Below are 55,178 nucleotides of genomic sequence, written 5' to 3' on the forward strand. Positions count from 1 at the left end.
AACTCGGGGTGGATGGGGAGAACTCCCCATTGACACCCTCAGGGTTTCGTGGTCATCCGTGCCAGCGCCCCGAGCAGAGCGCTCTCGGCAGTCTCGTCGGACGAGGTCTGCACGGCCTCCTGATTGGCGTCGGAGACGGCCAGCACGATCTCCGCGCGGTTGATGCGCTTGTCGCGCGGCGCATCGATGCCGACCCGGACGCCGCCCGGTGTGACCGCGAGGATCGTGACCGTTATGTCGTCGCCGATCAGGATGCTCTCGTTCGCGCGCCTCGTGAGTACCAGCATGCCCTCGTCCGCCTTCCATGGCTGGCGCGCAGGAGCGCACCCAGACAAAAGTAGCGCATGATCCACTCGTAAATGAGAGGAAGAGATTGTCTACACGGCGGCACTCGGGAGCGCGGTAGGGGCGATGCGCACGATGCCGACCACATCGGTCGCGAATCCCCCGGCCCCGGCCTCGTCGTACGACAGCACGGGAAGACCGCGCACCTGCGCCGCGAGCATCCGGCGCACGGCGGAGCGCAGCGATGGAGCGCAGACGAGCACCGGCTCCGGACCCGCCTGATCGAGCTCTGCGACGGTCCGACGAACGCTCTCGAGCAGCTGCATCGTGGCCTCGGGACTCAGCACGATCTGGGTCTGGCCCTCGACGGCCCGCATGCCTTCGAGCATCTGCTGCTCGAGCATGGGGTCGAACATCAGCACCCTGATGCGGCCGTCCTGCGCGAATCGGGCGGCGATGGCGGGCCCGAGCGCGGTGCGCGCGGCCTCGATGAGGCCAGGGGTGTCGGTCGAGGTCTTCGCCCGCAGTGCGAGCGCCTCGTAGATGCGGGCGAGATCGTTGATCGGCACGCGCTCGGACAGCAGGCCGGCGAGCACGCGGTGGATCGCCGCGAGCGAGAGCATCGCCGGCGTCAGCTCCTCGACCGTCGCGGGACTGGACTGCTTCAGGTGCTCGGTGAGCTGCCGCACGTCCTCCAGCGAGAGAAGGCGGTCCGCCTGGCTCTGCACCACGTCCGACAGGTGGGTGATGATCACGCTCGCGCGGTCGATGACCGTCGCCCCCGCCATGTCGGCGGCGTGCGACATCTCGGTGGGCACCCACTTGCCTTCGAGGCCGAACACCGGATCGGTCACGGCCATCCCGGGCAGCTGCTCCAGCTCGGCGCCGATCGCCAGCACGTGCCCACGGGGCACCGTTCCCCGGCCGACCTCGACGCCCGCGATCAGCAGGGCATAGGTCTGCACCGGAAGATCGATGTTGTCGCGCGTACGCACCGGCGGCATGAGGATGCCGATCTCCATGGCGAGCTTGCGCCGCAGCGACTTCACCCTGGTCAGCAGGTCTCCCTGTCCGCCGGATGCGAGGTCGACGATGTCGGGGGCGAGCGAGATCTCGAGCGCGTGCACCCGCATCCGGTCCATCAGCTCCTCCGGCCCCTCGGCCGCCGCCTCCGCCGCCTCCAACTGCTGGGCGTCGAGCACCGCCGCAGCCTCCCGCGTCTCGTTCGCCCGCACCCGCGATGCGGCGAACAGCAGGACACCGCCGATGGCGAGGAACACGAGCAGGGGCATGCCGGGGATGAAACCCATGGCGCACGCGGCGAGTCCGGTGATGAGGAGCGCGTTGCGCGACTGCAGCAGCTGCCGACCAGCCGCCTGGCCCATCTCGGCCTCGGCGTTCTCGCGCGTGACGATCATGCCGGTGGAGACGGCCATGAGGAGTGCCGGGATCTGCGTGACCAGTCCGTCGCCGATGGTGAGGATGCTGTAGGTCTCGAGCGCCTCGCCGACTTCCATCCCGTGCTGCACCATGCCGATGACGATGCCGCCCACGAAGTTGATGACGACGATGACGATGCCGGCGATCGCGTCGCCCTTCACGAACTTCGACGCACCGTCCATCGCCCCGTAGAAGTCCGCCTCGGCGGCCACCTCGGCGCGGCGGGCGCGCGCTTCCGCCTCGGTGATGAGTCCGGCGTTGAGGTCGGCGTCGATCGCCATCTGCTTTCCGGGCATGGCGTCGAGGGTGAAGCGGGCGCCGACCTCGGCGACGCGCTCCGCGCCCTTGGTCACCACGACGAACTGGATGACCGTGAGGATGAGGAAGATCACCGCGCCGATCACCAGCGATCCGCTGATGGTGATCTGGCCGAATGCCTGGATGACCTGCCCGGCGTGCGCCTCGCTGAGCACGAGGCGGGTGGATGCGACGTTGAGCCCCAGCCGGAACAGGGTGGCGACCAGCAGCAGGCTCGGGAACACCGAGAACTCCAACGGCTTCTTGATGAACATCGCCGTGAGGAGGATCAACAGGGCGAAGGTGATGTTCACGACGATGAGCACGTCGAGCAGCGGCGTGGCGATCGGGATGATGAGGAGGAGGATGATGCCGACGACGCCGACCGGTACTCCGGCCTTCGACAGGATCTGTCCGATCATGGGTGTCTCGTTCTCTCGTCAGGGTCGATGGGTGATCGGGCCGTGCTCACAGACCTCGGTCACGGGTGCTCTCGAACGGCATGGTGTGGGTGCCGCGGGCCGCGCCACGGCGCTTCAGGTGCTCGATGAAGGCCAGCACCTGAGCGACAGCCGTGTACAGCTCCTCCGGGATCTCGCGGCCCAGTTCGCAGGCGGAATGGAGCGCGCGCGCCAGCGGGATGTCTCGGACCAGCGGAACGCCCGCCTCCTCCGCCTTCTCGCGGATCTTCTGCGCCACGACCCCGGCTCCCTTCGCCACGACGCGCGGCGCCGACTTGCCCGGCTCATAGCGGAGCGCCACCGCGACATGGGTCGGATTGACGAGCACCACATCGCTGTCGCAGACGGCCGCGATCATGCGGTTGCGGCTCATCGCGATCTGACGCGAGCGACGCTGGGAGCGCACGAGCGGATCGCCCTCGCTCTTCTTGTGCTCGTCCTTCGCCTCTTTCTTCGTCATGTGCGTGTGCTTGCGGTTGCGGCGCATCACGACGATCACGTCGATCGCGGCCAGCAGGATGCCGACGGCCACCGCCACCTGCAGCAGCGCCACGGCTCCCCCGGCAGCCTGTTCCAGCAGCCAGGTGATGTTGTGGCTGCCGCTCGCCATGAGCACTGGTACGAGTCCGGAGACCACGATCCACAGCGACAGGCCGATCGCTGCGGTCTTCAGGAGAGCCTTGACACCCTCCCATAGCGCCTGACGGCCGAAGACCCTCTTGAGCCCCTTGACGATGTCGAACTGCTCCGCGCGCATCGGCACACCTCGCAGATGGACACCGCCCTGGGCGACCGCGGTGGCCGTGGTGGCCAGCAGCACCACGAGGAGCAGCGGCAGCAGCACGCCCCCGAGCGACGAGATCGCCGCGCCCAGCGCGTCCATCGCGGCGCCGTCGGCGGGGTGTCGGGCGACCAGCGACACGCGGAGGAAGAGATCGGTGGTGACCTGGGTGCCCGCAGCGACAGTCGGCACCATCATGACCGCCGCGGCGGCGATGCACACCCACGCGGTGAAGTCCTGGCTGCGTCCGATCTGACCTTTGCGACGCGCGTCTCTGAGTCGCTGCTCGGTGGCTCTCTCGGTGCGTTCTCCGGTGTCGGTGTCACTCATCGGGTCACCCCCACGAGCAGTCGGGCGGCGTCTTCCGCAAGCGCCGCGACGACGCTCGGAAGCGCCGCGTAGACGAAGCCGACCAGCACCAGCGTGAGTCCGATCTTCACGGGGAAACCCATCGCGAAGGCGTTCAGTGCCGGCGCCACTCGCGTCACGAGTCCGAGGCCGACGTCGGCGAGGAACAGCACGATGAGCAGCGGACCGGCGATCTGCACGGCGCTGAGCATCATCTGCCCTGCGGCGCCGACCAGGGCCTCGGCCGGGCTCGTCAGATCGATCGCGCCCGACACGGGTATCGCGTCGAACGACCGGAAGAGCCCGCCGAGCACGAGCTGATAGCCGTCGGATGCGAACAGGAGCAGCAGCGCCGTCATCTGGAAGAGCCGGGTGAACTGTGCGCCGTTGATCGCCATACCCGGGTCGTATGCCTGGGCGAGCTGGAAGCCGCCGAACGTGTCGACCAGGTGACCCGCACCCTGGATCGCACTGAACAGCACCATCACGAGGAAGCCGAGCAGGGCCCCGGTGAACGCCTGACCGGCGAGGGCGAGCAGGAAACCGCCGGTGTCGAGCCGCTCGTACCCCACCGTCACCACGGGAGACACGGCGAGGGCGAGACCTGCACCCAGCATCGCGCGGATCCGCATCGGGATGGTGCCGTGGCTGAACGGCGGAGCCAGCACGAGGAACGCGGTGATGCGCACGCAGGCGAGCGCGGTGGCTTCGAGCCAGGTGAAGTCGACGGGGATGTTCATCATCCGCCGTTCAGGAGGCCGGGGATGCGCGCGAACATCTCGTTCGAGAACGCGATCAGCTCGGCGATCATCCAGTGCCCGCTGACGAGCAGCGCGATACCGACTGCCACGAGCTTGGGGACGAACGAGATCGTCATCTCCTGCACCTGCGTGATCGACTGCAGCAGGGAGATCGCGAAACCCACCACCAGCGCCGTGATGAGAAGCGGTGCGCAGAGCTTCGCTCCGAGGATCAGGGCGGCCTGCCCGATGTCGATGACGGCCTCCGGGCTCATCAGCCACCCCCGCTGTAAGACTGCACGAGGGCGGTGATGACCATTCCCCACCCGTCGATGAGGAGGAACAGGAGGATCTTGAACGGCAGCGAGATCATCACGGGCGGGAGCATCATCATGCCCATCGACATGAGGGCGCTCGCGACGACGAGGTCGATGACGAGGAACGGGACGAAGATGACGAACCCGATGAGGAACGCGGCCCGGAGCTCGCTGATCATGAAGGCGGGGACGAGGGTCTGCAGGGGGATGTCGGCCGCGTCGGTCGGATTGTCGAGCTGCGCCGCGCGGTGCATCAGCGCGATGTCCTCCTCGCGGGTGTACGACAGCATCCAGTCGCGCAGCGGCGCCTGAGCCAGATCGAACGCCTGACCGAAGTCGATCTGACCTGCCGTGAACGGGCTGACCGCGACCGTGTTGATGTCGGTGAGCACCGGCCACATGATGAACAGCGTCAGGAAGAGGCTGAGGCCCGCCAGCACTTGGTTCGGCGGGATCGACGGCAGCGACAGCGCGTTGCGGGTGAGGGCGAGCACCACGAAGATCTTCGTGAAGCTCGACATCATCAGCAGCAGGGCGGGGGCCACGCTGAGCACGGTGATGCCGAGCAGCGTCATGATGCTGTCTGACGGGGTGCCGTTGATGCCGTTGATCGTCACCCCGCCGCCATCACCCGTGTCGTCGGGCAGCACCGCGGCCTGGGCGTGTCCCGCGCCGAGCAGGATCACGACGGCGGCGACGCCCAGAGCCACGAGCACGATGCCCGTGACGTGGAGACCGGCACGTGTGCGCGGGCGCCGCTCGAGCGCACACGGCGCGGAGAGGGGCACGACTGGGGACACGGCGGCACTCCGAGAATGGGTGTCGTGGCCGATCCGTAGCCAGGGGTCGAGCGATCCGTGCTCGTGGACGACTATCGCGACAACGCGCCCCCGGCGTAACCACGGGCGCGCACGAGGTCAGGCGACGGAACGCAGGGCGCGGTCGACGATGTCGTCGGGCGGCGTGGTCGGCGCCGGCTCGACGACCGAGATCATGTCGTCCTCGGCGATCGGCGCCTCCTGCGTGTCGACGACGCTCACGCCCTGCTCGGTCACACCCAGCACGTAGCGGATGCCGCCGAACTCGGCGACGACGAGCTGCGCGCGCCCGCCGAGTCCGGACCGCGCGACCACGGTGATCTTCTCGGGGCGGGGGCGGCGGACCGGCGCCGGGCGCTCGGAGCGGACAGAGCGCTCGGAGCGGACCGAGCGCGCCGGACGCACGCGAGCAAGCCGCGAGAGCTTCGTCGGCACGAGTCCGGCGAAGGGGCTCGCTCCCGTCGCCTGACTCTTCTGCAGACGCTTGCTGAGGAAGACGAGCAGACCGAGCACGGCCGCCAGCGCGACGACCGCACGGACCGCGACGAGGAGGTCGTCCACGGCTACACGACCTCGGCGCCGTCGAGGATCCGCTCCACGCGGATCGCGAAGTCGCCCTCGGCGACGACGACCGTACCGTGGCCGATCAGGCGACCGTTGAGCTTGATGTCGGCCGGAGAGCCCGCCGCGCGGTCCAGCTCGACGACGCGCCCTGGTTCGAGCGACAGCACGTCGCGCACCGGCATCCGCGTCCGCCCGATCTCGACGACGAGCTCCATCTCGACCCCCGCGATCCGGCTGAGCCGCTGCGGGCCGGTCTGCCCGGCCGGCGCGGACCCGTCGATGCGCACCGCGGTGCGGGCGACGACCGCACCGCCGGCGTCGACCAGGTCGAACACCTGCGTTCCCGCGTCGGTGAAGACAGAGGCGGCAGGTACGACCTCGCCGTCGCCCAGGGCGCCGGCACCGAGCACGACCACGGCCGCCTCGAGGATCGGATGCAGCCGGTCCGCGAGCGGGGCGCCCGCCGACCCGTCTTCGAGCTGCGACGGATCCACCACCTGAATCGCGATGCGGGCTCCCGGCGTGCCCGTGAAGGTCACAGCGACGGCGTCTCCGACTGCTCCCGGATCGGTGGAGGGCGCCGGGATGACGGGGAAGGCGAACGGCAGCCTGCCGGCAATCGCCGCAGCGACGGCGGTCTCGTGGAAGGTGCTCATCAGTGGTTCTCCTCAGGGGTGCTGGTGATCAGGCAGGTCAGTCGGGAACCACGGCTGCCGGGGGTGGCGAAGCCGATCGTCGTCCGATCGGCCACGAGCTCGTAGGGGCGGGTCTCGGGGTGCGGCAGCCGCAGCAGGTCGCCGGGCGCGAGGTCGAGCACCTCCCCCGCACCGATGGTGATCGGCGCGAGTCGCAGCGTGACCTCGAGCGGCGCGCTGCGGACCTGCTCCAGCGAGTGCGCGGCGGTGTGCGCCGTCGCGGCGTCGGAGCCGGATGCCGCGAGGCGGTCGACCACGGCGGAGGCCGGGAGCATGACCGTCGCGGAGGTCTCGACGTCACCGAGGCGCATCGAGTACCGCGCGACGATCACCGCCGCGGTGCCGGAGATCACCTGCATGTACTGCGGGTTGTAGTGCACGGCCGAGAAGCGGGGTTCGCCGGGTAGCAGCCCGTCGAGGCTCGCGTGCAGGTGCTCGAACGTGCCCTCCATCAGGTGCCGTACGAGCGCGAGCTCGATCGGGGTGAAAGTGCGGCCGGCGGGGAGCGAGGTGCTGCGCCCGCCCATCATCTGCACCACCCACAGCAGTGCGCTGTCGAGGCCGAACTGCACCACGCAGGGCTCGTCGCGGCCGGGAAGCGTGCCGGCGACCATGGCCGTCGTGCCGGGCAGCGTCTCGGCGTACTCCTCGTACGAGATGAGTTCGACGCGTTCGAGAGCCAGGTGGGCCCTGACCCTCACCTTCGCGGTGAGCTGCGACGACCACAGCCGCGCGAAGGACTCGAAGGCCGCCTCCAGGTGCCGCGTGCTCTCGCGGTCGAGCTGGGTGGGGCGACTGAAGTCGTACGCGGGGTACCGGGTCGCGGGATCGTCGAGCACGGCTGCGGGCATGAGGGGCTCCTCGGCGGTGATGGTCATCGGGGTCGATCCTCTCCGGCGGCGGACGCGAGAGCGGGGATGAGGGCGCGCACCTGATCCTCTTCGGAGGACTCCACGACGATGTCGACACGGCGGTTGCTCGCCAGCGCCTCCGGCGCATCGCCCTGCGCGATCGGCCTCGTGTCGGAGAACGCGGTGGCCTTCACCCTCGCGCCCGCGATGCCTTCGTGTTCGACGAGGAACCGCGCGACCTGCGTCGCGCGGCCCCCCGACAGCTCCCAGTTGGTCGCGAAGGGGTATGCCGAGACGCGATGGTCGGCGTGGCCCTCGATGGAGACCTGGTTGTCGACCGAGGTGAGGACGTCTCCGATCGAGTCGAGCACGGCATCCGCCTTGCCCGAGAGAGTCGTGCTGTTGTCACTGAAGAACGTCTCGGCGCCGACGAGCCCGACGCGCAGGCCGCGCTCATCGATCACGAACGACACGGTGTTCTGCAGACCCTGCGCCGTGAGCGCCTGATCCATCCGGGCGCGGATCTCTTCCAGCGACTCGTACTCCGCGGTCGCCCGTGCCTGCAGATCGATCACGCCGTCGTCGTCGCGCAGCTCAGGGGGCACGACGACCCCCTCGGCGATGTCGGCGGCGCCCTCCGTGCTCTCCTCCTGGCCGAATCCGGTCGCGAGACTGTTGGCGAGCATCTCGAACTTCGTCGCGTCGACGTTCGACATCGCGAACAGCACGATGAAGAGGCACATGAGCACGGTGACCATGTCGGCGTACGACACGGCCCAGCGCTCGTCGGGCTCGTCGTGCGAATCGTCCGCATGTCCGCGACCGCGTGCGCGACGGGCAGTGCTCACGCGTCCTCTCCCCGCGCGTCGGACGCCTTCGACTTCTTCTCCTTCGGGCGCACCGTCGACATCGCCTCGAGGCGTTCGCGCAGCAGGTGCGGCGCGCTGCCGGCCTGGATCGCGAGCATGCCTTCGGCGACGAGCGTCATGCGCTCGAGCTCGACCGCGCCGATGCGGTTCAGGCGTCCCGCGATCGGGTTCCAGATGAAGTTGGCCGAGAGCAGACCCCACAGCGTCGCCACGAATGCCGCAGCGATCATGGGGCCGAGGTGGTCGGGCTCGTCGAGCTTCTCGAGCACGTGCGTGAGCGAGACGACCGTGCCGACGATGCCGATCGTCGGAGCGTAGCCGCCCAGCGAGGCGAAGAACCGCGCGGCGATGCGAGTGCGCGAGGAGGCCGCTTCGATCTCGTCGTCCATGACCTGCCGGAGGTCTTCCGCGTCGGTCCCGTCGGCGAGAGCCTGCAGTGCCTGCCGGGTGAAGTCGTCGGGGGCGCCGTCGAGTTCCTGCTCCAGGGCGAGGAGCCCTTCGCCTCGCGCTTTCTCGGCATAGCCGACGAGGAACGGGATCACCGCCTCCGGCGTCATCCGCGGACCGCGCACCATGCGACCGAGGCTCGCGGCGGCGAGCTTCGTGTCGCGCAGCGTGTGGCTCGCGATGCCGACACCGATGGTCGAGCCGAGCACGAGGATCATCGGGGCGGGGATGAGCAGCGCCTGGAAGCTCGCGCCCTCCATCGTGATCATCGCGACGAGGGCGCCGAACGCGAGGACGACGCCGATGAGGAATGCGGGATCCACGATCAGACCTCGCCCTGTCCGGTCGGACGTGCCGTCATCGCCTGCGCGGCGCCGAGCACCCGCGCCCGGTAGGTCACGATGAGGTCGATGACGGCATCCATGCTCTCCGAGATCACGTAGACGTGTCCGTCGACCATGTGCAGAGTCGTATCCGGTGATTCCTGGATCCGCTCCACGAGATCGGGGTTGACCGCGAACCTCGTGTGGTCGAGGCGGGTGACGGTGATCATGCGGGGTCTCCGGACGTGGGAGGGAGCGAGTCTGTTCCGACTATCGCGACGAGGCCCGCGCCGGGTAACCAGCCGCAACCGCTCCCCCCTCTTCTTCTGCGGGAGGGAGGGTCAGCGCTTGAGCTTCTTCTGCGGGAGGGAGGGTCAGCGCTTGAGCTGGGTGAGTTCCTGCAGCACCTCGTCGCTCGTGGTGATGATGCGGGCATTCGCCTGGAAGCCGCGCTGGGCGACGATGAGGTTCGTGAACTCCTGCGACAGGTCGACATTGCTCATCTCGAGGAACCCCGACTGCAGGTTCCCGAACCCGGCCTGCCCTGGTTCACCCATGCGCACGGCGCCCGAGTTCACCGAGGCGCGGTAGGCGGAGTTCCCCGCCTTCTCGAGTCCCTCCGGGTTGTCGAACGCGGCCATCGCGACCTTCGCGAGCGTCTGCGTCGCCCCGTTGCTGAACGTGCCGACGATCGATCCATCGCCGGTGATGCTGTACGACTTCAGCGTGCCGGCCGCGGCGCCGTTCTGCTCCGTGACGGCGACCGTCGACAGGGTCGCATAGCCGGTCACCGTGCTGAGGTCGACCGTCACCGTGTCTGCGACGAGCCGGAGCCCGCCACCGGTCTGCGTGCCGTTGTCGAAGGCGAGTGAGCCTGAGGCGCCACTGACCGGCTCCGCGACATCCCACCCGGCCGCCGTGCGGGTGAAGGTCAGGCTGAGGGTCGAGGGCGTGCCCTGTGCGTTGTACACCGTGACGTCGCGGATCAGCTCGTCGCCGACCGCGGCCGTCGACGGGAGGTTGCCTGCGACGGTCGCCTCGGTGGTCGGGCGCGCGGGGGCGACGGCGTCGAGCGGCAGCACGATGTCTCCGGCTGCGGCGCCGGTGTTGACGACGCCGTTCTGCCCGGCCCACCCCTGCACCACCGAGCCGTCTGCGGTGACCATCTTGCCCGTGGCATCGAACGAGAAACCGCCGGCCCTGGTGTACAGGGTCTCGCCGCCCGCGCGCACGGCGAAGAACCCGTCGCCCGCGATCATGAGGTCTCCCCCGCGCCCGGTCGCCTGCGCCGAGCCCTGCGCGAAGTTCGTGCGCACGCCGGCGACCTGCACGCCGAGTCCGACCTGGGCGGGGTTGCGTCCGCCGACCTGGTCGTCGGGGATGCCGGGGTTGCCGACGAGCTGCGAGAGCGAATCCTGGAACAGCACCGACGAGCCCTTGAAGCCTGCGGTGTTGACGTTGGCGATGTTGTTGCCGGTGACGTCGAGCATCGTCTGGTGCGAGCGGAGCCCGGAGATGCCGGAGTAGAGCGAGCGAAGCATGGTGTTCTCTCTTCCTGTGTGAGACGGGGTCAGGCAGCCGGAGCGGCCGGTGTGGTCGGTGTGGTCGGAGTGGTCGTGGAGGCGACGCCGGTGAGCGCGTCGAGTGCGATGGTCTTGTCGCCGATGGTGACCTGGGGCACCGGCCCGTCGAAGGACACCTTGGTGACGATGCCGGTGACGGCCTTGCCGTCGGCATCCTTGTAGCCGGCTTCCTGGCCGATGAGCGCGGTGGCCGCCTGGCGCATGTTCAGTGCGAAGGCCTCGGTGCCGTTGTCGGCGAGGGCGGTGAGCTTCTCCATCATGGCCAGTTGAGTCGTCTGGGAGATCATCTCGTTGGTGTCCATCGGGTTCGACGGATCCTGGTGCGTGAGCTGGGTGACCAACAGTTTCAGGAAGACCTCGCCGTCCATGACCTGCTTGCGGGCTGCGGGGTCGGTGGTCGCGCCGGTGTGGATCGAGCTCGTCGCGTCGATGGACGGCGCTGCGGTGATGGGGGTGGTCATGGCGTCCTCTCAGGCCAGGATGTCGAGGCCGTAGGCGGCCGGGTCATGGTCGATCGATGCGGTGCCGGACGCAGACGCGGCAGCGGACCGGGCGGCTGCGGCACGCGGGTCGCCGTGCGCCGCCTGCGCTGACGCGTCCGGCGCGGCATCGCGGCCACCGGCGGAGTCGCCGTTCGCCCCGGCGCCGAACGGCTGAGATCCCCTGTCCGCGCCGGCGTCGGCGGCGGAGCCCTGGGCGATGCTCAGCGAGGCGTGCGGCATGGCCGCGGCGAGGTCGCGTCGCAGATCGGTGACGATGGCGCGCAACGCGTCGCGCCCGGCATCCGTCGCCCCGATGAGCTCGACCCGCACGTCGCCCGACTGACCGATGTGCGCCCGCACGGTGACCGGGCCGAGCGAGTCGGGGTTCACGGTCATGGTGAGCTGATGGGTGCCGGTGGGGCGTTGCGCGATGCTCACGACCACGGGCGACACCTGAGCGGCGACGGCGCGGGTGATCGGTCCAGCCGACGCGGTGGGCTCCGACGCTGCGACCACAGCGATCGACGTCGCCGCAGGCACCGGCGGTGCGGGGGCGATCGTCGGCGAGACGGATGCCGGCGCGGTGGCCGTCCGCTCGCCGGCCGATGTGCGAGCGACGGCCGGCGCGCCGTCCACCGGCGCCGCGCGGTCGGGGCCGGCACCCGGTATCGTCGCCGGACCCTCCGACGCCCGAGGCGCTGCCGCCGCCGCTGCCGCTGCGGCGGGACGGGCGAGGACGACGGGCGCCGGACCCGCGTCGGGCGCCCGTTCCCCGGCGACCGCGGCCGACTGGTTCGGGGTCGCCGACGGACGAGACGGCACCTCGACATCGCCGCTCGCATGAACATCGGCATGGGCATCGGCACGGGCCCCGGCATGGGCACCGGCACGGGCCTCGGCACCGGAACCGGCGGCGGATGCGGCGACGGCGGTGGCGCGTGCGCCTGTGGCGGATGCAACGGAGGTGTACCCGGCACCGGACGGCTGCGCGCTCACTGCATCCGGCGCTACGGACACGGCGAGGTCCGACTCGTCCGCACCCCCCGCCGCAGAGAGCGGGTCTGCGACGAGCGCGATCGCCGCGGCCCCGCCGTCGACGGACGAGGGGCCCGGGGCAGGCTCGACGGACACGGTCGGCGATGTGACACCCGGCTGGTCGGCCGCACCGCGCATGTCGGGTCCGGAGACGTCGGCGGGCACGCCGTCGTCGACGGCATCCTGCGCAGCGATTCCTCCCCGGGCGTCCGCACGACCGTCGACAGCGGGCAGCGCAAGGAGCAGCGCGAGGGTCGCCGCCACGATCCCGCTCTCCTGCGTCGTCTCCGCTCCCCCGGCCGTCGCGTCGGAAGCCGACGGTGCTGCGCCTTCCGGCTCGTCGACGAGTCCGGCGGACTGCGGTGTCTGAGAGAACGTCTCGCCGGCCGCGACGAGCGCCTCACCGAACAGCGATCCCGATTCCGCGGACGGCCGCTCGACTGACTCTGCGTGGGAAGATGCCGCGGGCAGAGCGCCCGCGAACACGACGGCGCTCATGCGGCGCTCCCCTGCGACCTGCGCCCACGCACCGTCGCGATCTCGTCGAGCGCCGCCTGCTCGGTGGCGATCTCCTCGCGGCGCGCTTCAGCCCGGTGCGCGGTCTCCAGACGCTCGAGGCCCTTGAGCTCGCGCCGTGCCTCGACGTGAGCGGTCTTCGCCGCCCCCTCCGCCTCGCGGGTCAGCTCCACCAGCGTCTGGAGGTCGCCCAGGGCGCTGCGTCCCGCTGCCCGCGCCGCCGCCATGGCCATCAGCGTCGACGCGTCGTCGATCCGGCTGCTGATCTCCGACAGGCTCAGGGCACCGGCGTGCGCCGCGGCCTCCGCCCGGCGCCGCTCGCTGCTCGCGCGCGACAGCTCTTCGGCGGCGAGGCGCTCCTGAGCGCCTCGCACGCGCAGCAGACCCGAGAGGGTGAAGGTCATGGGATCAGTCCTCCGAACGCGTCGGTGAGGGCGGCCAGTCGCTGCCATGAATCGTCGGCTGTGCTGAGCTCGTCGATGCTCTGCATGAGGAACGCGCCGATCGCAGCCTCGTTGGTGAGCGCGGCGTCGACCAGCGGATTCGCACCCGGCCGGTAGGCGCCGATGTCGATGAGATCGTTCGCCGAGCGCCGTGCGGCCAGGACAGCGCGCAGAGCCACCGCGTCGTCGCGCTGCCCGGGCGAAGTGATCTTCGAGACCACCCGCGACACCGAGCCGAGCACGTCGACGGCGGGGAAGTGCCCGCGCACGGCGAGCGAGCGGTCGAGCACGACATGGCCGTCGAGGATGCCCCGGGCGGCGTCCGCGATCGGCTCGTTGTGGTCGTCACCGTCGACGAGGACCGTGTACAGACCCGTAATCGATCCGGTGGTGCCGGCCCCCGCACGCTCGAGAAGACGCGCGAGCACCGAGAACGTCGACGGCGGATAGCCGCGAGTCGCAGGGGGCTCGCCCGCGCTGAGCCCGATCTCGCGCTGCGCCATCGCGACGCGAGTGAGCGAGTCCATCATGAGCACGACGTCGAGCCCGTCGTCGCGGAACTGCTCGGCGATGCGTGTGGCGACGAACGCCGACCGCAGACGCGCCATCGCCGGCTGATCAGAGGTCGCGACGACGACCACCGACCGGGCGAGACCGTCGTGCCCGAGGTCGTCCTCGATGAACTCCCGCACCTCGCGGCCACGCTCTCCGACCAACGCGATCACGTTCACGTCGGCGCTCGACCCTCGGGCGATCATCGACATCAACGAGGACTTGCCGACGCCGGATCCGGCGAAGAGTCCGAGACGCTGACCGGTGCCGACCGGCGTCATCGTGTCGAGCACCCTGACCCCGAGACCCAGCTGGCGGTCGATCCGCTGACGGTCGAGGATGCTCGGCGGGGAGTTCTCGAGCGAGACGCGCGGGGCGCGGGCGTCGAGGGGGCCCTTCCCGTCGATCGGACGACCGAGGCCGTCCAGCACCCGTCCGAGCAGCGCCGGCCCTGTCGGCACCTGCAACGGTGCGCCCGCATGCCGCACGCGGGCCCTCGCGGTGATGCCGTCCAGACGACCGAGGGGCATGCAGCGCGAGGCGTTCCCGTCGACGGCGACGATCTCGGCATCCACCGCGCTGCCGTCGACTGCGTCGATGCGGACGCGGTCTCCGACTGCCGCCTCGATGCCGAGCACCTCGACGCCCAGACCGACGACGGACTTGACGGTGCCGGACCGTTCCGGCCGCGCCGCGTCGAGCGCACGACGCCAGGAGGGCGTCGCGGTGAGGACCGTCACCGTGTCACCTCCGGCGCGTCGTCGTCGACTCCGCGCAGGGCGGCCCGACCGCGGGCGAACGCGGGGGCGATGCGCGCGTCGACGCTGCCGTCGCCGACGTCGACGATCACTCCCCCGTTGTCGACTGCGGGCGACGACACGACCTCGACGTCGGTCATGGTCGCGAGCGCATCGATGTCACGCAGCGCCGCCAGGTCTCTGTCGCTGAAGGTCACCCGGGTCCACCTCGTCCGCGGCACCTCGTCGAGCGCACGCCGAAGCGCGTGCGCGGCAGAGCGCCCCGGGTCGGAGAGCTCGACGCCGACCACCGCGGTTGCGAGTTCGAGGGCCAGTTCTTCGATGCGCGATGCGTCGAGAGAGGCCACCTCGTCGATGCGTCGGTCGAGAGCGGACTGCGCGTCGCGCACGGCATCCAGCGCCGACCGCGCACGCTGCGCGAGATCCTGCTGCAGCGCGTCCATGCGGACGGCGTGCTGCTCCTGCTCGACGTGTGCCTGCTCGAGGGCGATACGGCGCCCTTCGGCGAAGCCCTCCGCGTATCCGCGGGTGCGTGCACGATCGGCCTCAGCGCGGATGTCGATCGGCGTCTCGCCGACCCGCGGCACCGCGAGCGGCGTGAAGGCGGAATCGAGCACGGTGCGCACCTCGGAAGTCGAAGAGGGGGCCAGTCCATGGTCCGAAGGTCGAGCAGTCCGTGCTCCCTGCCGACTATCGCGACGTCCGTGGCCGGCGGTAACCACTCCGGCCTCACTCGATGAGCTCATCCTCGTCCTCGCGCGAGATCGTGATCTCCTCGGCCGCCTCGAGCTCGCGGATCACCCGCACGATCTCGGCTCTGGCTTCGTCGACCTGGCGCATGCGCACCGGCCCGAGCACGCGGGTCTCCTCGGCGAGGTTCTCCTTGTTGCGGTCGGTCATGTTGGTGCTGACCTTCTCGACGATCGCCTCGTCGGCGCCCTTGAGGGCGAGGGCGAGCACACGGAGGTCGAGACCGCGGAGAACGCGCTGCGCGTCGCGATCCTCGAGCCGGGCGATGTCGGCGAACGTCACCATCCGGCTGCGGATGTCTTCGGCAAGGGCGAGGTCGCGCCCCTCCAGGCTCGCGAGCAGCGACTTCTCCAGGGCCTGGTCGGACCGGTTGATGATCTCGACGAGCGGCTGCACCCCGCCGATGGACTCATGGTTGTCTCGCATCGCGAACACTCCGGTGCGCGACCGCAGCGAGTCGGCGACGATCGAGATCGCCTCCTGCGTCGCCGTCCCCATCGTCGCGATCGCCTGCGCGACATCGGTCCGCAGCGGGTCCTGCAGGGCGGCGAGGACCGCTGCGGCGCGGTCCGCCTTGAGGTTCGCCAGCACCACGGCGACCGTGGTGGGCAGCTCGCCCTCCAGCACCGTCGCGAGCTGCGCCGGGTCGGCGGCGTTCAGGAAGTCGAACGACACGGTGCCCTGCGACATCACGCGTCCGACCATGCCGACGGCCTTCTCCCGCCCGAACGCGGTCTCCAGCAGGCCCGTGGCCAGCTCCTGACCGCCTCGAGACGGCACCGATCCGCCGTTCGCGATGCGGCGGAAGTCGCCGAGCGCTCTCGCCGTCGCGGCGACGTCGACCCCGCCGAGCTGCGTCAGCTCGGCAGCGAGCAGCTCCGAGCGCTCTTCGCCCAGGTGGCGCAGCACCTCGGCGCTCGCCGCGCGATCCATGTTCATCAGCACGATCGCCGCCTTGCGCAGCCCCGACATCTCGGGCACCGGTGCGGCCGCGGCGTCCGCCGTCGACATCTCGACGGTGTCGGCCTGGGCATCGAGCACCTCGGTCAGCAGCGTCATACCTTCGCCTCGTCCATGAGATCGGCCAGTGCTCCGGCGATGGACTCCGGCTCACGCCGCGCGAGATCGTCGATCTCTCGGCGACGCCGCTCGACGAGCACCTTGTCGGGTTCGGGCTCGTCGTCCAGGTCGACGACGGCCGAGGGCAGCAGCTTCGTCGGCGCGGGCAGCGGGATGGCGTCGGAGTCCTTGAGGTCGCGCAGCGAACGCAGCTTCTGCTCTTCGTCCTCCGTCACGGTGGCGAAGTACTCGATCGGCCCGTCGTCGGTGTACATCACGCGACGCTTCATCTTGCGTCGCACAGCGAGGAAGACGACGAGGATGACGACGGCGAGCAGGATCGCGCCGCCGATGATGGCCGAACGCAGCAGCTCCTGCTGGAACTGCGCGGCCCGCTCCTCCTCCGCTGCCGCGAGGGCGGTCTGCGCCGCCGTCGCCCCGGAGGTCGCGAACGCGACGAACTCGACGGCGATCTCATCGCCGCGCTCGACGTCGATGCCGGCGGCGGATGCCACGAGCGATTCGATCTGCGCCGCACTCACCCCGGTCACCTCACCGCGGTTCACCGCGATGCTCACCGTCTGCCTCGTCACCTCGCCCGCGGGCGTGACGGTCTTCTCGGTCGTCTTGTTCACCGCGTTGCTGCGCGATGTCTCCTCGAACTCGTACGCGCCGTCGCCGTTCGCGTTGTTCGGCACGGCGATGTTGTCCGGTCCGAGGACGCCGGCGTTCCCGCCGGGCCCCCCGCCGGTATAGGTCTCGGTCCTCGACTGCTCGGAGGGGCTCAGATCGCCGTCAGGGGCGGAGTACGTCTCGTCCATCCGCTCCGAGGTCGAGTTGGCCACATCAGCCGACACGGTCACCGTGGCGTTGCCCGGACCGACGATGGTCTCCAGCATCCGGCTCACCGACGCCGCGACCTTGGCCTCGTGCTCGGTGGCCTGCTTCGACGAGTTGCCGGTGAGGCCGGCCCCGACGGCCGAGAGGACGCGGCCGTTCTGATCTGTGACCGCAACATCCTCGGGCGTCATGCCCGGCACGGCGGCGCTCGTGAGGTGCACGATCGCCTCGATCTTCTCGTCGCTCAGCGTCGAGCCGTTCCGCGTCTTCACGAACACCGACGCCGTCGGGTTCTGCTTCTCCGAGACGAATACGCTCTCCTCGGGGATCGCGAGCTGCACGGATGCCGTCGAGATGCCGTCCATCGCACCGATCGTGCCCGCGAGCTCGCCCTCGATGGCGCGCTTGTAGGTCACCGACTGCTGGAACTCGCTCGCAGTGACGCCCATCTTGTCGAGCAGCGTGTATCCCTCGCTCGTATCGCCGGGCAGGCCCGCCGATGCCGCGGCCAGTCGCTGCGGGTACACCTGGTCGTCGGGCACGAGGATCGTGGCCCCGCCCTCGGCGAGCTCGTAGTTCACGCCGGCGGACTTGAGCTGTTCGACGACGGCCGAGGCGTCCCCGGCGCTCAGCCCGGTGAACAGGGGGCTCATCTGGGGCTTGGTGAGCCACGCTCCGAGCGCCACGGCGCCCATCACGAGCAGTGCGACGCCGATCACGGCGATCGTGCGCTGTGCGACGGTGAATCCGCCGACGACCTGCTTGGCGCGGCCGTAGTACGCGGTCAGTGCGTTCGGCATCTCAGGCCTGCATCCTCATGATGTCGTTGAACGCGGCGACGCTGCGGTCGCGCACGGCGACGACGAGGTCGAGGGTCACGGATGCGCGAGACGACGCGATCATCGCCTGGTGGATGTCCTGCAGATCGCCGGTCACGGCCTGCACCGCGAGCTCGTTGGACGTCGATTGCAGCTGCTGCAGGTTCTCGACGGCGCTGCCGAGCGAGGTCGCGAAGGTACCGGCCGAGGTCGAGGCGGCGGCCTCGGGGGCTGTGGGCTCGAAGCTCAGCGCCCCCAGCGGGCTCACACCGGCCGCGGAGAGGGGGGCGATCGGGCTGCTCATCAGTTGCGTCCGATCTGCAGTGCTGCCTCGTACGTCGACTTGGCGCGGTCGACGACCGCCGCGTTCGCCTCGTAGCCGCGCTGGGCGATGATGAGCATGCTCATCTGGTCGCCGAGGTCGACGTTCGGGTACTGCACGTAGCCGTCCTCATTCGCATAGGGGTGCTCGGGCTCGTAGACGAGCTTCGGCGCGGCCTCCGACTCCACGACCCCCGACACGTAGACGCCGGGGCTGTCGGTTCCGGCCTGCACGGTCACGAGCCGCTCTCGGAACGCCTCCTGCCCCGCGGGCGTGGCGGTGTTCGCGTTGGCGATGTTGTCGCTGACCGCGTCGAGCCACTTGCGGTGCGCGGTCAGTCCGGTGCCGGCGATGCCGATCGCGTCGAAGGTCATGCGGACGCCTGCCCGATGGCCTTCGAGATCGATGCGGCCTGACCGCCGATCGCCTGGCTGGCGAACTGGAACCGCAGCACGGTGTCGATGTTCGACAGCGTCTCGGTGTCGAGGTTGACGTTGTTGCCGTTGAGTCGCGTGGGCTCGAGTGAGCGCTGCACGGTCGGCGAGACGGTCCCGCTGCCGCTCTCGACGGCCGAGCGGAGTTCGTCCTCGAAGCTGACCCGCTTCGCCTGGTAGCCGGGGGTGTTGACGTTCGCGATGTTCTCGGCGATCGAGCGCTGTCGCAGCGCCAGCCCGTCGAGCGCGCTGATGAGCGCGGAGGAGGTGACGGATTCGAGCACGGTGGTACTCCGGACGTTCGTGGGGAGAAGCCGATCCCTGGCCAATCGTCGAGCTATCCGTGCTCGATGCCCACTATCGCGACAGGTGGGCCGCGCCGTAACCGACTCAGCCCCGCACGTCGAGGTAGGCGGGGGCGTCGCCGGATGTCGTGGGCACGCGACGCAGCGCGGCGAGCTCTCGCGCGACGTTCGCCCGCGACACGGCGAGGCCGTCGATCATGAGCTTCTGCCTTGCCAGCACTGCTTCGGCGCGCTCGCGGAGTTCCTCGGGCACGGGCCCTGCGGGGGCGTCGAAGGAGGCGTCGTCGAGCTCCCCGTCGGCCGCGTCGAGCGCCCGCTCGAACCGATCGAGCACGGCGAGCCAGGCGCCGAGGCTGTCGCTCATGGTGCTCAGGCGAGCGCGGACGCGCTCATCGCCGGTGCGGTAGTGAGCGCCTCTGCCGCCTCACGCCATGCGTCTCGGAGCGGCGCGACGATGTCGCGGCACTCCGCGGTGGCAGCGGCGTCGTGGGAGAGGTTGGCCGCGATGAGCCGACCGGTCAGGTAGGTGTACAGGGCCCTGAGCTGCGCCGAGCCGTCCCACGCATCGGTGAGCGTCTCACCGAGCTCGGACACGATCCACTGCGCGTGGGTCAGGTGGGTGCCGGCAGCGACCATGTCCGCCGCGTCCTGCGCCGCGGCGGCTCGGTCGATGTCGACGAGGAGCCGGTCGTACAGCAGCACGAGCAGCCGTTCGGGCGAGGCGGAGGCGACCTGCTGTTCGAGATACTGCTGCTTCGCGCGGTCGAGGGAGGTGAGAGGCATTGTGAGGATCTCCAGATGTGCGGTGACCGTGTCGGTCAGGAGGAGGAGGTTTTCGGGACGAGTCCGGCGAGCTGGGACTCGAGCCAGGACGACTGCGACTGCATCTTCGACAGCTGCACCTCGAGCTGGGCGTAGGTGCGCTCGAGCGTCGCTCGGCGCTGCTCGAGCCGGATGTCCCACCGCTCGACCTGCGTCTTGAGCGTCTTGACCTCGGTCTCCTGTCCCGTGACGCGCTGCGTGAGCAGGCCGTCGTACTTGTCGGAGTACTGGTCGGTGACTCCTTCGAGACGAGAGCCGACGGCCGAGAAGACCTTCTGCGTCGCCTGCGGGTCGTCTGCCAGCGCCTTCGCGAACTTCTCGGCGTCGAAGGCCAGGACGCCTTTCTCGTCGATCGAGATGCCGATGGTCGAGGGCGAGACACCGTCGACGGGCCTCTGCACCGCGCTCGCGAGCGCCGTGCGCAGGGTCCGCACCGTGCTGTCTCCGGTGAAGACGCCGAGGGTCGTCGTCTCTCCGATCTTGCCGACCGTGGCCTTCGACCCGTTGTCGATGCGGGTGAGGAGTGCGGCCACCTCTTTGATGAAGGCGGATGCCGTGGTCGTCTGCGCCTTCGCGTCGAGGGCGACGGAGACGGTCACGGGTTCGTCGCTCGCCTTCGACACCGTGACGGAGATGTCCTCGCCGACGCTGATGGTGTTGCTGGCACTGGTCAGCGTCTGCTCGGCTGTCGTACCGGCGAAGAGGCGGATGCGGGCGTCGCTGCCCTCGCTGATCACGGCCGCGCCGGGCTCGGTAGACAGGTCTGTCGACGTGCCGGCGTCGACGTCGGCCGCCGACCCGCGGTGCAGCGCGAACCGAGCGGTCTCCCCCGTCTCCGTGGACGTGAGCTGGATGCGCGAGAGGGCCTTGCCGTCGGCATCGACTCCCGCGGGGACCACGGTCGCCGATACCCCGGCATTCGCCGCGTTGATAGCTTTCGCCAGATCCTGCGGGCCAGTGCCGACTGGCGTGATCTCGGTCTTCTCTCCGTCGGCGCCGACGAGCGTGAACGTCCCGCCCCATCCAGACGTCCCGGCAGCGGCGGTGACGATCGAATGCGACGTGGCGACCGCGTCCACGACGACGCCGGTCGAGAACGCGCTGGCTCCGGGGCCGGCGGTGACGGTGACGCTGTCGTTCGAAGACGTCGCGGTGAAGGCGGCGAGCGAACTCGGCGATGCGGCGGTCTTCGCCTTGGCCATCAGGTCCTGCAGCGATTTGTTGAGCGACTGCAGGTTCGTGATGATCGCGTTGCGGTCGGTGATCTTCGCGGTGATCTGCGTCTTCGGGATCGCCGCGACGTTCATGAGAGCGTCGATCAGCTCGCCCGTCTTGAGACCGGAGACCAAACCGTCCAGCTTCATCGTCTGTGCCTTTCGTGCGCGGAGTGCGGATCGGAGAAGGGCGCCCGAGCGGAGGGAAGTCCGCCCGAGCGCCCCGTACGCGATCGGAGCACGCTGTGCGACGAGCCTGCTCGATCAGTGCGTGCGCCAGAAGCGCCGCGACTCAGCGGAGCAGCTGCAGGACGCCCTGGCCCGACTGGTTCGCCTGCGCGAGCATGGCGGTGCCGGCCTGCTGCAGGATGTTCGACGCCGTGTACTTGACCATCTCGGCAGCCATGTCGGTGTCGGCGATGCGGCTCTTCGCGGCGGCGAGGTTCTCGGCCGAGACCTGCAGCGAGTTGATCGTCGACTCGAAGCGGTTCTGCACGGCACCGAGGCCGGCACGAGCCGTCGAGACGTTGGTGATCTCCGTGTCGATGGTGCTGATCGCGGTGAGGGCGTTCGCCGCGGTGTCGACATCGAGGGCCGCGATGTCGGCACCCAGGTCCGTGAAGTTCGTCAGCGTGACGGCGATCTGGTCCTCGGTGGCCTCGGAGCCGGCGCCGACCTGGAACGTCAGGCTGGCGTTCGAGCCGTCGAGCAGCTTGATGCCGTTGAAGTTCGTGCTGGCGGCGACACGGGTGAGCTCGTCGCCGAGGGCGGTGATCTCGGTCTTGATGGCGGTGCGCGACTCGGTGTTGTTCGAGTCGTTACCGGCCTGCACCGCGAGGTCGCGGACACGCTGCAGGATGGAGTGCACCTCGGTCAGGGCGCCTTCTGCGGTCTGGATGACCGAGATGCCGTCCTGGGCGTTGCGGGCCGCGACATTCAGGCCGTTGACCTGCGAGCGCAGGCCCTCGGAGATGGCGAGACCGGCGGCGTCGTCGGCAGCACGGTTGATGCGCAGACCGCTCGAGAGCTTCTCGAGCGACTTCGACACGTCGTTCTGGTTGAGCGACAGGTTGCGGTACGCGTTGAGTGCGCCGACGTTGGTTGCGATCTGAAGACCCATGTTGTTCCTCCGTGGTTGTGGGGTCGGATGCAGGTCCGTCCGTGGCCCTGCACAGTCCACATTCGCGACATGCTCTGACCGCGTAACCGCGGCGCCGGAGGAATTTCCCGCGCGTCTGTCAGACGGCCGTCGCGAGTTCCGGAGCGCGGCGGAGGTCGGGAGCGCCGCGCAAGTCGGGGCGGGCCGCGCCGAACAGCGCCTCGAAGAACTCGGCCTTGGCCTTGGTGGAGCGGTCTCCCGTCGATCCGTCCTCCCACGCCTCCATCGCCTCGCGCATGAGGGCCAGACCCCGGGTGCGCAGCTTGGAGACGTATGCGTGGCTGACCGCCAGCTCCTCGGCGATGTCCTTGACCATACGGTCGTCGAGGTAGATGCCCCGGATGACCTGCTGCATGGCGGACGGCAGCGCGTCGACCACCCGCGCGATCATGGTGCGCATCTCGGTCTGCTCGACAGCGTGCTCGGGGAGGATGAGGCTGTCCGAGAGGTCGGCGGCCTGGCGTCCGGATGCCGCGTCGAAGTGCTCCTCGAAGCTCGTCGCCCCTCGGACCATCTCGTCGAGCTGCATCATCTCGACGACGGCGTCGGCGTCGAGGCCGGACTCCTTCGCGAGCTGCGCGACGTTGGCCGGCCGACCGGTGCGGGCGAGCACGGCTTCGGCCGCGAGGCGGACGCGGTCGATCTTGTCGCGGCCGCGCTCCCCGGCAGGGTCGGCCCGTCGCATCTCCGACAGCATCGCCCAGTTGATCTGGCTGCTGGCGAATGCCCCGAAGGGGATGCCGCGCTCCGGCTCGTACGTCATCGCCGCTCTGGCGAGCCCGAGGCGAGCGGCCGAGAGGAGGTCGTCGAGGTCGACGTGCACCGCCGACCTCGCCTTCTCCACGGCGAGGAACGTCGCCAGAGGCATGTTCTCCCTGGCGAGCTGCTCAGGAGTCGGGTGCGTCTGCGGCCGGAAGACGGAATCAGCAGGAACAGCGGATTTGCTCAGCAATGCGACTCCGTAGCTATATCGACTGGTTTATGAGTGAAAATAGCACGAAGTAAACGGGTTCGAGGAAAAAGTTGCTATGCCGAACTTTCCGCTCGGCCAGCGGGATCGCGCGGAGGTATCTCTCAGGCGCGCGAGTCGCGCAGCTCGCCTCCGGCGAGCACGAGCGACAGACCTCGTCGACCTCGACTGAACGGTACGGAGACGACCGCGATCGCGACGACGACCGCACTGACGATGGCGACGACGCCCGAGACGGTCTGGGCCGCATCGGACACCGGCTCCGGCAGCTGACCCAGCGTCGTCGCCAGGGTGTACGGCACACCGACGACACCCGCTCTGGCCAGGCGGCGCCCGAGCGGACGACGACCGTCTGGCCACTCGGGGGCGAGCCAGACGAGGCGCTGTCCGATCGACGCGCCCGTCGACACGACGGCCGGCAGCACGACGACGAGGATCACGGCACCGACGCCGATCACGGACAGCTCGGTCAGATTCTCCGGAACGCCTGGTCCTGTGCCGCCGGAGACGACGAGCTTCGGCACGAGCACGACGAGCGAGACGACGGTGATGGCGATCTGCACCGCGACCGCGTCGAGGATCATCCCGAACCAGCGGCGCCAGACGGTGACCCGTCGCGGCGTTCTGCGCTCGGCGCGAAGGTTCTTCGCACTCGGCATCCAGGCCAGCACGACGGGCGCGATCAGCACGCCGATCGCCGCGCCGGCGGTGTTGGCGATCAGGTCGTCGACGTCGGCGACGCGATAGGCGCACTCGAAGAGTCCCCACACACCGGTGAGCTGCGTCGTCTCGATCGCCAGCGAGAGCAGCGCGCCGAGCAGGATCGACACCGCAGGGCCACGGTGCCAATACCGACGCGCGATGACGCCGAAGGGCACGAAGAGCGCGACGTTGAGCACCACCTGCAGGGTCGCCCGGCTGGTGAGTGTGCGCAGCAGCGACATCCCCTCCGTCTCGCGCAGGATGTCACCGATCGAGTGCCCTGGCACGAGCTCCAGCCCGCCGCCGCCCGCGCCGCAATTGGCACGGACCTCCGGGATCGGAAGGAGCGTGTACGCCACGAGGGCGACCGCGTAGACGCTCACCGCTGCCGCCCCGAGCAACCGAGGGAACGAAAGGGCGCCGTAGCGGCGCACCTGGACGAGCAGGATGGGGACGAGCACCGCCGCGAAGATGAGGCCGCCGCCGATGAGCCCGAACCACGCCTGCCACGTCCACCCCGTCATTCGCCTCATCCTAGGTGCGGGGTGCGGGCTCGTCGCATACGTTGCAAGAGCCCACCCAGATTGCCGCTTTATCGCCCTGGGGGCCGCTGTGAGGGCCGCTCGAAGTTTTTGACGAGTTCAACACGCCGTTCGGTTGACACGATCAGACGACGCTCCTTGGGGAGTAGATGCGTTCATCTGAGCCTCTGATGACGAAGGGCAGGGAGATGAACGCCACGATGATCGCGGCGATGTAGACGAAGCCAGACAAGCCGGAGAGAACACCGGGGGTTCCGTACCCCGCAGCGAAGGTGGCGAAGTCCCAGAAGCCGTGCAGGATCATGGCCCAGATCAGTGAGCCGGTGACGCGGCGGAGCACGTAGAAGATCGTGCCCGCACAGAAGGCCAGACCAACCTGCCCGGTTGTCGAGAGGAGGTCTTGCCCGGAGAGCGCGTTGGAGAAGTGCATCAGGGCGAACAGGGCGGAGGTGAGAAACCACACCCACCCTTCGGAGAGCCGACTGCGAAGGCCCACCAGGAGCAGTCCCCTGTTGGTCATCTCTTCGGTGAAGCCGACGAGGAGAAGCACGATGGAGGCGGCGAAGAGTGCTCCGTCGTAGGCTGCCCAGTCGGTGCCTGCGAGGTTCAGGATGAGCGCGACGACCATGATCGCGGGCGCGATGATCGGCCAGCGGTGCTTGGCGCGGTGGCGGTCGAAGAGTGCCGGGTGCCACCAGCCGAGGATGCTCGCGGTGATCGCGAGGAGGACCGCGCCGATGATCAGCGAGAGGCCGGCACCGAAGAAGAGGTCGGCGCCGCTTCTGCCGAAGTCGGTGTAGGGCACTCCGCTGGCACGCTGGACGACGAACACGAGGATCACGTATCCGATGTAGATCGCGAGTCCGATCCACACGCGCGGGGTGACGCGCAGCGATCGGGGGGCCGCCGGTGCGGTCTGAGACGTTGCCATGGGTTCATCCCTTTCGTGGGTGTATGCGCGAGCGTGACCTCGCGGCATGTTGGGCGTGCTCGGGCTCTGAGTGATCCCGTCGAGTGGTCGGGTGCGTGGTGCGCGTGTCGAGGCGGCGGATCTCGTTGCGGGCGTGGGCGACGTCGTCGTTGTCGGTGCCTTCGCTGGTGGCGAGGGCCTGGGCGAGGTCGTGGGCGGCGGCGATCCGGTGGCGGCCGCGGCGTCGGCCGTGCGCTGCGCGGTTCTCCGCATGGTGCTGCTTCCCGAACCCGCTGACAGCGTCGAGCAGAGCGGTGTCCATCACACCGGAGGTGACCTCCGGCTGCAGGATGTCGCGCATCCATTCTCGCTCTCCTCGTGCGGCGAATCGCAGCACGAGCAGAAGCACCGTGAAGTCGATGACGACGACGATCACGATGATCACCGGGATGGGCACGATGCCGCTGCCAAGGCCCGAGAGGTCATCCCACGCGAAGTGCAGGATCATCGCTGCGAGCATGACGACGATTCCCAACGGCACGTTGCGCTGAGCGCGCACTGGGGTGAGTGCCCACATCAGACCGGCGCAGAACACGGCGCTGAACAACGCATGTGATACGACCCCCACCAGCCCGCGCAGCGCGAACACCTGCAGGGCGGTTCCGAGCTAATCACTGCCGAAGGATGCCATCGCACCGTTGACCACGTACAGCACATCCTCGGAGACCTGGAACCCCAAGCCGATGTAGGCACCGATGATGAAACCGTCATACGGGCTCCGCACGATCCGGCGTGCGAGGCAGAGAAGAAGGACCAGTCCGACGGCCTTGCCCCACTCCTCATTGATCGGCGCGGTCAGACCCGCCGCCCACTGCTGTGCGAACGCGGTTCCGCCGATCTTCGCCCAGATCTCCAATAGCGCCCCGTTCGCGGTGATCGCGATCCAGAACGTCGCCGCCGTCGCCCCCCACACGAATGCCGCGATGAGAAGCCGGGGAGGTTGGGAGGTGAAACGGTTCTGGTGGTGCAGGAACAGCAACCACGGGACGAGATAGATCGCGAACAGGACGACTCCGCCGGCGAGTGCGGTGCCGTAGAAGCCCGTGGCCTGTCCGAAGAACTTCACCATCCCCACGATTCCCGCCCCGACTCCCAGGACATACACCCAGAACGCCAGATTCCGAGGTTGCAGGAAACGGAACCGCACACCCCATCCGGACTGCTCGATCGCGTCGAGTTGGGCCTGCCGCTCGTCCGTCTCGACGGTCCCGACCCCGCCGCTCACCGGGTGCTCCCCGGCTGGATGCTCGCGATGAACGCGTCGATGATGTGGCGGTTTCGCTCGTACTGACCCGGTGCCGTACGCACGATGACCAACAACGCCGGCGCATCGTCGATCTGCTTCGGCTCACCGGTCGCCATCTTGAAAGACACCAGCAACTCCTCACCCGAGGGGCTCGAGCTCGTCTGACTCACCCCGACCAGTCCCGCCGTCGTCGTCACCGTCCCCCGACTGCCCGTCACCGCAGCCGGAGACTGCCCCTGTGAGGTCTCCACCTGATCGAGGAACGCCCCCGCATCCCCCGTGAATGCCGTGCCGCGCATCTCGATCGTCGTGCTACCGCTGGAGAGAAGCACATCGATGCCATCTGGAGGCTGTGTCCCGCCGCCCGTCCGCACCCCGGACTCCAACTGCCACCCCACTGGCGGCACCGCCCGCGCACCATCGCCGAGATCAATCACATCCCCCGCACGTATCGGGTCATCCCACGCGATCGCCGCGTTCGCGGCCGGCCATCCATAGATCAACGCCAGACACACACCAAGGGCTATCAGCGCTGCGGGGAAAGTCCGCACATCCAAGCCCAGAAAGCGATGCTCCACCGGCACCCGAATTCGCGAACGTTGAACCACCATGAGACCCCCCGATCACACCGCCTGGCACTGCTAGACGCCTCAAGAGTCCCAGAATCCTTCGCGCTTGCCAAGGCTCTTTGAGACCGCACGTCGAACCCAGACGGCAGACGGGGCCGCCGGGGTAAACGCGTCAGGTGGAGGGTCACCCGTGTGCCTGGTTAAATGCGGTGGGCCCTGCCGGGATCGAACCGACGACATCCACGGTGTAAACGTGGCGCTCTACCAGCTGAGCTAAAGGCCCTGGTGACCTCAGTGTATCGGCAGACGGATGCGCACCGATGTCGTGGAAGAGGGATAGGCTGAGGGCGGCACGCGTTGTGAACAGCCGACAAGGCTGCCCGCGTCGCTTCCCGTTTCCTTGGCATGACCTGCCAGCATGACGAAAGGCTCCCCCGTGACTGTGCACGACCAGGATCCGTACTCCCAGGGCAACCTCGACAGCGATCCGGACGAGACGGGCGAGTGGCAGCAGTCGCTCGACGAGCTCGTCGAGGCCAAGGGCCACGGCCGTGGGCGCGAGATCATGCTCAGCCTGCTGAAGCGTTCCAAGGAGCTGCACCTCAGCGTGCCGATGGTACCGACCACCGACTACATCAACACGATCGCGGCCGAGAACGAGCCCGAGTTCCCCGGCGAAGAAGAGATCGAGCGCCGCTACCGCGCCTGGATCCGCTGGAACGCCGCGGTCACCGTGCATCGCGCGCAGCGCCCCGGCATCGGCGTCGGCGGCCACATCTCGACCTACGCGTCCTCGGCGGCGCTCTACGAGGTCGGCTTCAACCACTTCTTCCGCGGTGCCGACAACCCCGGCGGCGCCGACCAGATCTTCATCCAGGGTCACGCCTCCCCCGGCATCTACGCCCGGTCGTTCCTCGAGGGTCGCCTCACCGAGCAGAACCTCGACGGGTTCCGCCAGGAGCAGTCGCAGGCGCCGCACGGCATCCCCTCCTACCCGCACCCGCGTCAGATGCCCGAGTACTGGCAGTTCCCGACCGTGTCGATGGGCCTCGGGCCGATCAACGCGATCTACCAGGCCATGTCGAACAAGTACCTCGAGAACCGCGGCATCAAAGACACCTCCGACTCGCAGGTGTGGGCGTTCCTCGGCGACGGCGAGATGGACGAGATCGAGAGCCGCGGTCAGCTGCAGGTCGCGGCCAACGAGGGCCTCGACAACCTCAACTTCGTGATCAACTGCAACCTGCAGCGCCTCGACGGCCCTGTGCGCGGTAACGGCAAGATCATCCAGGAGCTGGAGTCGTACTTCCGCGGCGCCGGCTGGAACGTCATCAAGGTCGTCTGGGGCCGCGAGTGGGACGACCTGCTCGCCCGTGACACCGAGGGCGCGCTGCTCAACATCATGAACCAGACGCCGGATGGCGACTACCAGACGTACAAGGCCGAATCCGGCGCCTACGTCCGTGAGCACTTCTTCGGTAAGGACGAGCGCGCTGCGGCGCTCATCTCCGACTACACCGACGACCAGGTCTGGCACCTCAAGCGCGGTGGCCACGACTACCGCAAGGTGTACGCGGCGTTCAAGGCCGCGGCCGAGCACAAGGGCCAGCCGACGGTCATCCTGGCGAAGACGGTCAAGGGCTACGGCCTCGGGCCGCAGTTCGAGGGCCGCAACGCGACCCACCAGATGAAGAAGATGACGCTGGACAACCTCAAGACGTTCCGCGACACCATGCACGTCCCGATCACGGACGCGCAGCTCGAAGAGAACCCGTATCTGCCCCCGTACTACAACCCGGGACCCCAGGACGAGACGATCCAGTACATGCTCGAGCGCCGCAAGGCCCTCGGCGGCTTCCTCCCGGAGCGCCGCTCGACGCACGTCGGCCTCTCGCTGCCCGACGACGCCGCGTACGCGCTGCCGAAGAAGGGCTCTGGCACGCAGGAGATCGCGACGACGATGGCGTTCGTCCGTCTGCTGAAGGACCTGCTGCGCTCGAAGGAGTTCGGCCACCGGATCGTGCCGATCATCCCCGACGAGGCGCGCACGTTCGGCATGGACGCGTACTTCCCGACGGCGAAGATCTACAACCCGAACGGTCAGCACTACACGTCGGTCGACCGCGAGCTGCTCCTCGCCTACAAGGAGAGCCCGCAGGGCCAGATCGTGCACGTCGGCATCAACGAGGCCGGAGCGCTGGCCGCGTTCACCGCCGCCGGCACGTCGTACGCCACGCACGGCGAGCCGCTGATCCCGATCTACATCTTCTACTCGATGTTCGGCTTCCAGCGCACCGGCGACGCCCAGTGGGCAGCCGGCGACCAGATGGCGCGCGGCTTCATCATCGGCGCCACCGCCGGCCGCACCACTCTCACGGGTGAGGGCCTGCAGCATGCCGACGGCCACTCGCACCTGCTCGCGTCGACCAATCCGGCGACGGTGTCGTACGACCCCGCCTACGGCTACGAGATCGCCCACATCGTGCGGGACGGCCTCGAGCGCATGTACGGCGGCAACCACCCCGACCCGAACGTCATGTACTACATGACGGTCTACAACGAGCCGCTCGTGCAGCCCAAGGAGCCGGAGGACGTGGATGTCGACGGCATCGTGCGCGGCATCCACCGCGTCTCGGTCGGCGGGGGCGACGGCCCCCGCGCACAGCTGTTCGCCTCGGGCGTCGGCCTCCCCTGGGCCCTCGAAGCACAGGAGCTGCTGAAGAACGACTGGAACGTCGTCGCCGATGTCTGGTCGGTGACCTCGTGGACCGAGCTGCGCCGCGACGGCCTCGCCGCCGATCAGCACAACTTCCTGCACCCCGACGAGGAACCCCGCACCGCGTACCTCACGCAGAAGCTGCAGGGCGCCGAGGGTCCGGTCGTCGCGGTCAGCGACTTCATGCACGCCGTGCAGGACCAGATCCGCCCGTGGGTGCCGAACCGCTACGCCACGCTCGGCGCCGACGACTTCGGCTTCTCCGACACGCGCGCCGCCGCTCGCCGCTACTTCAAGATCGACGGGCCGTCGATCGTGGTGCGCACGCTGCAGTCGCTCGCCGAAGAGGGCAAGGTCGACCGCTCGCTCGCGGCGCAGGCCATCGAGAAGTACCGCCTGCACGACGTGAACGCCGGCACGAGCGGCAACGCAGGCGGCGAAAGCTGAGCCATCGGTGACAGGATCGTCTCCTCGCGGCATGGACAAGGCCGCGACTCTCACCTGGCTGCGGCGGATCTCCGGTGACATCGCCTCGGTGACGATCAAGCGCCTGGAGGACACGCTCCCCTGGTACGCCGACATGCCACCGGCCCGCCGCTCCGCGGTCGGGCTGGTGGCGCAGGCGGGCATCACCTCGTTCATCCAGTGGTACGAGGACCCCACGTCGACGCCGTGGATCGCCGCCGACATCTTCGCCGCCGCTCCGCGTGAGCTGCTGCGCAGCGTGAGCCTGCAGCAGACGCTGCAGCTGATCCGCGTCACGGTCGAGGTCACCGAGGAGCGCGTCGCCGGCAGGGGCGAGGATCTGCGCGAGGCGATCCTCCTCTACTCGCGCGATGTCGCGTTCGCGGCGGCCGACGTCTACGCGCGCGCCGCCGAGGCCCGTGGCCTGTGGGACGCCCGACTCGAAGCCCTCGTCGTCGATTCGATCCTCACGGGCGAGGCCGACGAAGAGCTCCCGAGCCGCATCGCCGCCCTCGGCTGGCACGGCCATGGCGAGGTCGCGGTGCTCGTCGGCACGACTCCTCCGCAGTTCGATGTCGACCTCGTCCGCCGCACCGCCCGCAAGCTCGCGGTCGACGTGCTGATCGGAGTGCAGGGCTCACGCCTCGTGCTGGTGATCGGGCGTGCTCGCGTCCCCGGACAGGAGAACGAGGACGAGGAGGAACTCGGCTTCGACGAGATCGCCGCGCGCCTGGAACCCTCGTTCGGCCCCGGGTACGTCGTGCTGGGTCCGGCCGTCGCCGCACTCGTCGACGCCAGCCAGAGCGCCAGGGCGGCACTCGCCGGGTTCGCTGTCGCGCGCGCCTGGCGCAGCGCGCCCCGCCCCGTCGAGGCCGACGATCTGCTGCCCGAGCGAGCTCTCGCGGGCGACCCGCTCGCCAAGCAGACGCTCATCGAGCGGATCTACCGCCCGCTGCAGGCGCACTCGACCGACCTGGTCACGACCCTGTGGAGCTACCTCGACAACGGCCGCTCGCTCGAAGCGACGGCCCGCGAGCTGTTCGTGCACCCCAACACCGTGCGCTACCGCCTGAAGCGGGTGAGCGAGGTGATCGGCTGGGACGCCACGGGGCCGCGCGAAGCGCTCATCCTGCAGACCGCGCTGATCCTCGGTTCGATCGGTGCCGCAGACCAGGGGCGCCGGCGCGCTCCGCTGCGTCGGCCGTCGCGCTGACCCCCGCCTCGCCGTCAACCCGCTGTACGCCACTCACAACGGTTCGGCCGAAACTTGTGATGGATCATCCACCGCTCACGGCAGATCGTTGGCAGACTGGGGATGTGATTGTCGTCGTATGCCCAGGACAGGGCTCCCAGACCCCCGGTTTCCTCTCCCCCTGGCTCGAACTGGACGGCGTCGCTGAGACCGTCGCCGCGTTCTCCGAGGCAGCGGAGGTCGACCTCCGCCTCCACGGCACCGAGTCGGATGCCGACACGATCCGCGACACGCGCATCGCGCAGCCGCTCATCGTCGCCGCGTCTCTCGTCGCCGGCTCGGCGTTGGAGTCGCGCGCGGGCCGCCGCGCCGACGGCGTGGCCGGCCACTCGGTCGGCGAGATCGCCGCACTGGCGAACAGCGGAGTGATCGACGCCGAGACCGGCATGCGCCTGGTCGGCATCCGCGGTCGTGCGATGGCGGACGCCGCGGCGCAGACGCCGACCGGCATGAGCGCGGTCCTCGGAGGGGACGAGGATGCCGTCCTCGCCCGCCTCGCCGAACTCGGCCTGTCCCCCGCGAACTACAACGGCGGCGGTCAGCTCGTCGTCGCCGGCGAACTCGACGCGCTGGCGGCTCTGGCGGCCGACCCTCTCAAGGGCACTCGCGTGATCCCGCTGCAGGTCGCCGGTGCCTTCCACACGTCGTTCATGGCCCCGGCCGTCGACGCGCTGCGCGAGGCCGTGGCCGACGTCGCCCCCGCCGACCCGTCGATCACGCTCTGGACCAACCGCGACGGGTCCGTCGTCTCCGAGGGGCAGCTGGCCCTCGACTACCTCGTCGACCAAGTGTCGTCCCCCGTGCGCTGGGACCTCTGCATGGCGTCCTTCGCCGAGCAGAGCATCACCGGCCTCATCGAGCTCGCCCCGGCCGGCGCCCTCACCGGACTCGCCAAGCGCGGGCTCCGCGGCGTGCCGACCGTGGCCGTCAAGACCCCCGAAGACCTCGACGCGGCCGTCGCGCTGCTGAACGGAGAAGCCGCATGACCGCCACGCTGACCCAGCTCACCGGTCCCGCGTACACGCGCATCTACTCGTACGGCGCCGCCCGCGGCGAGAACGCCGTCCCGAACGACGACCTCGTCGGCCCGATCGACTCGAGCGATGAGTGGATCCGCCAGCGCACCGGCATCGTGACCCGCACCCGTGCGGACAAGGGCACCGACGCGATCGACCTCGCGACCACGGCCGCCGCCGAGGCGATCGAGAAGTCCGGCGTCCCCGCCGACCAGGTCGATCTCGTGATCGTCGCGACCATCAGCAACCCGAAGCAGACGCCGTCCGTCTCGGCGATCGTGGCCGACCGCGTCGGCGCGAACCCGGCGGCCGCGTACGACATCAACGCGGCGTGCGCCGGGTACGCCTACGCCGTTGCCCAGGCCGACGCCCTGATCCGCGCCGGCGCCGCCCGCTACGCGCTGGTGATCGGCACGGAGAAGCTCTCCGACATCGTCGACCCGACCGACCGCAGCATCTCCTTCCTGCTCGGCGACGGCGCAGGCGCCGCTCTCATCGGCCCCAGCGACACGCCGGGCATCGCCCCCGCGGTATGGGGCTCAGACGGCTCCAAGGCCGACGCCGTCGGCATGAACGGCACCCTCACCGACTTCCGCGATGGCGACGTGCCGTGGCCGACTCTGCGCCAGGAGGGACAGACGGTCTTCCGCTGGGCGGTCTGGGAGATGGCGAAGGTCGCCCGCGAGGCGCTCGACAAGGCGGGCGTCGGCCCCGACGACATCGCCGCGTTCATCCCCCACCAGGCGAACATGCGCATCATCGACGAGTTCGCGAAGCAGTTGAAGCTGCCCGAGACGACGGTGATCGCGCGCGACATCGAGACCACTGGCAACACCTCGGCGGCCTCCATCCCGCTCGCGAGCCACCGGCTCATGGCCGAGCACCCCGAGCTGTCGGGCGGACTCGCGCTGCAGATCGGGTTCGGCGCGGGGCTCGTCTTCGCCGCACAGGTCGTCGTCCTTCCCTGAGAAAGCGCTGACCTTCCCTAGACTGTTCCACGGTTCCGAAATCAACCCCGTAAGAAAAGGAAGACCACCATGGCTTTCACCAACGATGAGGTCCTCGCGGGCCTCGCAGAGCTCATCACCGACGAGACCGGTATCAACGCCTCCGAGGTCGCCCTCGAGAAGTCGTTCACGGACGACCTCGACATCGACTCGATCTCGATGATGACGATCGTCGTCAACGCCGAGGAGAAGTTCGGCGTCACCATCCCCGACGACGAGGTCAAGAACCTCAAGACGGTCGGCGACGCGGTCAACTTCATCGTCGCAGGCCAGGAGTAATCCACTCAGGATGCCACCCCCGCGTCAGCGGGGCGTGGCATCCTCTGCCTTGCCCATCATCTGTTCGATCCGCCTGACAAGGAACCACACATGACCAAGCGCATCGTCGTCACCGGGATCGGTGCCACGTCCGCCATCGGCGGCACCGCCCCCGAGAACTGGGCCAATCTTCTGGCCGGTGTCTCGGGAGCCCGCACGCTCGAGCACGACTGGGTCGAGCAGTACCAGCTCCCCGTCACCTTCGCCGCCGAGGCATCCGTCCGCCCCGAAGAGGTGCTGCCTCGCCACGAGGCCAAGCGCCTCGACCCGTCGTCGCAGTTCGCTCTCATCGCCGCTCGTGAGGCGTGGGCCGACGCCGGCTCCCCCGAAGTCGCCCCCGAGCGTCTCGGCGTCGACTTCGCCACCGGCATCGGAGGTCTCTGGACGCTGCTCGACGCGTGGGACACCCTGCGTGAGAAGGGCCCGCGACGCGTGATGCCCTTGACGGTGCCGATGCTCATGCCCAACGCGGCAGCCGGCAACCTCTCGCTGCAGTTCGAGGCGCGCGCCTACGCGCAGACCGTGGTGAGCGCCTGCGCCTCGAGCACCGAGTCGCTCATCCACGCCTACGATCACCTGCAGGAGGGTCTCGCCGACGTCGTGATCGCCGGCGGCACCGAATCGGCGATCCACCCGATCACCATAGCGTCGTTCGCCTCCGCCCAGGCGCTCTCCCGGCGCAACGACGACCCGGCCACGGCGTCCCGCCCCGGAGCCATCGACCGTGACGGCTTCGTGATGGGAGAGGGCGCCGCCGCCCTCATCCTCGAGACGGAAGAGCATGCGAAGGCGCGCGGCGCGAAGATCTACGGATACGTCCTCGGCGGATCCGTCACGGCCGACGCGTATCACATCACCGGCAACGACCCCGAGGGCAACGGTGCGGCTCGCGCGGTGACCCAGGCGCTCGAAGGCGCGGGCATCAGCCCCGACCAGGTGACCCACATCAACGCGCACGCGACGTCGACGCCCGTCGGCGACCCGAACGAGTACGTGGCCCTGAGGAAGGTGTTCGGCGACCGGATCGACGACATCCCCGTGTCGGCGACGAAGGCCTCGACCGGGCACCTGCTCGGCGGTACCGGCGCCCTGGAGGCGATCTTCTCGCTGCTCGCCCTGCGTGACCGCGTCGCACCGCCGACGATCAACATGACCGAGCCCGACCCGGCCGTTCCGTTCAAGCTCTCCGGCGAGACGCAGGCCCTCGGCGACGGACCCCAGGTCGCGATCAGCAACTCCTTCGGCTTCGGCGGGCACAACGCCGTCGCGGTGTTCGCCAGCGCCGACTGATCCGCAGCCCCGAGAAGCGCCGTGCCGCTCTGCGCATCGCAGAGCAGCACGGCGCTTCGTCGTACGGTCTCAGCGCCTCGCGAGCTGCCGGGATCGGGCCTCGCGCAAACGCGTGCACCACGGGAGGAAGAGGCCGACGAGAGGTCCGACCCCGAACGCGAACAGCACCGTGCCGACACCCACCGGCCCGCCGAGCAGGAACCCCACGAGCAGCACGCTGCCCTCGATGAGGGTGCGCACGATCCACACGCGCCAGCCGGTGCGACGCACGAGTCCTGTCATGAGACCGTCACGGGGGCCGGGGCCGAAGTCGGCCGCGATGTACAGACCGGTGGCGAAGGCGAGCAGCACGAGACCCGCGACGAACATCGGGGCGCCGACCCAGACGGACGGCGGCGTCGGGACGAGCGCGAGTGCGAGGTCGGCGCTCGGGCCGACCAGCAGAGCGTTGAGCAGCGTTCCGAGTCCGACCCGTTGGCGCAGCGGGATCCACAGGATCAGCACCAGGATGGACACGAGCACGGTCACGAGGCCGTAGCCGAGTCCGGTGCTGCCGGAGACCCCGAGAGCCAGGACGTCCCAGGGCGCCACACCGATGCCGCCGCGCACCATGAGCCCGAGTGCGACGCCGTAGAGGAAGAGCCCGACGAGGAGCTGCGCAAGGCGCTCGGCGAGATCGCGGCGGCTCGTCGCGGTGATCGGGAGGAAGACGGACCGGATGTGCATCACTCCATCGTGGCGGCGCAGCACCGTGAGACGGCGAGTCCACTCCCGGAAAAGTGGTCTGCCGAAATCAGGCCACTTTGGGTGATGATGGAGGAATGACATCCCGTCTCGTGGAACAGCTCGGCGCCCGCCACGTCGCCGGGGCGACCGCCGTCGAACTCGCCGACCGCATCCGCGCCCTCATCCTCGACGGACGCATCACCGTCGGCGAACGGCTCCCCAGCGAGCGGGCCCTGGCGATCGAGCTGCGCCGTTCGCGCTCCACGACGACTCGCGTCTACGGCATCCTCGAAGCCGGCGGATTCGTGTCGCGCGTGCACGGTGGCGGCACCCGCGTGGCACTCCCCCATTCCGACACGGTGATTCCGATGGTCGACGACGAGACGATGATCGACCTGTCGATCGCCTCGATGGACTCGACGCCGGGTCTGTACGACGCCACAGTCCGCTCGCTCCCGCGCCTCGCCACCCTGCGCGGGACCAGCGGGTACTCGTTACAGGGGCTGCCCGAGCTGCGGGATGCCGTGGCCGAGCGATTCTCGGCCAGGGGTCTGCCGACCGATCCGGAGCAGATCATCATCACCTCGGGCGCGCTGAACGCCTTGAACCTCATCCTCGCCACACTCAACCGCCGCGGGGAGCGTGCGCTCGTCGAGCAGCCGACGTTTCCGCACGCCCTCGAAGCGATCCATCGACACGGTTATCGGATGCTCCCCACACCGGTCGACCACGACGGCTGGGACGAGCGGCACGTCACCGACACGCTCCTCCGTGGACGCCCGCACATCGCCTACCTCATCCCCGACTTCCACAACCCGACCGCGGCGACCCTGCCGGAGTCGGCCCGCGATCGCATCGCCACGGCCGCGCGCAATGTCGGGACGCGTGTGATCGTCGACGAGACGACGGCGGAGCTCGACATCGATCGAGGATGGGCCCCCACCCCTCTGGCGGCATTCAGCCCGGAGGTCGTGACGATCGGCTCGATGTCGAAGATCGCGTGGGGAGGCCTGCGGATCGGCTGGATCCGCGCTGAGCGCCCGCTCATCACCCGCCTGCTCGCGACCCGGCCGTCGTTCGAGCTGGGCACAGCGCTCCTCGAGCAGTGCATCGCGCTCGAACTGCTGCAGGACATGACCGCGCTGAGCAGCCACATCCGGACCCGTCTGCACGACGGGCGCACGGCTGTCGCGCAGGGGCTCGCCGAGGTCGACGGCGTCGACATGCCCCCGACCCCTGGCGGACTGTCGGCGTGGATCGATCTGGGCGCTCCGATCTCGACGACCCTGTCGCTGGCTGCGAGAGCGCGAGGCCTCGTCGTGCCCCCCGGCCCGCGATTCGCGATGGGCGGGGTGCTGGAACGACGGCTGCGCATCCCCATCACGCTGCCGCCGGACCGGACGGCGCTCGCTCTGGAAAGACTCCGCGCAGCCTGGGACGACGTCCACACGGGGGACGCGCCTCGCCCCGCGGAGCTGTCCCACGCCGCGGTGATCTGACGCAGACGAGGACCCCGTCCCTGTGGGGCGGGGTCCTCGTCATCCGGAGGGGGAAACGCCTTCTCAGCGTCCGGGAGAGATCACCGGCATCCGATACTCGCGCCTCGCCGACTCCATGCCTGTGCGCTTAGCCCACCTTGTGGAGCCAGACGACTCGCGCATCGTCGCTCGCGTGGCGGAACGGCTCCAGCTCGTCGTCCCACGCGGAGCCGAGCGCGATGTCGAGCTCGCGCTGCAGTTCGGCGGCGCTTCCCGCGGCGATCTCCATGGCGTAGCGGATGCGGTCCTCGCCGATGACGATGTTGCCCGCGGCATCCGTCTGGGCGTAGTGGATGCCGAGATCCGGCGTGTGCAGCCAGCGACCGCCGTCGCTGCGGGGCGTCGGATCCTCCGTGACCTCGAAGCGAAGGTGCTCCCAGCCTCGGATCGCGGTCGCGAGGGCAGCGCCGGTTCCGGCAGGTCCGTCCCAGTAGAACTCGGCTCGGCGGGCGCCGTCGAGCACGGGCTGATCCGACCAGTCGAAGTTCACTGCACGACCGATAGCGCGTCCCACCGCCCATTCGAGGTGCGGGCAGAGCGCGCGAGGTGCGGAGTGGATGAACACCACTCCGCGTGCGTACGTCGTCGCCATGATCTCTCCGTTTCATCAGGTGCGTCTTCCCCAACGACCTGAACACCGAGAGACCGGCGGTTCTATGCAGTTATGCGCCCATTCTCGCCCAGAGACGAGGAAATCACAAGCTTGTCATTCGCATGACGAAGGCCCCGGTCGCACGACCGGGGCCTTCCGACCCTCGAGGGTCTGTTCAGCCGAGGATCACGCCTCGCTCATGGCCTGCTTGACCTGCTGGCCCTTCGCCGCGTAGTAGGCGGCGCGAGCCTCGTCGCGGCGAGCCTGCTCGGCGTAGCCCGCCTCCAGCACGTCCTGCGGCACCTCGACGTTCGGGACGTCCTGCGTGCCGTTGTACTTCTCGATGTAGGCGTCGAGCTCGGGGCCCGAGGTCCACGAGGTGATCAGGCAGTAACGCGGCTCGGTGCCGACGTGCGTGGCGGCGTGCCACAGACGCTGGGTGTCGACGATGAGCTGCGCACCGGCGGGCAGGGCGATACGGTACTCGATGCTCGGGTCGGTGCGGTTCTCGCGCAGGACGAAGAAGCTGTCCTTGTCGTCGGTGAGATTGAAGAACCCGCGCACGACCCAGCCGGTGCCGTCGGGGTTGAGGCGGTTGTTGTCGTCCTGGTGCAGGTTGTAGAGGCACTCGCCGTACGGGGTCGGCTGCAGCTCGATCACGCGGCAGCGGCCGACGTTCGCACCCGGCTCCTGGGCGCGGCGCGTCAGGTTCGGAGCCTTGGCGGTCTGCTCGTCGATCCAGACGCCGTCCTTGTCGGTGCGCGGCGGCTTGTGGTTCCAGAAACCGTTGCACTCGATCTCACCCTTGGCGCTTGCGAGGGGTGCGAAGCGGGTGTCGCCCGAGGACTTCCAGTCGTTGTACTCGATGTCGAGCCACTCCTTGGGGTCGAGCTCCTGGTTGTAGCTGTCGAGCACGACGAAGCCCTTGTCTTCGAGCGCCTTGGACTTGATGTATCCCATGATCTGAGTCATGTCCTTTCATCGGGGGCCAGCACGTTTTAACAGGCCCTGATAAGGCAAGCCTAACAGCGGGCCGCGGAGCGCCCGCTGAGGGGCGCCGTGAATAAGCGAATAGACTGAATCGGGCGCCTGGCGACTCCACGGCGACCGGCGTCATGGGAGGGCGAGACATCAGCATGAGCACCGCGACCAACGTCGAGGCGACAGCCGTCAACACGATCGAATGGCTCGCAGCGGACTCCACCACCATCGTCGTACCGGTGTACCAGCGGCAGTACCGGTGGGACATCGGCGGCTGCGAGCAGCTCCTCGCCGACGTCCGCGCGGTCGCCGCGGAGGACGACTCGCACCGGCACTTCATCGGCTCGATCCTCTCGGCCGCAGATGATTCGGATGCCGACACCGACCTCGTCCTGATCGACGGGCAGCAGCGCATCACCACGCTGATGCTGCTCATCGCCGCCCTGCAGCATGCGGTGCGCGACACCGACCGCCCGCTGGCCGCCGAGCTCTCCCGTGTGCTCGTCCGCCCCGACGACCCGACGCGCACGAAGCTCCGGCCGCATGACGCGTGGGCCGACCTGTACGAGTCGGTCGTACTGGAGCGCGGTGACGGCGCCGAGCGCGAGTCGCGCTTCGACGACAATTACGCGTTCTTCCGCAGTCAGGTGCACGCCGACGAGGTGCCGACGATCTGGCGCGGCCTGCGGCGACTCGAACACGTCTCGATCACGCTCGGCGCCGAGGCGAACGCCCAGCAGATCTTCGAGAGCCTGAACTCGACGGGTGAGCCGCTCCGAGACCACGAACTCATCCACAACTACATCCTCATGGGGCTGACCCACTCGGAGCAGCTCGACGTCGAGGAGCGGTTCTGGCTCCCGATCGAACGGCATACCGGTGAGACGATCGGCGCGTTCTGGCGTCACTACCTCGTCATGACGACCGGTCGCGAGGTCGCGGCGAACGGCGAGCACGGGGTCTACAGCGCGTTCCGACACTCTTTCCCGCGCGTCGACGTGGAGCACCTGCAGGCGGATGCCGAGGTCTGGCGCCGCTACGCCGAGATCTACGGCATCCTCCTCGACCCGACACGGGAGCATGACCCGGAGATCGCCCGACAGCTGGGCTTCGTCAACACGTTCGGGCGGGCGGCCTATCCACTCGTGCTCAGCGCATACAGCGACTACACGCGCGGTCTCATCGCCCGCGACGAGCTCATCCTGACCCTGGAGCGGATCCAGGCGATGTACCTGCGGCGAACTCTCGTGAATCTCCCGAACGAGCGGCTGGTGGCCCGGCTCTGTCGTGCGCGGCGTGACGGCCCCGACGCGCTGGAGCGCGCCTTCGCCCGGATCACGCCGTCGGACGAGCGGGTGAGCGCCGTGCTGAAGTACAGCGAACTCCCCCACCCCGCATACGTGCTCGGTCGGCTCGAGGGCGTCGACGACACTGACGACTTCGACGTCGAGCACATCGTCCCGACCGTCCCCAGCGACAGCTGGTCGGGGGACGGCACCCGCGAGTGGATCGACTACTCCGACGACGAGCGGAACGCGCACCGGGCCCTCGCCCCGACGCTCGGAAACCTCACGCTTCTCGAACAGCCGCTGTCGGAGCGGTACTTCGGCGAGTCCTACCCCGTGAAGCGCACCTCCGCGTACGCGAGGAGCGCTGTGCCCGAGACGGCCGCGCTGCAGGAGACCGAGACCTGGGGAACCGCGGCCATCTCGCAGCGCACGGTGCGTCTCACCGCCGACCTGCTGCGCATCTGGGCCCGCCCTGCACTGCCCGAGATCGACGACGACGGGTTGACCCCCGTCCTCGACGCGGTCCGGAGACGCGGATGGCCGGCCGGATGGGAGCGCGAGTTCGAATACGTCGAGTACCGGGGCGAGCGCTGGGAGGTGTACGACGTCAGGCACCTCTTCAACCGGGTGTTCCGTCGGGCCTGGACCGATACGCGGGACGCGGCGGTCTCGTACTGCACGACGCACGGCGGGCCGATCTACGATCAGACCGCATGGAAGGGCCAGTGGGATCAGCTCGACGACACCCACCACCTCTACATGGGCTGGGACTCGAACTACATGATGAGCGCCGTCCAGGGCGTGCTCCAGGAGGCGGACATCGCCTCGGAGGTCTTCGTGAAGTACTCCTACATCGGGAACGTGATGTGACATGACCACCACCATCCACCGCCTGCTCGACCTCGCGATCGAGGAGCACACCCTCACCGTTCCCCTCGTCTGGGGCGACCCCGCCGACACCCGTACGATCGAGGTCTTCGCGCGCGTGGTGACGCGGGACGGCGGCGATTCACTGCCCTACCTCGTGTACCTGCAGGGTGGGCCCGGGCATGAGGCGCCCCGCCCGTTCCATTCGTCGACCGCCCCCGCCTGGCTCGACGAGGCACTCGCGCACTACCGCGTCGTCATGCTCGATCAGCGCGGCACCGGACTGTCGACTCCGGTCGGAGACGACGACCTCGCCCGCGGCGCGACCGCCGTCGCCGAGTACCTCACCCATCTCCGCGCCGATGCGATCGTGCGCGACTGCGAGGCGATGCGCGAGCACCTGGGCGCGATCACGTGGAGCCTGCTCGGGCAGTCGTTCGGCGGCTTCACGACCCTCGCCTATCTCTCGACCGACGCGAGCTCGCTCGCCGACGTGTTCATCACCGGTGGGCTCAGCGCTGTCGGCCGCCACCCCGACAACGTCTACGCGCTGTGCTACGACAAGATGCGCGATGCCTCGGAGCGCTACTACCGTCGCTTCCCCGAGCACCGCGACCGGATGCGCCGCCTCGTCGACCACGCGGACGCGGGAGACATCGTCCTTCCCGACGGCGAGGTCGTGTCGCCCTCGCGGCTGCGCTCGGTGGGGTCCGCCCTGGGCATGAACGAGGGATGGCAGACGCTCTGGTCGCTGCTCGAGCGCGACCATCGATCGAACGCCTTCCGCTACGACCTCATGAACGCGATGCCGTACGGGGGCCGCAACCCGCTCTACTTCGCCTTCCACGAGTCGAGCTACGCCGACGGGCACGCCACGCGATGGTCTGCCGAGCGCACTGAACCGGCCGACTTCCGCGATGACGTCACCCTGTTCACCGGTGAGCACATCCGCCGCGAGTGGACGGAGACCGTCCCCGCCTTCCAGCCGTGGCGCGACGTGGCTCTCGAACTCGCGGAGTTCGAGTGGCCGCGCCTGTACGACCGTGTGGCGATCGAGACGTCGGGTGCAACGGGGGCCGCAGCCGTCTACGCGAACGATGTCTATGTGCCGCTGGAGTTCTCCCTCGAGACGGGACGACTGCTCCCCGGAGTCGAGCTCTGGATCACCAGCGAGCATGAGCACAACGGTTTGCGTTCGGGTCCCGTCCTCACCCACCTCATCGACCTGGCCCACGGTCGGCGCATCCGCTGAGGATCATCCCCTGGGCGGATGCCGTCGCCGGCACCGTCCCCTAGCCTGGTGGCATGGCCGAGACGATAGGGATGCTCCTCACGATCGCGATCGTCCTCCTGGTCGTGATCGTCATCGTCGTCGTGATCGTCGCCGTGTATTCGCGCATGCCGCTCGAGCGGAAGTACGAGGGACCGGGCGGCGGGCTCGGCGGATCGTTCGAAGCGGTCTGGATGCCGTCGGCGCACGAGGCGGGCGCCGAGCGCGACCGTCAGACGAAGCGCATGGCTCCCGCCCCCGTCGCGGGAGACCCGCCGGACGGCATCCGCGGCGACCGCATCACGCTGGATCTCTGACCCGTCCTGCGCCGCCGCATCGGGGAACGATGAAGGCCCCGGTTCCGAGGAACCGGGGCCTTCGTCGTGGTGGCGTCCTCAGTTGGACGAGCCGCCGAAGCCCTTGAAGCGCTGGTTGAACTTCTCGACGCGACCGGCCGAGTCCATGATGCGCTGCTTGCCCGTGTAGAACGGGTGCGAGGCCGAGGAGATCTCGACGTCGATCACCGGGTACTCGACGCCGTCGAGCTCGACGGTCTTGTCGCTGGTGACGGTCGAACGGGTGAGGAAGGTCTCGCCCGATCCGAGGTCGCGGAACACGACGGCCTTGTACTCGGGGTGAATGTCAGTCTTCATGGGATTCCTTAGTTGCTGCCCTGGATTGTGCCAGGGACGAGGGAAGTCTGCGGTGCCGAACGCACCAAGGATCGATTCTAACAGATCTCGCGTCAGGACGCGGCGCGCGCGGCGTACCGGCCGTCTTCGGCGGTGAGGGTGATCGGCATCCCGAACGTCTCGCCGAGCGCGTCGGCCGTCAGCGTCTCCGCGATCGGACCGGCGGCCACGATCGACCCGTCTCGGATCAGCAGGACGTGCGTGAAGCCGACCGGGATCTCCTCGACGTGGTGCGTGACCATCACCATCGCGGGCGTCGTCGGCGACGACGCGTAGCCGCTGAGCAGCGTCAGCAGCTCCTCGCGCGATCCGAGGTCGAGCGAGGCGGTCGGCTCGTCGAGCAGCAGCAGCTCGGGATCGGTCATCACGGCGCGCGCGATCTGCACCCGCTTCTGCTCCCCGTCGCTGAGCGTTCCGAACGTGCGGTCCGCGAGGTGGTCGAGGCGCCAATCGCCGAGCACCCGCAACGCGCGTCGCTCGTCGATGTCCTCGTAGCTCTCGTTCCAGCGCCCGAGCACCGAGAATGCGGCGGTGAGCACCGTGTTGAGCACAGTCTCGTCGCGGGGAACGCGCTTGGCCATGGCCGACGAGGCGAAGCCGATGCGCGGCCGCACCTCGAACACGTCCATCTTGCCGAGGGTCTCCCCCAGCACCTTCACGGTGCCGGAGGTCGGGTGCATGAGCGTGTCGGCCAGCTGCAGCAGCGTCGTCTTGCCTGCGCCGTTGGGTCCGAGGATCACCCACCGCTGATCGTCGGAGACCTGCCAGGTCACGTGATCGATGATGTCGCGCCCCTCGCGGCGCACGACGACGTCGGTGAATTCCAGGGCGCTCGACATGCCCCCAGCCTATCGGCTCAGGCGGTCAGCTCCGCGTAGAGCGCACGCGTGGTGTCGGCGATCGCCGCCCAGCTGAAGTCGTTCCGTGCTCGCTCCCGCCCCGCCTCGCCGTACCCCCGAGCGCGTGCCGGATCCGTCGAGACCTCGGTGAGCACCGCGGCCAGGTCGGAGACGAAGCGGTCGGGGTCGACAGGGGTGCCGGTGCCGTCCTGCACCTGCTCGATCGGCACGAGACGTCCCGTCGTTCCATCGGCGACGACCTCGGGGATGCCGCCGGTCGCCGTGCCGACGACGGCGGCACCGCAGGCCATGGCCTCGAGGTTGACGATGCCGAGGGGCTCGTAGACGGACGGGCAGACGAACGTCGTGGCTGCGGTGAGGATCGCCGAGAGCTCCTCGCGCGGCAGCATCCGCTCGATCCACACCACGCCCTCGCGAGTCTGCTGCAGCAGACGCACGCTCTCCTGCACCTCGGCCATGATCTCGGGGGTGTCCGGCGCACCGGCGCACAGGATGAGCTGCACCTCGGGCGGCAGCAGAGCAGCCGCACGCAGCAGATACGGGAGGCCCTTCTGGCGGGTGATCCGTCCGACGAAGACGACCGAGGGACGGGTCGGATCCATCCCGATGGACTGCAGGAACGCGTCGTTCTGCACCGGGTGCCACTTGTCGACATCGATGCCGTTGTGGATCACGCGCACACGGGTCGGGTCGACGGCCGGATAGCTGCGCAGGATGTCGGCGCGCATACCGGCACTGACCGCGATGACGGCCGCGGCGTTCTCGTACGCGAGCTTCTCGATGCCGCTCGACACCGCGTACCCTCCCCCGAGCTGCTCCGCCTTCCAGGGGCGCAGCGGCTCGAGGCTGTGCGCGGTGAGGACGTGCGGGATGCCGTGCAGCTGCGAGGCGAGGTGTCCGGCGAAGTTGGCGTACCAGGTGTGGCTGTGCACCACGTCGGCGTCGGCGATCGCCGCCACGATCTCGAGATCGGTGCCGAGGGTCTGCAGGGCCGGGTTGGCCGTGGCCAGGCCTGACGGAGTCCGGTAGGCGAACGTGCCCGGCTCGTCCCGCTCGGCACCGAACGCCCGTACCCGCACGTCGACGTCGCGGCGGAGCGCCGTGACGAGCTCGGCGACGTGCACGCCGGCACCCCCGTAGATCTCCGGCGGGTATTCCTTCGTGATCATTTCGACGCGCATGCCTAGACGCTAGTGACTCACTTGTCCAGATGCTAGTTCGGGGAGCCGCGCGGCCTCTATGGTGGGGACATGTCAGCACCAAAGAAGGTCTTCGGGATCATCCTCGCCGGTGGCGAAGGCAAGCGACTCATGCCGCTCACGGCCGACCGCGCCAAACCCGCCGTCCCCTTCGGCGGGCAGTACCGTCTGATCGACTTCGCCATCTCGAACCTCATCAACTCCGGTCTGCGGCAGATCGTGGTGCTGACGCAGTACAAGTCGCACAGCCTCGACCGGCACATCTCGCAGACGTGGCGCATGTCGGCTCTGCTCGACTCCTACGTCGCCTCCGTCCCTGCGCAGCAGCGCCTGGGCAAGCGGTGGTTCTCCGGGTCCGCCGACGCGATCCTGCAGAGCATGAACCTCCTCAACGACGAGAAGCCCGACATCGTCGTGGTGATCGGCGCCGACCACGTCTACCGGATGGACTTCCGTCAGATGCTCGACGCGCACATCGAGTCAGGCGCGAAAGCGACCGTCGCCGGCATCCGGCAGCCGATCTCGATGGCGTCGCAGTTCGGCGTCATCGACGCGGACACCGAGACGGGACGCATCAAGCAGTTCCTCGAGAAGCCCACTGACGCCACCGGACTCGAGGACTCACCGCACGAGGTGCTCGCCTCGATGGGCAACTACATCTTCGACGCTGACGCGCTGATCGCGGCCGTCGAGGCAGACGGGGAGTCCCCCACCTCCGGTCACGACATGGGTGGCGACATCGTGCCGTACTTCGTCGACCGCGGTGAGGCGGGCTACTACGACATGAAGCAGAACGAGGTCCCCGGGTCCTCGCCGCGCGATCGGTCGTACTGGCGCGACGTCGGTACGATCGACTCCTTCTACGACGCGCACCGCGACCTCATCGCGACGCTGCCGATCTTCAACCTGTACAACATGGAGTGGCCGATCCACTCGCAGGCGGTCAATTCGCCGCCCGCGAAGTTCGTTCGCGACTCGGTGGGCCGCATCGGCAATGCGATCGACTCCATCGTCTCGCTCGGCTCGGTGTTGTCCGGGACCCACCTGGAGCGCAGCGTGGTCGGCCCGTGGACTCTGGCCGGCGGCGGGTCGACGATCACCGACTCCGTGGTGTTCGACCACGTGCAGGTGGGCGCCGGGTCGCGCGTGCACCGCGCGATCCTCGACAAGAACGTCATCCTCGCGGACGGTGCGACGGTCGGCGTCGATCGTGAGAGGGACCTCGCCCGCGGGTTCACGGTCACGGACTCCGGGATCACCGTCGTCGGCAAGGGCGTGTTCATCGATCGGTGACGGCGCGGTCCGGCGGTGACCTCTGCGCTGGGTAGGCTCGACGGGTGACCGCTGCGCGCTTCCTCGTCGTCCTCGATGCCGACTCCACGCTCATCCGCAACGAGGTGATCGAACTGATCGCCGACGAGGCGGGTCGTCGCGACGAGGTGCAGGCCGCGACCGAGGCGGCGATGCGCGGTGAGGTCGATTTCGCCACGAGCCTGCGCTCTCGCGTGGCGGCGCTCGAGGGCGTCCCCGTCGCTCGGCTCGACCGGGTGCGCGCGCGGGTCGAGCCGACGCCGGGCGTGAACGAGCTGACCGCGGCCGTGCACGAACGAGGCGGAGTCGTCGGCGTCGTGTCGGGCGGCTTCCACGAGATCCTCGATCACATCGCGCCGCTGCTCGGTGTCGACCGCTGGCGCGCGAACCGCCTCTCCGTGGTCGACGACGCCCTGTCGGGTGTCGTCGACGGAGACATCGTGGATGCCGCGGCCAAGGCCGCGTCGCTGCAGGAGTGGGCGGACGAGCTGGGCGTGGCCCGCCACGCGACGATCGCCATCGGGGACGGCGCGAACGATCTGCTCATGATGGGCGTCGCCGGACTCGGACTCGCCTTCAACGCGAAGCCTGCGGTGCGCGAAGCGGCGAGCCTCGTGGTCGGGCCGCAGGACCTCTCCGCGATCATCCCCCTTCTGCCGTAGCGGATGTCGGAGGCCCGGTCTATCGTCGGGCCATGGACATCATCCTCATCCCCGGACTCTGGCTCGACGCCACCAGCTGGAACGACGTGACGACCGACCTCGAAGGCAGGGGGCATCGGGTGCACGCCCTGACGATGCCGGGCGTCGGCGCACCGGCGGCAGACTCCGCAGACATCGGCATCGCCGACTGGGTCGCCGCGGGCGTGGCCGCAGTCGACGCGGTCAGCGGACCGGTCGTGGTCGTCGGGCACAGCGGGGGCGGGAACGTCGCGTGGGGCGTCGCAGACGCCCGTCCCGACTCCGTCTCCCGCGTGATCTTCGTCGACACCGTTCCGCCTCCGTCCGGCTTCGGCATCAGCGAGTTCGACGTCGTAGACGGCGTGGTGCCCTTCCCCGGTTGGGCGAGCTTCGACGCCGACGACGTGGCCGACCTCGACGACGAGACGCGGGCGCGCACCACTCCCCTGACGAAGAGCGTGCCGGCCCGGGTGCCGACCGACGACATCATCCTCGAAGGCGGCCGCCACCGCGTGCCCGCGACGCTGCTGATGGGCGGACTCGATCAGGGAACGTTGGAGTCCCAGCTCGAGAGCTGGGGTCCGTACGCGGAGGAGTTCCGAGCGATCTCCGACGTCGAGGTCGTGAAGATCGGCTCGGGCCACTGGCCGCAGTTCTCGGTTCCGAGCCGGCTCGCCGAGCTCATCGACGCGGCGGTCACGCGTCGCGGGTGATGCGGTCGCTCGGGGTCAGTGCCCCATCCCGAGTCCACCGTCGACCGGGATGACCGCGCCCGAGATGTAGCCCGCATCGTCGCCGGCGAGCCATGTCACCACTCCGGCGACCTCGTCGGGCGTGGCGAAGCGTCCAGCCGGGATGCTCGCCTTGTACTGCTTCTGCGTCTCCTCCGGCAGCTCGGCGGTCATGTCGGTCTCGATGAACCCGGGTGCGACGACGTTCGCGGTGATGCCCCGGCCGCCGAGTTCGCGCGTGAGCGAACGGGCGAACCCGACGAGCGCGCTCTTCGACGCCGAGTAGTTGACCTGCCCCGCGGAACCGAGCAGTCCGACGACGCTCGAGATGAGGATGACGCGGCCGAAGCGGGCGCGCAGCATGCCCTTGGACGCACGCTTGACGACGCGGAACGTCCCGCCGAGGTTGGTGGCGACGACGCTGTCGAAGTCGTCTTCGCTCATGCGCAGCAGGAGGGTGTCTTTCGTGATCCCCGCGTTCGCGACGACGATCTCGACGGGGCCGAGCTGCTGCTCGACCTCGGTGAACGCGGCGTCGAGGGCCGCGGCATCCGTCACGTCGGCGCGGACGGTGAGCGTGCCCTCAGGCCCCTCGCCGCTGCGCGCGGTGACGGCCACCCGGTAGCCGTCTCGAACGAAGCGCTCGGCGATGGCGCGGCCGATGCCGCGGTTGCCGCCGGTGACGAGGACGACGCGATCAGTGCTCATTTCCCACTCCAGATCTGGCCGCGCAGGATCGACGGCCGGGTCGCCAACGATCCTATCCGTCGACCTCCACGCGCCATGTCCGCGTGTTTGACAGAACACCGGTGCGACTGGAACGCTGAACGCGACGAAAGGCATGCCCGTGAGCGACGACGACCACCTCTCCGGCGGACGGCCGACCCCTCCGCCGCCTCCCGCAGCACCTCCGGCGCAGCCGTACCAGCCGCCGCAGCCATTCGGAGCCGCACCGTCGTACCCGCAGCCGCCGTCCTACCCGCAGACACCGTCCTATCCGCAGGCCCCGTCCTACCCGACCTCGACGCCGCCGACGCAGGCGTACCCGGGCGCAGTTCCGACGGCCGCCGGCGTCCAGCCCTACGGTGCCCCGCCGCAGCAGCAGGCGTACGGCGCCGCGTACCCCGCGCCCATCTACCCGGCATCGCGTCCGACCAGCGGGCTCGCGATCACGTCACTCATCTGCGGCATCGCGGGCATCGTCCTGTTCTGGGCGGTCATCCCTCTCATCGCCTCGATCATCGCCGTCATCACCGGCCATATGGCACTGCGCCAGACGAAGCGCGATCCGTCGATCGGCGGCCGAGGCATGGCCTTCGCCGGCCTCATCATGGGGTACATCATGGTCGCCGTGCTGGCGGTCGGCATCGTCACCACGGTGTTCAGCTTCTTGTTCCTCGGCGCGTTCACCCTGCCGTTCATCTTCGCGTCCTGAACGTCACCGAGTTCGAGGCCCGCGGCGCACCCGGAGAGAGAGCCGCCGGCCTCGCAGCGGCGTAGGCTGGACTCATCGTGAAGAACAAGCGACTGGTCCCCGCTGTCACCTCCCTGCCGCAAGCGCCGCAGGTCGAGGCGGACCACCGTGTGCGTCGATACGCGATCACGATGACGATCCGCATCGTGTGCTTCGCCCTCATGATGTTCATCCAGCCCTACGGCTGGTACACGTGGGTCTTCGCCCTGGCGGCGGCGATCTTGCCGTACATCGCAGTCGTCTTCGCGAACGCCGGCAGCGACAGCACCGAGACGACGGCGGAATCCCCCGTGCAGCAGCTCGAGGCGCCGGTGCAGACGCCGACCGTGATCGAGGAGACGAGCTCCGATCCGTTCGTCATCACCATCCACGAGAGCCGCAAGGGCGACGAGTGAGCGAGTTGCAGTGCTCGCGTGCCGGATGCCGGGACGCGGCGGTCGCCCAGGTCGTGTGGCGCAATCCACGCATCCACGCTGCTGACCGCGAGAAGATCTGGCTCGCCTGCGCCGAGCACGTCGGGTTCCTGCGCGATTACCTCGCCGATCGAGACTTCCCCGTGTCCGTGCGCGACGGAGTGCCGTCATGAGCGCCCGCATGCTGCGGTGGACCGTCTACGTCCTCATCGCCATCGGTTTCGCGGTGGCGTGCGCCTTCCTGTCCAACTGGCAGTTCGACCGCAACGAGTCGCGCGCCGAGCAGATCGCCCTCGTCGAGAAGAACTACGATGCCAACCCCGTCCCGCTGTCCGACCTGATCGGCGCAGACGGCGCCCTCGATCGCGGCGACGTCTGGCACCCGGTCGTGCTGCAGGGCGAGTACCTGGTCGATGAGCAGCTCCTGGCCCGCAACCGGCCGCACGGGGGCACGAGCGCCTACGAGGTCCTCGTCCCGTTCCGCGACGTCGACGGCCGCGTGTTCGTCGTCGACCGCGGGTGGGTCCCGCCCGGCGAGGGCGACTCGCCCGATGCCGTCCCCGCGCCGCCGGCCGGCCAAGTCGAGGTCGTGGTCCGCCTGCGACCGAGCGAACAGCTGCCGGCCTCCGGCCGCGGTGCGCCGGAGGGCCAGGTCCCCACCATCCATGTTCCCTCGATCGCCGACATCGTCGGGGGCGACGTCATCACGAGCGCCTACGGGCAGATCGTGAGCGAAGACCCCGCGGGCGAGGCATTGGGTGGCTTCGAGTCCCCCACCGACGATCCTGGCCCGCATCTGTCGTACGCGATCCAATGGATCCTGTTCGCTCTCATGGGGTTCATCTTCATCGGCTATATCATCCGCACCGAGATCGTGAAGCACCGCGAAGAGGTCGAGGGGGCTCCGGTCAGCGAGAAGAAGCGCCGTCGACGCGACGCCGATGCCGACGTCGAGGATGAGCTGCTCGACGCGAACGTCTGAGCGACCGACGGCACCCGTGTCGCTCAGTCGACCATGACGGTGTGCGACCAGCCGGAGCCGCTCGGCAGATAGACCACACGGGTGTGACGGCGGTCTCGCGATCCCTGCCAGAACTCGATGCGCTCCGGCACGATGCGCCAGAGCACCCAGTCCCCCTCGGCGACGGCCGCACGGGCCGCCGGTGACCGGGCGGCGAGATCATCGGCGCTCTCCTGCGCTGTCGCCTCCTCGACGCGACCGCGTACCCGTACGGCACGCACCTGAGGCTGCCACCAGAAGTTCAGCGCTGCGGCCGGGACGGCACCGAGCTGCGCCCCCTTCCGCGACGACCGCGTGCTCGCGATCGCCCATCCGCGCTCATCGACGCGCTTGAGGATGAGGGTCCGCGCATCGGGCACGCCATCGGCATCCACCGTGGCAAACGTCACCGTATGCGGCTCCGGGACCGCGGCGGCATCCGCCGCCTTCAGCCATTCGGCGAAGAGCACCGTCGGGTCCTCGGGCAGGGCGTCGAGATCCCACTCAGGCGCGTTGCCGGTGAGGGCGTGCCTGCCTCGCAGCCAGTCGTTGAGCGGAGCGTCGGGCGTGGAGTCGTCGTGCGTCACGGTTCGAGCCTAGAACACCCGAGCTCGCGCACACCGGGCTGGTCAGGCCAGCTCGATGAGCTCCTGGTACTCCTGGTTCCAGATGTCCTCGACCCCGTCGGGGAGGATCAGCACGCGCTCCGGGTTGAGTGACTGCACGGCACCGGGATCGTGCGATACGAGCACCACGGCGCCCTCGTAGTGTGCGAGCGCACCGAGGATCTCCTCGCGCGACGCGGGGTCGAGGTTGTTCGTCGGTTCGTCGAGCAGCAGCAGGTTCGCCGACGACACGACGAGCGTCGCAAGCGACAGACGCGTCTTCTCGCCTCCGGAAAGCACTCCGGCCGGCTTGAGCACGTCGTCGCCGGTGAAGAGGAACGACCCCAGCACCTTGCGCGCCTCGGTCTCGGTGATGTGCGGCGCGGCCGACACCATGTTCTCGAGCACCGAGCGGTTCACGTCGAGGTTTTCGTGCTCCTGGGCGTAGTAGCCGACCTTGAGGCCGTGACCCGGCTCGAGCTGGCCCGTGTCGGGCTGGTCGACGCCGGCCAGCATCCGCAGCAGCGTCGTCTTTCCGGCGCCGTTGAGGCCGAGCACGACCACCTTCGACCCGCGGTCGATCGCGAGGTCGACGTCGGTGAAGATCTCCAGCGAGCCGTACGACTTCGACAGGCCCGACGCCATGAGCGGCGTCTTGCCGCAGGGCGCCGGCTTGGGGAAGCGCAGCTTGGCGACGCGATCCTCCTGGCGCACGTCGTCGAGTCCGGCGAGGAGCTTCTCGGCGCGGGCGATCATCTGATGCGCGGCGGCAGCCTTCGACGCCTTCGCGCCGAATCGGGCGGCCTGTTGCTGCAGGGTCGTCGCCTTCTTCTCGGCGTTCGCGCGCTCCTTCTTGCGGCGCTCCTCATCGGCGGCGCGCTGGCGGAGGTAGTTCTTCCAGTTCATGTTGTACGCGTCGATGACCTGACGGTTCGCATCGAGGTAGAACACCCGGTTGACGGTCTCGCCCACGAGTTCGACGTCGTGGCTGATGACGATCAGACCGCCCTTGTAGTTCTTGAGGAACTCGCGCAGCCACACGACGCTGTCGGCGTCGAGGTGGTTGGTCGGCTCGTCCAGGATCATCGTCTCGGCGTCCGAGAAGAGGATGCGCGCGAGCTCGATGCGGCGACGCTGACCACCGGAGAGCGTCTTCAGCGGCTGGTCGAGGATGCGGTCGGGCAGCGACAGGTTGTTGGCGATCGATGCCGCCTCGGCCTCTGCGGCGTACCCGCCCTGACCCTCGAACTGCTCGGTGAGACGCGCGTAGCGCTTCATCGCCTTGTCGGCGACCGCCGCGTCGTCGGATCCCATCGCCACCGTGGCCTCCGACATGCCGAGGGCGAGGCTGCCGAGCCCACGGGCGTCGAGGATGCGGGTTCGCGCGAGCATCTCCGGGTCACCGGAGCGCGGGTCCTGCGGCAGATAGCCGAGTTCGCCCGAGCGCGTCACGTTCCCACCGGACGGCAGCACATCGCCGGCCAGCACCTTGGTGAGCGTGGTCTTGCCGGCCCCGTTGCGGCCGACGAGTCCGATCTTGTCGCCGTCGCTGACGCGGAACGACACGTTCTCCATCAGGAGGCGTGCGCCCACGCGGATCTCGAGGTCGTGCACGGCGAGCACAGCGGATGTCCGTTCGTCAGAGGGGAAGGCGGCCGAGGGGCCAGCCTCCCAGTATAGATCGCCAGGCTGAAAGGACTCGCCACGCGCTCACACGAGCCCCCGCGCGGCGAGGGCGTCACCGACATCGTCCGCGTGACGGAGCGTGCGTACGAGGAGCGGCACGACACCCCGGATGCCGACCCGCACGTTCCGGGCTCGTTGGGCGTCGCGCAGATCGTTCGCGAATCCGGCGATCACGGGGATCATCGTGACCGCGAGGGAGATCGTCATGGCGACCGCGTCCACATCGACACCCGCACGTCGGAACGGCCTGAGGCCACGACGGAGCGTCGCCAGCAGATCGCCCATACGGGTGGTGAGCGACAGGAGCCCGGCGAGGAGGATCAACGCGACGACTCGGGTCGAGCTCACCCACGCCGCGACGGGCGACACGAAGACGCAGAGGAAACCGCCGAGCACCAGGATCAGCCAGCGGAGCCGCCAGACCTCGGAGCCGAGCACTCGCCACGGCATCCGGGCGAGCGCGTACAGCGCGCACACGCCGATCAACACCCCCGTCGACGCCCACACGTCATGCGCGAACGCCGACACGGCGATCGCGACGAGGGCCAGCCCGACGAGCTTCGCTCCGGCCGGCAGCCGGTGCAGGATGCTGGTACCGGGGCGATAGAGCTGGATCACGCGCAGCTCCGGCGGTACTGATCGATCACTGCGTCGGGATTCCCGGATGCCGCAAGGGCCCCGTCCTCGAACAGCACGACCTGGTCGCACCGCGCCGCGAGGTCGGGGTCGTGCGTGACGACGATGGTCTGGGCGTCCTGCGCCAGCAGGAGGTCTCCGATCCGGCGCGCGTTCCGCAGGTCGAGAAGGGTAGTCGGCTCGTCGGCCACGACCAGCGCCGGCCTCGTGGCGAGCACGGACGCCAGCGCCAGCAGCTGACGCTGTCCCCCGGAGAGCGCCGACACCGGGATGTCGGCGTGGGCGGCGAGCCCATGCTCTTCGAGGATCGCCGTGGTGCGCGTGCGCGCCTCCGATCCGGGGAGGTCGCGCAGCGACAGGGCGAGGTCTTCGCCCGGTGTCGGCATGAGGATCTGCGCCTGCGGATCGGTGAACACGAAGCCGACTCGGCGACGCACGGCCCTCGTGTCTCGCTGCGCATCGAATCCGTGCACGACGACTCTGCCTCTGGACGGCGTGACCAGACCGTTGAGCAGCCTGGCGAACGTGGACTTGCCCGATCCGTTCGCGCCGATGACTGCGATGCGCCGCGCGGAGAGATCGAGCGTCACGTCGCGCAGGATCGCCCGCCCCTCTCGCTCGACGGTGACTCCGTGAACGGTCACCCGGTCGACCATCGTCCCGTCGGCCACAGCTCCGCCGGCAGAGATCCGGGCAGCGGAGACGTCATCGACTCCGGCGTCGGGCACGACCGGATCAGACCGCACGGGCAGGCGCGGCCGCCGCAGAGCGCACCCCGAACGCCGGCGGGTACGCTCGCCGCAGCGCGACGACGAGGGCGGTGGCGGCGGCGGCCTTGAGCAGGTCGCCGGGGAGGAAGGCCGCACTCGACAGCGCGGCGGGCACGAGGTCCATGCCGAGCACGAACGCCTGCACGGGGATGCCGAAGGCGTAGACGACTGCGATCCCGCCGAAGACGACGCCGAGCGCCGCCCGCCACCAGGTGATGCGGCCGGAGTGCACGATCAGACCGATCACGACAGCGCCGGCCACCCAGCCGAGAAGGTATCCGGCCGTCGGCCCCGCGAACACCCCGAGTCCCCCGCGCCCGCCGGCGAGCACCGGGAGTCCGACCGCGGCGAGGACGAGGACGAGCAGGACGGCGAGCGGGCCTCGGCGCGGGCCGAGGACGGCGCCGGCGAGCATCACGCCCAGCGTCTGCGCGGTGATGGGCACGCCGCCGGGGAGCGGGATCGTG

General features: G+C 69.1%; 60 protein-coding genes, 1 tRNA gene and 1 pseudogene (1 of these 62 cut by a window edge). 17 read left to right on the forward strand and 45 right to left on the reverse strand.

Annotated elements, in window-relative coordinates; genetic code table 11:
- Nucleotides 1–38: 38 nt before the first annotated feature.
- The 33 genes and pseudogenes from csrA to FSY98_RS00730 form a co-directional block, all read right to left on the reverse strand.
- The gene (gene csrA / locus FSY98_RS00560) at nt 39–287 is read right to left on the reverse strand and encodes a carbon storage regulator CsrA (protein WP_144872682.1); all 249 of its coding nucleotides are present in this window, start codon (nt 285–287) and stop codon (nt 39–41) included.
- Between the two features lie 90 nt (nt 288–377).
- Nucleotides 378–2,444, reverse strand: coding sequence for a flagellar biosynthesis protein FlhA (locus FSY98_RS00565; RefSeq protein ID WP_144872685.1), 2,067 nt, complete (start codon nt 2,442–2,444; stop codon nt 378–380).
- Nucleotides 2,445–2,490: 46 nt separating this feature from the next.
- Entirely contained in the window at nt 2,491–3,594 is a 1,104-nt protein-coding gene (locus FSY98_RS00570) for a flagellar biosynthesis protein FlhB (protein ID WP_144872688.1), read from the reverse strand.
- A complete protein-coding gene (locus tag FSY98_RS00575; RefSeq protein WP_144876536.1) occupies nt 3,591–4,352 on the reverse strand; it encodes a flagellar biosynthetic protein FliR in 762 nt (253 codons plus the stop codon). The genes FSY98_RS00570 and FSY98_RS00575 overlap by 4 nt, the downstream gene beginning before the upstream one ends.
- Nucleotides 4,352–4,627, reverse strand: coding sequence for a flagellar biosynthesis protein FliQ (fliQ, locus tag FSY98_RS00580; protein WP_096715435.1), 276 nt, complete (start codon nt 4,625–4,627; stop codon nt 4,352–4,354). Before fliQ ends, FSY98_RS00575 begins: the two co-directional genes overlap by 1 nt.
- Complete coding sequence (fliP, locus tag FSY98_RS00585) at nt 4,627–5,385, reverse strand: flagellar type III secretion system pore protein FliP (protein ID WP_396652341.1); 759 nt, start codon at nt 5,383–5,385, stop codon at nt 4,627–4,629. The genes fliQ and fliP overlap by 1 nt, the downstream gene beginning before the upstream one ends.
- A gap of 201 nt (nt 5,386–5,586) precedes the next feature.
- Entirely contained in the window at nt 5,587–6,048 is a 462-nt protein-coding gene (locus tag FSY98_RS00590; protein WP_260857191.1) for a flagellar biosynthetic protein FliO, read from the reverse strand.
- Between the two features lie 2 nt (nt 6,049–6,050).
- Nucleotides 6,051–6,707 (reverse strand): FliM/FliN family flagellar motor switch protein, encoded by a 657-nt coding sequence (locus FSY98_RS00595; protein WP_144872691.1) that lies wholly within the window; start codon nt 6,705–6,707, stop codon nt 6,051–6,053.
- Nucleotides 6,707–7,624: a flagellar motor switch protein FliM gene (locus FSY98_RS00600; protein WP_144872694.1), complete on the reverse strand. Its 918-nt coding sequence runs from the start codon at nt 7,622–7,624 to the stop codon at nt 6,707–6,709. The genes FSY98_RS00595 and FSY98_RS00600 overlap by 1 nt, the downstream gene beginning before the upstream one ends.
- Nucleotides 7,621–8,445: a flagellar motor protein MotB gene (locus FSY98_RS00605; RefSeq protein WP_144872697.1), complete on the reverse strand. Its 825-nt coding sequence runs from the start codon at nt 8,443–8,445 to the stop codon at nt 7,621–7,623. The genes FSY98_RS00600 and FSY98_RS00605 overlap by 4 nt, the downstream gene beginning before the upstream one ends.
- Complete coding sequence (locus tag FSY98_RS00610) at nt 8,442–9,236, reverse strand: motility protein A (RefSeq protein ID WP_144872701.1); 795 nt, start codon at nt 9,234–9,236, stop codon at nt 8,442–8,444. Before FSY98_RS00610 ends, FSY98_RS00605 begins: the two co-directional genes overlap by 4 nt.
- Nucleotides 9,237–9,238: 2 nt before the next feature.
- Nucleotides 9,239–9,466, reverse strand: coding sequence for a flagellar FlbD family protein (locus FSY98_RS00615; RefSeq protein WP_144872704.1), 228 nt, complete (start codon nt 9,464–9,466; stop codon nt 9,239–9,241).
- Between the two features lie 144 nt (nt 9,467–9,610).
- Complete coding sequence (locus FSY98_RS00620) at nt 9,611–10,777, reverse strand: flagellar hook protein FlgE (protein WP_144872707.1); 1,167 nt, start codon at nt 10,775–10,777, stop codon at nt 9,611–9,613.
- 29 nt (nt 10,778–10,806) lie between these two features.
- Nucleotides 10,807–11,280 (reverse strand): flagellar hook capping FlgD N-terminal domain-containing protein, encoded by a 474-nt coding sequence (locus FSY98_RS00625; protein WP_144872710.1) that lies wholly within the window; start codon nt 11,278–11,280, stop codon nt 10,807–10,809.
- Between the two features lie 9 nt (nt 11,281–11,289).
- Complete coding sequence (locus tag FSY98_RS16575; protein WP_186307502.1) at nt 11,290–12,834, reverse strand: hypothetical protein; 1,545 nt, start codon at nt 12,832–12,834, stop codon at nt 11,290–11,292.
- Nucleotides 12,831–13,256, reverse strand: coding sequence for a flagellar FliJ family protein (locus FSY98_RS00645; RefSeq protein WP_186307503.1), 426 nt, complete (start codon nt 13,254–13,256; stop codon nt 12,831–12,833). Before FSY98_RS00645 ends, FSY98_RS16575 begins: the two co-directional genes overlap by 4 nt.
- Nucleotides 13,253–14,587 (reverse strand): FliI/YscN family ATPase, encoded by a 1,335-nt coding sequence (locus tag FSY98_RS00650; protein ID WP_144872726.1) that lies wholly within the window; start codon nt 14,585–14,587, stop codon nt 13,253–13,255. Before FSY98_RS00650 ends, FSY98_RS00645 begins: the two co-directional genes overlap by 4 nt.
- On the reverse strand, nt 14,584–15,222 hold the full coding sequence (locus tag FSY98_RS00655; protein WP_144872729.1) for a FliH/SctL family protein: 639 nt from the start codon (nt 15,220–15,222) through the stop codon (nt 14,584–14,586). Before FSY98_RS00655 ends, FSY98_RS00650 begins: the two co-directional genes overlap by 4 nt.
- 112 nt (nt 15,223–15,334) lie before the next feature.
- Nucleotides 15,335–16,414: a flagellar motor switch protein FliG gene (fliG, locus tag FSY98_RS00660; protein ID WP_260857192.1), complete on the reverse strand. Its 1,080-nt coding sequence runs from the start codon at nt 16,412–16,414 to the stop codon at nt 15,335–15,337.
- Nucleotides 16,411–18,054: a flagellar basal-body MS-ring/collar protein FliF gene (fliF, locus tag FSY98_RS00665; RefSeq protein ID WP_144872732.1), complete on the reverse strand. Its 1,644-nt coding sequence runs from the start codon at nt 18,052–18,054 to the stop codon at nt 16,411–16,413. The genes fliG and fliF overlap by 4 nt, the downstream gene beginning before the upstream one ends.
- A gap of 1 nt (nt 18,055) precedes the next feature.
- On the reverse strand, nt 18,056–18,376 hold the full coding sequence (gene fliE / locus FSY98_RS00670) for a flagellar hook-basal body complex protein FliE (protein WP_144872735.1): 321 nt from the start codon (nt 18,374–18,376) through the stop codon (nt 18,056–18,058).
- On the reverse strand, nt 18,376–18,768 hold the full coding sequence (flgC, locus tag FSY98_RS00675) for a flagellar basal body rod protein FlgC (protein ID WP_144872738.1): 393 nt from the start codon (nt 18,766–18,768) through the stop codon (nt 18,376–18,378). Before flgC ends, fliE begins: the two co-directional genes overlap by 1 nt.
- Complete coding sequence (locus FSY98_RS00680; RefSeq protein WP_144872741.1) at nt 18,765–19,112, reverse strand: flagellar basal body protein; 348 nt, start codon at nt 19,110–19,112, stop codon at nt 18,765–18,767. Before FSY98_RS00680 ends, flgC begins: the two co-directional genes overlap by 4 nt.
- A 106-nt stretch (nt 19,113–19,218) precedes the next feature.
- Nucleotides 19,219–19,497, reverse strand: coding sequence for a hypothetical protein (locus FSY98_RS00685; protein ID WP_144872744.1), 279 nt, complete (start codon nt 19,495–19,497; stop codon nt 19,219–19,221).
- Between the two features lie 5 nt (nt 19,498–19,502).
- Entirely contained in the window at nt 19,503–19,916 is a 414-nt protein-coding gene (gene fliS, locus FSY98_RS00690; RefSeq protein WP_144872747.1) for a flagellar export chaperone FliS, read from the reverse strand.
- Between the two features lie 35 nt (nt 19,917–19,951).
- Nucleotides 19,952–21,319 (reverse strand): flagellar filament capping protein FliD, encoded by a 1,368-nt coding sequence (fliD, locus tag FSY98_RS00695; protein WP_144872750.1) that lies wholly within the window; start codon nt 21,317–21,319, stop codon nt 19,952–19,954.
- Between the two features lie 142 nt (nt 21,320–21,461).
- Nucleotides 21,462–22,289 carry a flagellin gene (locus tag FSY98_RS00700; RefSeq protein WP_144872753.1) on the reverse strand — a complete coding sequence of 276 codons (828 nt, stop codon included), beginning with the start codon at nt 22,287–22,289 and terminating at the stop codon, nt 21,462–21,464.
- Nucleotides 22,290–22,407: 118 nt separating this feature from the next.
- Nucleotides 22,408–23,280, reverse strand: a complete 873-nt coding sequence (locus FSY98_RS00705; protein WP_144872756.1) for a sigma-70 family RNA polymerase sigma factor — start codon at nt 23,278–23,280, stop codon at nt 22,408–22,410.
- 122 nt (nt 23,281–23,402) lie between these two features.
- Nucleotides 23,403–24,524, reverse strand: coding sequence for a VanZ family protein (locus FSY98_RS00710; protein ID WP_186307504.1), 1,122 nt, complete (start codon nt 24,522–24,524; stop codon nt 23,403–23,405).
- Nucleotides 24,525–24,666: 142 nt separating this feature from the next.
- The gene (locus tag FSY98_RS00715; protein WP_186307505.1) at nt 24,667–25,473 is read right to left on the reverse strand and encodes a CPBP family intramembrane glutamic endopeptidase; all 807 of its coding nucleotides are present in this window, start codon (nt 25,471–25,473) and stop codon (nt 24,667–24,669) included.
- 4 nt (nt 25,474–25,477) lie between these two features.
- A pseudogene (locus tag FSY98_RS16880) lies at nt 25,478–26,581 on the reverse strand (PrsW family intramembrane metalloprotease).
- 152 nt (nt 26,582–26,733) lie between these two features.
- A complete protein-coding gene (locus FSY98_RS00725; RefSeq protein ID WP_144872765.1) occupies nt 26,734–27,369 on the reverse strand; it encodes a hypothetical protein in 636 nt (211 codons plus the stop codon).
- 168 nt (nt 27,370–27,537) lie between these two features.
- Nucleotides 27,538–27,610: transfer RNA gene (locus FSY98_RS00730), tRNA-Val, on the reverse strand.
- 153 nt (nt 27,611–27,763) lie between these two features.
- Here FSY98_RS00730 and aceE point away from each other — a divergent pair.
- From aceE to FSY98_RS00760, 6 genes are all read left to right on the forward strand, one after another.
- Nucleotides 27,764–30,490: a pyruvate dehydrogenase (acetyl-transferring), homodimeric type gene (gene aceE, locus FSY98_RS00735; RefSeq protein ID WP_144872768.1), complete on the forward strand. Its 2,727-nt coding sequence runs from the start codon at nt 27,764–27,766 to the stop codon at nt 30,488–30,490.
- A gap of 31 nt (nt 30,491–30,521) precedes the next feature.
- Nucleotides 30,522–31,721 (forward strand): CdaR family transcriptional regulator, encoded by a 1,200-nt coding sequence (locus tag FSY98_RS00740; protein ID WP_144872771.1) that lies wholly within the window; start codon nt 30,522–30,524, stop codon nt 31,719–31,721.
- A gap of 104 nt (nt 31,722–31,825) precedes the next feature.
- Nucleotides 31,826–32,746, forward strand: a complete 921-nt coding sequence (locus tag FSY98_RS00745; RefSeq protein WP_144872774.1) for an ACP S-malonyltransferase — start codon at nt 31,826–31,828, stop codon at nt 32,744–32,746.
- A complete protein-coding gene (locus FSY98_RS00750; protein ID WP_144872777.1) occupies nt 32,743–33,744 on the forward strand; it encodes a beta-ketoacyl-ACP synthase III in 1,002 nt (333 codons plus the stop codon). The genes FSY98_RS00745 and FSY98_RS00750 overlap by 4 nt, the downstream gene beginning before the upstream one ends.
- A gap of 69 nt (nt 33,745–33,813) precedes the next feature.
- Nucleotides 33,814–34,062 carry an acyl carrier protein gene (locus FSY98_RS00755; protein ID WP_017202249.1) on the forward strand — a complete coding sequence of 83 codons (249 nt, stop codon included), beginning with the start codon at nt 33,814–33,816 and terminating at the stop codon, nt 34,060–34,062.
- Between the two features lie 90 nt (nt 34,063–34,152).
- Entirely contained in the window at nt 34,153–35,391 is a 1,239-nt protein-coding gene (locus tag FSY98_RS00760) for a beta-ketoacyl synthase (protein ID WP_144872780.1), read from the forward strand.
- A 69-nt stretch (nt 35,392–35,460) separates the two neighbouring features.
- Here the strand turns inward: FSY98_RS00760 and FSY98_RS00765 are convergent, their stop codons facing one another.
- Nucleotides 35,461–36,117, reverse strand: coding sequence for a YitT family protein (locus FSY98_RS00765; protein WP_144872783.1), 657 nt, complete (start codon nt 36,115–36,117; stop codon nt 35,461–35,463).
- 95 nt (nt 36,118–36,212) lie between these two features.
- On the opposite strand from FSY98_RS00765, the gene FSY98_RS00770 reads away from it, so the two are divergent.
- Entirely contained in the window at nt 36,213–37,616 is a 1,404-nt protein-coding gene (locus FSY98_RS00770) for a PLP-dependent aminotransferase family protein (RefSeq protein WP_144872786.1), read from the forward strand.
- Nucleotides 37,617–37,743: 127 nt separating this feature from the next.
- Here the strand turns inward: FSY98_RS00770 and FSY98_RS00775 are convergent, their stop codons facing one another.
- Complete coding sequence (locus FSY98_RS00775; RefSeq protein ID WP_144872789.1) at nt 37,744–38,247, reverse strand: DUF3145 domain-containing protein; 504 nt, start codon at nt 38,245–38,247, stop codon at nt 37,744–37,746.
- A 186-nt stretch (nt 38,248–38,433) separates the two neighbouring features.
- A complete protein-coding gene (locus FSY98_RS00780; protein ID WP_144876540.1) occupies nt 38,434–39,207 on the reverse strand; it encodes a hypothetical protein in 774 nt (257 codons plus the stop codon).
- 176 nt (nt 39,208–39,383) lie between these two features.
- On the opposite strand from FSY98_RS00780, the gene FSY98_RS00785 reads away from it, so the two are divergent.
- Genes FSY98_RS00785 through FSY98_RS00795 form a run of 3 tightly spaced genes read left to right on the forward strand, consistent with a single transcriptional unit; the run spans nt 39,384 to nt 42,971 of the window.
- A complete protein-coding gene (locus FSY98_RS00785; RefSeq protein ID WP_144872792.1) occupies nt 39,384–41,387 on the forward strand; it encodes a DUF262 domain-containing protein in 2,004 nt (667 codons plus the stop codon).
- 1 nt (nt 41,388) lies between these two features.
- A complete protein-coding gene (locus FSY98_RS00790; protein ID WP_144872795.1) occupies nt 41,389–42,636 on the forward strand; it encodes an alpha/beta fold hydrolase in 1,248 nt (415 codons plus the stop codon).
- Nucleotides 42,637–42,689: 53 nt separating this feature from the next.
- Nucleotides 42,690–42,971, forward strand: a complete 282-nt coding sequence (locus FSY98_RS00795) for a hypothetical protein (RefSeq protein ID WP_144872797.1) — start codon at nt 42,690–42,692, stop codon at nt 42,969–42,971.
- Between the two features lie 78 nt (nt 42,972–43,049).
- Here FSY98_RS00795 and FSY98_RS00800 read toward each other — a convergent pair whose 3' ends face one another.
- From FSY98_RS00800 to glgA, 3 genes are all read right to left on the reverse strand, one after another.
- Nucleotides 43,050–43,307, reverse strand: a complete 258-nt coding sequence (locus tag FSY98_RS00800) for a type B 50S ribosomal protein L31 (protein WP_144872800.1) — start codon at nt 43,305–43,307, stop codon at nt 43,050–43,052.
- Nucleotides 43,308–43,399: 92 nt separating this feature from the next.
- Nucleotides 43,400–44,185, reverse strand: a complete 786-nt coding sequence (locus FSY98_RS00805) for an ABC transporter ATP-binding protein (protein ID WP_144872803.1) — start codon at nt 44,183–44,185, stop codon at nt 43,400–43,402.
- Between the two features lie 17 nt (nt 44,186–44,202).
- The gene (gene glgA / locus FSY98_RS00810; protein ID WP_144872806.1) at nt 44,203–45,387 is read right to left on the reverse strand and encodes a glycogen synthase; all 1,185 of its coding nucleotides are present in this window, start codon (nt 45,385–45,387) and stop codon (nt 44,203–44,205) included.
- Nucleotides 45,388–45,456: 69 nt separating this feature from the next.
- Here glgA and FSY98_RS00815 point away from each other — a divergent pair, with 69 nt between their 5' ends.
- The 3 genes from FSY98_RS00815 to FSY98_RS00825 are packed head-to-tail and all read left to right on the forward strand — an operon-like array spanning nt 45,457 to nt 48,109.
- Nucleotides 45,457–46,698 carry a glucose-1-phosphate adenylyltransferase gene (locus tag FSY98_RS00815; protein WP_144872809.1) on the forward strand — a complete coding sequence of 414 codons (1,242 nt, stop codon included), beginning with the start codon at nt 45,457–45,459 and terminating at the stop codon, nt 46,696–46,698.
- A gap of 44 nt (nt 46,699–46,742) precedes the next feature.
- The gene (gene serB / locus FSY98_RS00820) at nt 46,743–47,378 is read left to right on the forward strand and encodes a phosphoserine phosphatase SerB (protein WP_144872812.1); all 636 of its coding nucleotides are present in this window, start codon (nt 46,743–46,745) and stop codon (nt 47,376–47,378) included.
- 32 nt (nt 47,379–47,410) lie between these two features.
- Complete coding sequence (locus FSY98_RS00825; RefSeq protein WP_144872815.1) at nt 47,411–48,109, forward strand: alpha/beta fold hydrolase; 699 nt, start codon at nt 47,411–47,413, stop codon at nt 48,107–48,109.
- Between the two features lie 15 nt (nt 48,110–48,124).
- Here the strand turns inward: FSY98_RS00825 and FSY98_RS00830 are convergent, their stop codons facing one another.
- Nucleotides 48,125–48,835, reverse strand: coding sequence for a beta-ketoacyl-ACP reductase (locus tag FSY98_RS00830; RefSeq protein ID WP_144872818.1), 711 nt, complete (start codon nt 48,833–48,835; stop codon nt 48,125–48,127).
- Between the two features lie 139 nt (nt 48,836–48,974).
- Between FSY98_RS00830 and FSY98_RS00835 the strand changes: the two genes are divergently transcribed.
- The 4 genes from FSY98_RS00835 to FSY98_RS00850 all read left to right on the forward strand — a co-directional run bounded on the left by FSY98_RS00835 (nt 48,975) and on the right by FSY98_RS00850 (nt 50,996).
- Nucleotides 48,975–49,562, forward strand: coding sequence for a DUF4190 domain-containing protein (locus FSY98_RS00835; protein ID WP_260857197.1), 588 nt, complete (start codon nt 48,975–48,977; stop codon nt 49,560–49,562).
- 77 nt (nt 49,563–49,639) lie between these two features.
- Nucleotides 49,640–49,996 carry a DUF3099 domain-containing protein gene (locus FSY98_RS00840; RefSeq protein ID WP_144872824.1) on the forward strand — a complete coding sequence of 119 codons (357 nt, stop codon included), beginning with the start codon at nt 49,640–49,642 and terminating at the stop codon, nt 49,994–49,996.
- Entirely contained in the window at nt 49,993–50,187 is a 195-nt protein-coding gene (locus tag FSY98_RS00845; RefSeq protein WP_144872827.1) for a hypothetical protein, read from the forward strand. The genes FSY98_RS00840 and FSY98_RS00845 overlap by 4 nt, the downstream gene beginning before the upstream one ends.
- Nucleotides 50,184–50,996 (forward strand): SURF1 family protein, encoded by an 813-nt coding sequence (locus tag FSY98_RS00850; protein ID WP_144872830.1) that lies wholly within the window; start codon nt 50,184–50,186, stop codon nt 50,994–50,996. Before FSY98_RS00845 ends, FSY98_RS00850 begins: the two co-directional genes overlap by 4 nt.
- 23 nt (nt 50,997–51,019) lie before the next feature.
- Here the strand turns inward: FSY98_RS00850 and FSY98_RS00855 are convergent, their stop codons facing one another.
- The 5 genes from FSY98_RS00855 to FSY98_RS00875 all read right to left on the reverse strand — a co-directional run.
- Nucleotides 51,020–51,601 (reverse strand): pyridoxamine 5'-phosphate oxidase family protein, encoded by a 582-nt coding sequence (locus FSY98_RS00855; RefSeq protein ID WP_144872833.1) that lies wholly within the window; start codon nt 51,599–51,601, stop codon nt 51,020–51,022.
- A 42-nt stretch (nt 51,602–51,643) separates the two neighbouring features.
- On the reverse strand, nt 51,644–53,242 hold the full coding sequence (locus FSY98_RS00860) for an ABC-F family ATP-binding cassette domain-containing protein (RefSeq protein ID WP_144872836.1): 1,599 nt from the start codon (nt 53,240–53,242) through the stop codon (nt 51,644–51,646).
- Between the two features lie 87 nt (nt 53,243–53,329).
- Nucleotides 53,330–53,923: an energy-coupling factor transporter transmembrane protein EcfT gene (locus FSY98_RS00865; protein ID WP_144872839.1), complete on the reverse strand. Its 594-nt coding sequence runs from the start codon at nt 53,921–53,923 to the stop codon at nt 53,330–53,332.
- On the reverse strand, nt 53,920–54,669 hold the full coding sequence (locus tag FSY98_RS00870; RefSeq protein ID WP_313955844.1) for an ABC transporter ATP-binding protein: 750 nt from the start codon (nt 54,667–54,669) through the stop codon (nt 53,920–53,922). Before FSY98_RS00870 ends, FSY98_RS00865 begins: the two co-directional genes overlap by 4 nt.
- A gap of 7 nt (nt 54,670–54,676) precedes the next feature.
- Nucleotides 54,677–55,178, reverse strand: the 3' portion of a protein-coding gene (locus tag FSY98_RS00875; RefSeq protein ID WP_144872844.1) for a biotin transporter BioY. The gene runs 83 nt beyond the window's last position; 502 of the gene's 585 nt are visible here — the last part of the coding sequence; its start codon lies beyond the right edge, outside the window — the gene reads right to left on this strand; the stop codon is at nt 54,677–54,679.

Source organism: Microbacterium sp. 1.5R (assembly GCF_007667425.1).
Taxonomy (GTDB): Bacteria; Actinomycetota; Actinomycetes; order Actinomycetales; family Microbacteriaceae; genus Microbacterium.

What these genes read in the sequence shown, in the direction of transcription:
- FSY98_RS00775 (WP_144872789.1), bottom strand. Translation starts at nt 38,247, where the DNA reads ATGGCGACGACGTACGCACGCGGAGTGGTGTTCATCCACTCCGCACCT.
- FSY98_RS00570 (WP_144872688.1), bottom strand. Translation starts at nt 3,594, where the DNA reads ATGAGTGACACCGACACCGGAGAACGCACCGAGAGAGCCACCGAGCAG.
- FSY98_RS00765 (WP_144872783.1), bottom strand. Translation starts at nt 36,117, where the DNA reads ATGCACATCCGGTCCGTCTTCCTCCCGATCACCGCGACGAGCCGCCGC.
- FSY98_RS00785 (WP_144872792.1), top strand. Translation starts at nt 39,384, where the DNA reads ATGAGCACCGCGACCAACGTCGAGGCGACAGCCGTCAACACGATCGAA.
- FSY98_RS00595 (WP_144872691.1), bottom strand. Translation starts at nt 6,707, where the DNA reads ATGAGCACCTTCCACGAGACCGCCGTCGCTGCGGCGATTGCCGGCAGG.
- FSY98_RS00615 (WP_144872704.1), bottom strand. Translation starts at nt 9,466, where the DNA reads ATGATCACCGTCACCCGCCTCGACCACACGAGGTTCGCGGTCAACCCC.
- FSY98_RS00600 (WP_144872694.1), bottom strand. Translation starts at nt 7,624, where the DNA reads ATGACCATCACCGCCGAGGAGCCCCTCATGCCCGCAGCCGTGCTCGAC.
- fliQ (WP_096715435.1), bottom strand. Translation starts at nt 4,627, where the DNA reads ATGAGCCCGGAGGCCGTCATCGACATCGGGCAGGCCGCCCTGATCCTC.
- FSY98_RS00620 (WP_144872707.1), bottom strand. Translation starts at nt 10,777, where the DNA reads ATGCTTCGCTCGCTCTACTCCGGCATCTCCGGGCTCCGCTCGCACCAG.
- fliG (WP_260857192.1), bottom strand. Translation starts at nt 16,414, where the DNA reads ATGACGCTGCTGACCGAGGTGCTCGATGCCCAGGCCGACACCGTCGAG.
- glgA (WP_144872806.1), bottom strand. Translation starts at nt 45,387, where the DNA reads ATGCGCGTCGAAATGATCACGAAGGAATACCCGCCGGAGATCTACGGG.
- fliE (WP_144872735.1), bottom strand. Translation starts at nt 18,376, where the DNA reads ATGAGCAGCCCGATCGCCCCCCTCTCCGCGGCCGGTGTGAGCCCGCTG.
- FSY98_RS00755 (WP_017202249.1), top strand. Translation starts at nt 33,814, where the DNA reads ATGGCTTTCACCAACGATGAGGTCCTCGCGGGCCTCGCAGAGCTCATC.
- FSY98_RS00625 (WP_144872710.1), bottom strand. Translation starts at nt 11,280, where the DNA reads ATGACCACCCCCATCACCGCAGCGCCGTCCATCGACGCGACGAGCTCG.
- FSY98_RS00740 (WP_144872771.1), top strand. Translation starts at nt 30,522, where the DNA reads ATGGACAAGGCCGCGACTCTCACCTGGCTGCGGCGGATCTCCGGTGAC.
- FSY98_RS00685 (WP_144872744.1), bottom strand. Translation starts at nt 19,497, where the DNA reads ATGAGCGACAGCCTCGGCGCCTGGCTCGCCGTGCTCGATCGGTTCGAG.
- FSY98_RS00800 (WP_144872800.1), bottom strand. Translation starts at nt 43,307, where the DNA reads ATGAAGACTGACATTCACCCCGAGTACAAGGCCGTCGTGTTCCGCGAC.
- FSY98_RS00710 (WP_186307504.1), bottom strand. Translation starts at nt 24,524, where the DNA reads ATGACGGGGTGGACGTGGCAGGCGTGGTTCGGGCTCATCGGCGGCGGC.
- FSY98_RS00715 (WP_186307505.1), bottom strand. Translation starts at nt 25,473, where the DNA reads ATGGCAACGTCTCAGACCGCACCGGCGGCCCCCCGATCGCTGCGCGTC.
- fliD (WP_144872750.1), bottom strand. Translation starts at nt 21,319, where the DNA reads ATGAAGCTGGACGGTTTGGTCTCCGGTCTCAAGACGGGCGAGCTGATC.
- FSY98_RS00750 (WP_144872777.1), top strand. Translation starts at nt 32,743, where the DNA reads ATGACCGCCACGCTGACCCAGCTCACCGGTCCCGCGTACACGCGCATC.
- FSY98_RS00645 (WP_186307503.1), bottom strand. Translation starts at nt 13,256, where the DNA reads ATGACCTTCACCCTCTCGGGTCTGCTGCGCGTGCGAGGCGCTCAGGAG.
- flgC (WP_144872738.1), bottom strand. Translation starts at nt 18,768, where the DNA reads ATGACCTTCGACGCGATCGGCATCGCCGGCACCGGACTGACCGCGCAC.
- FSY98_RS00700 (WP_144872753.1), bottom strand. Translation starts at nt 22,289, where the DNA reads ATGGGTCTTCAGATCGCAACCAACGTCGGCGCACTCAACGCGTACCGC.
- FSY98_RS00575 (WP_144876536.1), bottom strand. Translation starts at nt 4,352, where the DNA reads ATGAACATCCCCGTCGACTTCACCTGGCTCGAAGCCACCGCGCTCGCC.
- FSY98_RS00780 (WP_144876540.1), bottom strand. Translation starts at nt 39,207, where the DNA reads ATGGGATACATCAAGTCCAAGGCGCTCGAAGACAAGGGCTTCGTCGTG.
- FSY98_RS00825 (WP_144872815.1), top strand. Translation starts at nt 47,411, where the DNA reads ATGGACATCATCCTCATCCCCGGACTCTGGCTCGACGCCACCAGCTGG.
- FSY98_RS00565 (WP_144872685.1), bottom strand. Translation starts at nt 2,444, where the DNA reads ATGATCGGACAGATCCTGTCGAAGGCCGGAGTACCGGTCGGCGTCGTC.
- FSY98_RS00795 (WP_144872797.1), top strand. Translation starts at nt 42,690, where the DNA reads ATGGCCGAGACGATAGGGATGCTCCTCACGATCGCGATCGTCCTCCTG.
- FSY98_RS00830 (WP_144872818.1), bottom strand. Translation starts at nt 48,835, where the DNA reads ATGAGCACTGATCGCGTCGTCCTCGTCACCGGCGGCAACCGCGGCATC.
- fliS (WP_144872747.1), bottom strand. Translation starts at nt 19,916, where the DNA reads ATGCCTCTCACCTCCCTCGACCGCGCGAAGCAGCAGTATCTCGAACAG.
- FSY98_RS00815 (WP_144872809.1), top strand. Translation starts at nt 45,457, where the DNA reads ATGTCAGCACCAAAGAAGGTCTTCGGGATCATCCTCGCCGGTGGCGAA.
- FSY98_RS00850 (WP_144872830.1), top strand. Translation starts at nt 50,184, where the DNA reads ATGAGCGCCCGCATGCTGCGGTGGACCGTCTACGTCCTCATCGCCATC.
- fliF (WP_144872732.1), bottom strand. Translation starts at nt 18,054, where the DNA reads ATGCCGAACGCACTGACCGCGTACTACGGCCGCGCCAAGCAGGTCGTC.
- FSY98_RS00805 (WP_144872803.1), bottom strand. Translation starts at nt 44,185, where the DNA reads ATGTCGAGCGCCCTGGAATTCACCGACGTCGTCGTGCGCCGCGAGGGG.
- FSY98_RS00760 (WP_144872780.1), top strand. Translation starts at nt 34,153, where the DNA reads ATGACCAAGCGCATCGTCGTCACCGGGATCGGTGCCACGTCCGCCATC.
- FSY98_RS00790 (WP_144872795.1), top strand. Translation starts at nt 41,389, where the DNA reads ATGACCACCACCATCCACCGCCTGCTCGACCTCGCGATCGAGGAGCAC.
- csrA (WP_144872682.1), bottom strand. Translation starts at nt 287, where the DNA reads ATGCTGGTACTCACGAGGCGCGCGAACGAGAGCATCCTGATCGGCGAC.
- FSY98_RS00725 (WP_144872765.1), bottom strand. Translation starts at nt 27,369, where the DNA reads ATGGTGGTTCAACGTTCGCGAATTCGGGTGCCGGTGGAGCATCGCTTT.
- FSY98_RS00770 (WP_144872786.1), top strand. Translation starts at nt 36,213, where the DNA reads ATGACATCCCGTCTCGTGGAACAGCTCGGCGCCCGCCACGTCGCCGGG.
- FSY98_RS16575 (WP_186307502.1), bottom strand. Translation starts at nt 12,834, where the DNA reads ATGAGCGCCGTCGTGTTCGCGGGCGCTCTGCCCGCGGCATCTTCCCAC.